Origin of the sequence: Micromonospora sp. NPDC005707 (genome assembly GCF_040631005.1) — a bacterium.
Lineage (GTDB): Bacteria > Actinomycetota > Actinomycetes > Mycobacteriales > Micromonosporaceae > Micromonospora.
In genome coordinates this window covers 1-57,671 of record NZ_JBEXYR010000019.1, presented here as the reverse complement: position 1 = coordinate 57,671, position 57,671 = coordinate 1, and the positions used below count along the sequence as shown (strand labels likewise).

Annotated in this window: 46 protein-coding genes, 1 tRNA gene and 2 pseudogenes (1 of these 49 running past the window's edge); 14 read left to right on the top strand and 35 right to left on the bottom strand. The window is 73.9% G+C overall.

Annotated elements, in window-relative coordinates:
* The 8 genes from ABZ452_RS28775 to ABZ452_RS28740 form a co-directional block, all read left to right on the top strand.
* A protein-coding gene (locus tag ABZ452_RS28775) for a histidine kinase (RefSeq protein ID WP_357949402.1) crosses the window boundary here: on the top strand, positions 1 to 281 show its final stretch. It extends 835 nt beyond the left edge of the window; the window shows 281 of its 1,116 coding nt (coding positions 836–1,116); its start codon lies off the left edge, out of view; it ends in the stop codon at positions 279 to 281.
* Positions 278 to 940, top strand: a complete 663-nt coding sequence (locus tag ABZ452_RS28770; RefSeq protein ID WP_357949399.1) for a response regulator transcription factor — start codon at positions 278 to 280, stop codon at positions 938 to 940. Before ABZ452_RS28775 ends, ABZ452_RS28770 begins: the two co-directional genes overlap by 4 nt.
* A 107-nt stretch (positions 941 to 1,047) precedes the next feature.
* On the top strand, positions 1,048 to 3,969 hold the full coding sequence (locus ABZ452_RS28765) for a BTAD domain-containing putative transcriptional regulator (RefSeq protein ID WP_357949396.1): 2,922 nt from the start codon (positions 1,048 to 1,050) through the stop codon (positions 3,967 to 3,969).
* A gap of 69 nt (positions 3,970 to 4,038) precedes the next feature.
* Positions 4,039 to 4,278: a hypothetical protein gene (locus ABZ452_RS28760; protein WP_357949394.1), complete on the top strand. Its 240-nt coding sequence runs from the start codon at positions 4,039 to 4,041 to the stop codon at positions 4,276 to 4,278.
* A gap of 64 nt (positions 4,279 to 4,342) precedes the next feature.
* Positions 4,343 to 4,825, top strand: a complete 483-nt coding sequence (locus ABZ452_RS28755) for a hypothetical protein (protein ID WP_357949392.1) — start codon at positions 4,343 to 4,345, stop codon at positions 4,823 to 4,825.
* Positions 4,826 to 4,827: 2 nt separating this feature from the next.
* Complete coding sequence (locus ABZ452_RS28750) at positions 4,828 to 6,606, top strand: ABC transporter ATP-binding protein (RefSeq protein ID WP_357949389.1); 1,779 nt, start codon at positions 4,828 to 4,830, stop codon at positions 6,604 to 6,606.
* Positions 6,603 to 6,914 carry a S24/S26 family peptidase gene (locus ABZ452_RS28745; protein WP_357949386.1) on the top strand — a complete coding sequence of 104 codons (312 nt, stop codon included), beginning with the start codon at positions 6,603 to 6,605 and terminating at the stop codon, positions 6,912 to 6,914. Before ABZ452_RS28750 ends, ABZ452_RS28745 begins: the two co-directional genes overlap by 4 nt.
* A gap of 4 nt (positions 6,915 to 6,918) precedes the next feature.
* Positions 6,919 to 7,419 carry a MauE/DoxX family redox-associated membrane protein gene (locus tag ABZ452_RS28740; protein ID WP_357949383.1) on the top strand — a complete coding sequence of 167 codons (501 nt, stop codon included), beginning with the start codon at positions 6,919 to 6,921 and terminating at the stop codon, positions 7,417 to 7,419.
* A 60-nt stretch (positions 7,420 to 7,479) separates the two neighbouring features.
* Here ABZ452_RS28740 and ABZ452_RS28735 read toward each other — a convergent pair.
* The 3 genes and pseudogenes from ABZ452_RS28735 to ABZ452_RS28725 form a co-directional block, all read right to left on the bottom strand.
* Positions 7,480 to 7,803 (bottom strand): annotated as a pseudogene (locus ABZ452_RS28735) (FAD-dependent monooxygenase); the annotation flags it as partial.
* 15 nt (positions 7,804 to 7,818) lie between these two features.
* Positions 7,819 to 8,907 (bottom strand): CapA family protein, encoded by a 1,089-nt coding sequence (locus ABZ452_RS28730; RefSeq protein WP_357949381.1) that lies wholly within the window; start codon positions 8,905 to 8,907, stop codon positions 7,819 to 7,821.
* Positions 8,908 to 8,935: 28 nt separating this feature from the next.
* Positions 8,936 to 9,271 carry an SgcJ/EcaC family oxidoreductase gene (locus tag ABZ452_RS28725; RefSeq protein ID WP_357949379.1) on the bottom strand — a complete coding sequence of 112 codons (336 nt, stop codon included), beginning with the start codon at positions 9,269 to 9,271 and terminating at the stop codon, positions 8,936 to 8,938.
* A 23-nt stretch (positions 9,272 to 9,294) separates the two neighbouring features.
* Between ABZ452_RS28725 and ABZ452_RS28720 the strand changes: the two genes are divergently transcribed.
* Complete coding sequence (locus ABZ452_RS28720) at positions 9,295 to 9,693, top strand: MarR family transcriptional regulator (RefSeq protein ID WP_357949377.1); 399 nt, start codon at positions 9,295 to 9,297, stop codon at positions 9,691 to 9,693.
* Positions 9,694 to 9,769: 76 nt separating this feature from the next.
* Here ABZ452_RS28720 and ABZ452_RS28715 read toward each other — a convergent pair whose 3' ends face one another.
* Positions 9,770 to 10,255, bottom strand: a complete 486-nt coding sequence (locus ABZ452_RS28715; RefSeq protein WP_357949375.1) for a hypothetical protein — start codon at positions 10,253 to 10,255, stop codon at positions 9,770 to 9,772.
* Between the two features lie 246 nt (positions 10,256 to 10,501).
* A complete protein-coding gene (locus tag ABZ452_RS28710) occupies positions 10,502 to 13,270 on the bottom strand; it encodes a BTAD domain-containing putative transcriptional regulator (RefSeq protein ID WP_357949372.1) in 2,769 nt (922 codons plus the stop codon).
* 251 nt (positions 13,271 to 13,521) lie between these two features.
* On the opposite strand from ABZ452_RS28710, the gene ABZ452_RS28705 reads away from it, so the two are divergent.
* Positions 13,522 to 13,983: a hypothetical protein gene (locus tag ABZ452_RS28705; protein WP_357949369.1), complete on the top strand. Its 462-nt coding sequence runs from the start codon at positions 13,522 to 13,524 to the stop codon at positions 13,981 to 13,983.
* 149 nt (positions 13,984 to 14,132) lie between these two features.
* Here ABZ452_RS28705 and ABZ452_RS28700 read toward each other — a convergent pair whose 3' ends face one another.
* From ABZ452_RS28700 to ABZ452_RS28685, 4 genes are all read right to left on the bottom strand, one after another.
* Positions 14,133 to 14,684, bottom strand: coding sequence for a DUF664 domain-containing protein (locus tag ABZ452_RS28700; protein WP_357949366.1), 552 nt, complete (start codon positions 14,682 to 14,684; stop codon positions 14,133 to 14,135).
* Between the two features lie 290 nt (positions 14,685 to 14,974).
* Positions 14,975 to 18,085, bottom strand: coding sequence for a M20/M25/M40 family metallo-hydrolase (locus ABZ452_RS28695; RefSeq protein WP_357949363.1), 3,111 nt, complete (start codon positions 18,083 to 18,085; stop codon positions 14,975 to 14,977).
* 33 nt (positions 18,086 to 18,118) lie between these two features.
* On the bottom strand, positions 18,119 to 19,222 hold the full coding sequence (gene mraY, locus ABZ452_RS28690) for a phospho-N-acetylmuramoyl-pentapeptide-transferase (RefSeq protein ID WP_357949361.1): 1,104 nt from the start codon (positions 19,220 to 19,222) through the stop codon (positions 18,119 to 18,121).
* A gap of 379 nt (positions 19,223 to 19,601) precedes the next feature.
* A complete protein-coding gene (locus ABZ452_RS28685) occupies positions 19,602 to 20,510 on the bottom strand; it encodes an AraC family transcriptional regulator (protein ID WP_357949562.1) in 909 nt (302 codons plus the stop codon).
* On the opposite strand from ABZ452_RS28685, the gene ABZ452_RS28680 reads away from it, so the two are divergent.
* Positions 20,509 to 21,552: an NADP-dependent oxidoreductase gene (locus ABZ452_RS28680; protein WP_357949359.1), complete on the top strand. Its 1,044-nt coding sequence runs from the start codon at positions 20,509 to 20,511 to the stop codon at positions 21,550 to 21,552. The two genes, ABZ452_RS28685 and ABZ452_RS28680, sit on opposite strands and share 2 nt — an antisense overlap.
* Before the next feature lie 395 nt (positions 21,553 to 21,947).
* On the opposite strand, the gene ABZ452_RS28675 is transcribed toward ABZ452_RS28680, so the two are convergent.
* The 10 genes from ABZ452_RS28675 to ald all read right to left on the bottom strand — a co-directional run bounded on the left by ABZ452_RS28675 (position 21,948) and on the right by ald (position 31,407).
* Complete coding sequence (locus ABZ452_RS28675; protein WP_357949357.1) at positions 21,948 to 22,511, bottom strand: DinB family protein; 564 nt, start codon at positions 22,509 to 22,511, stop codon at positions 21,948 to 21,950.
* A gap of 210 nt (positions 22,512 to 22,721) precedes the next feature.
* Positions 22,722 to 22,795, bottom strand: a tRNA-Pro gene (locus ABZ452_RS28670).
* A 166-nt stretch (positions 22,796 to 22,961) separates the two neighbouring features.
* A complete protein-coding gene (gene der, locus ABZ452_RS28665) occupies positions 22,962 to 24,368 on the bottom strand; it encodes a ribosome biogenesis GTPase Der (protein WP_357949355.1) in 1,407 nt (468 codons plus the stop codon).
* Entirely contained in the window at positions 24,365 to 25,045 is a 681-nt protein-coding gene (gene cmk / locus ABZ452_RS28660) for a (d)CMP kinase (RefSeq protein ID WP_357949352.1), read from the bottom strand. The genes der and cmk overlap by 4 nt, the downstream gene beginning before the upstream one ends.
* A gap of 173 nt (positions 25,046 to 25,218) precedes the next feature.
* Entirely contained in the window at positions 25,219 to 25,989 is a 771-nt protein-coding gene (locus tag ABZ452_RS28655) for a pseudouridine synthase (protein WP_357949349.1), read from the bottom strand.
* Positions 25,976 to 27,058, bottom strand: a complete 1,083-nt coding sequence (gene scpB / locus ABZ452_RS28650) for an SMC-Scp complex subunit ScpB (RefSeq protein ID WP_357949347.1) — start codon at positions 27,056 to 27,058, stop codon at positions 25,976 to 25,978. Before scpB ends, ABZ452_RS28655 begins: the two co-directional genes overlap by 14 nt.
* A 4-nt stretch (positions 27,059 to 27,062) precedes the next feature.
* On the bottom strand, positions 27,063 to 28,091 hold the full coding sequence (locus ABZ452_RS28645) for a ScpA family protein (protein ID WP_357949344.1): 1,029 nt from the start codon (positions 28,089 to 28,091) through the stop codon (positions 27,063 to 27,065).
* A 41-nt stretch (positions 28,092 to 28,132) separates the two neighbouring features.
* On the bottom strand, positions 28,133 to 29,056 hold the full coding sequence (locus tag ABZ452_RS28640; protein ID WP_254341557.1) for an AAA family ATPase: 924 nt from the start codon (positions 29,054 to 29,056) through the stop codon (positions 28,133 to 28,135).
* Between the two features lie 231 nt (positions 29,057 to 29,287).
* Positions 29,288 to 30,280: a site-specific tyrosine recombinase XerD gene (locus tag ABZ452_RS28635; RefSeq protein ID WP_357949559.1), complete on the bottom strand. Its 993-nt coding sequence runs from the start codon at positions 30,278 to 30,280 to the stop codon at positions 29,288 to 29,290.
* A gap of 11 nt (positions 30,281 to 30,291) precedes the next feature.
* Positions 30,292 to 31,407, bottom strand: a complete 1,116-nt coding sequence (gene ald / locus ABZ452_RS28630; protein ID WP_357949342.1) for an alanine dehydrogenase — start codon at positions 31,405 to 31,407, stop codon at positions 30,292 to 30,294.
* Positions 31,408 to 31,635: 228 nt separating this feature from the next.
* Here ald and ABZ452_RS28625 point away from each other — a divergent pair, with 228 nt between their 5' ends.
* Complete coding sequence (locus ABZ452_RS28625) at positions 31,636 to 31,953, top strand: TM2 domain-containing protein (protein ID WP_357949557.1); 318 nt, start codon at positions 31,636 to 31,638, stop codon at positions 31,951 to 31,953.
* 68 nt (positions 31,954 to 32,021) lie between these two features.
* On the opposite strand, the gene ABZ452_RS28620 is transcribed toward ABZ452_RS28625, so the two are convergent.
* The 9 genes from ABZ452_RS28620 to recN form a co-directional block, all read right to left on the bottom strand.
* Positions 32,022 to 32,627 (bottom strand): NUDIX hydrolase, encoded by a 606-nt coding sequence (locus ABZ452_RS28620; protein ID WP_357949339.1) that lies wholly within the window; start codon positions 32,625 to 32,627, stop codon positions 32,022 to 32,024.
* A 26-nt stretch (positions 32,628 to 32,653) separates the two neighbouring features.
* Positions 32,654 to 34,408, bottom strand: coding sequence for a CTP synthase (locus ABZ452_RS28615; RefSeq protein WP_357949336.1), 1,755 nt, complete (start codon positions 34,406 to 34,408; stop codon positions 32,654 to 32,656).
* A 150-nt stretch (positions 34,409 to 34,558) separates the two neighbouring features.
* A complete protein-coding gene (locus tag ABZ452_RS28610) occupies positions 34,559 to 36,910 on the bottom strand; it encodes a hypothetical protein (RefSeq protein WP_357949333.1) in 2,352 nt (783 codons plus the stop codon).
* Positions 36,910 to 38,043, bottom strand: a complete 1,134-nt coding sequence (locus ABZ452_RS28605) for a glycosyltransferase family 4 protein (protein WP_357949330.1) — start codon at positions 38,041 to 38,043, stop codon at positions 36,910 to 36,912. Before ABZ452_RS28605 ends, ABZ452_RS28610 begins: the two co-directional genes overlap by 1 nt.
* A complete protein-coding gene (locus ABZ452_RS28600) occupies positions 38,040 to 39,734 on the bottom strand; it encodes a lipid II flippase MurJ (RefSeq protein ID WP_357949327.1) in 1,695 nt (564 codons plus the stop codon). The genes ABZ452_RS28605 and ABZ452_RS28600 overlap by 4 nt, the downstream gene beginning before the upstream one ends.
* Before the next feature lies 1 nt (position 39,735).
* Entirely contained in the window at positions 39,736 to 40,599 is an 864-nt protein-coding gene (locus ABZ452_RS28595; protein ID WP_357949324.1) for a hypothetical protein, read from the bottom strand.
* Positions 40,600 to 40,645: 46 nt separating this feature from the next.
* On the bottom strand, positions 40,646 to 41,587 hold the full coding sequence (locus ABZ452_RS28590; RefSeq protein WP_357949321.1) for a copper transporter: 942 nt from the start codon (positions 41,585 to 41,587) through the stop codon (positions 40,646 to 40,648).
* Between the two features lie 27 nt (positions 41,588 to 41,614).
* A complete protein-coding gene (gene steA / locus ABZ452_RS28585; RefSeq protein ID WP_357949319.1) occupies positions 41,615 to 42,793 on the bottom strand; it encodes a putative cytokinetic ring protein SteA in 1,179 nt (392 codons plus the stop codon).
* A 118-nt stretch (positions 42,794 to 42,911) separates the two neighbouring features.
* A complete protein-coding gene (gene recN / locus ABZ452_RS28580) occupies positions 42,912 to 44,669 on the bottom strand; it encodes a DNA repair protein RecN (RefSeq protein WP_151463418.1) in 1,758 nt (585 codons plus the stop codon).
* Positions 44,670 to 44,748: 79 nt separating this feature from the next.
* Here recN and ABZ452_RS28575 point away from each other — a divergent pair, with 79 nt between their 5' ends.
* Positions 44,749 to 45,732, top strand: a complete 984-nt coding sequence (locus ABZ452_RS28575; RefSeq protein ID WP_357949315.1) for a helix-turn-helix domain-containing protein — start codon at positions 44,749 to 44,751, stop codon at positions 45,730 to 45,732.
* A 169-nt stretch (positions 45,733 to 45,901) separates the two neighbouring features.
* Here the strand turns inward: ABZ452_RS28575 and ABZ452_RS28570 are convergent, their stop codons facing one another.
* The 5 genes from ABZ452_RS28570 to ABZ452_RS28550 all read right to left on the bottom strand — a co-directional run bounded on the left by ABZ452_RS28570 (position 45,902) and on the right by ABZ452_RS28550 (position 53,005).
* Positions 45,902 to 49,630: a S8 family serine peptidase gene (locus tag ABZ452_RS28570; RefSeq protein ID WP_357949313.1), complete on the bottom strand. Its 3,729-nt coding sequence runs from the start codon at positions 49,628 to 49,630 to the stop codon at positions 45,902 to 45,904.
* Between the two features lie 684 nt (positions 49,631 to 50,314).
* Positions 50,315 to 51,199, bottom strand: a complete 885-nt coding sequence (locus ABZ452_RS28565; protein ID WP_357949310.1) for an NAD kinase — start codon at positions 51,197 to 51,199, stop codon at positions 50,315 to 50,317.
* On the bottom strand, positions 51,196 to 52,050 hold the full coding sequence (locus ABZ452_RS28560) for a TlyA family RNA methyltransferase (protein WP_357949308.1): 855 nt from the start codon (positions 52,048 to 52,050) through the stop codon (positions 51,196 to 51,198). The genes ABZ452_RS28565 and ABZ452_RS28560 overlap by 4 nt, the downstream gene beginning before the upstream one ends.
* A 23-nt stretch (positions 52,051 to 52,073) precedes the next feature.
* A complete protein-coding gene (locus tag ABZ452_RS28555) occupies positions 52,074 to 52,319 on the bottom strand; it encodes a hypothetical protein (RefSeq protein WP_357949305.1) in 246 nt (81 codons plus the stop codon).
* Positions 52,316 to 53,005, bottom strand: a complete 690-nt coding sequence (locus ABZ452_RS28550; protein ID WP_357949302.1) for a hypothetical protein — start codon at positions 53,003 to 53,005, stop codon at positions 52,316 to 52,318. Before ABZ452_RS28550 ends, ABZ452_RS28555 begins: the two co-directional genes overlap by 4 nt.
* A gap of 111 nt (positions 53,006 to 53,116) precedes the next feature.
* On the opposite strand from ABZ452_RS28550, the gene ABZ452_RS28545 reads away from it, so the two are divergent.
* Positions 53,117 to 53,452, top strand: coding sequence for an SCP2 sterol-binding domain-containing protein (locus ABZ452_RS28545; protein WP_357949299.1), 336 nt, complete (start codon positions 53,117 to 53,119; stop codon positions 53,450 to 53,452).
* A 10-nt stretch (positions 53,453 to 53,462) separates the two neighbouring features.
* On the opposite strand, the gene ABZ452_RS28540 is transcribed toward ABZ452_RS28545, so the two are convergent.
* Together ABZ452_RS28540 and ABZ452_RS28535 are read right to left on the bottom strand one after the other, a co-directional pair.
* Positions 53,463 to 54,458, bottom strand: a complete 996-nt coding sequence (locus tag ABZ452_RS28540; RefSeq protein WP_357949555.1) for an HAD-IIA family hydrolase — start codon at positions 54,456 to 54,458, stop codon at positions 53,463 to 53,465.
* A 638-nt stretch (positions 54,459 to 55,096) separates the two neighbouring features.
* Positions 55,097 to 55,687: pseudogene (locus tag ABZ452_RS28535) on the bottom strand (hypothetical protein); the annotation flags it as partial.
* Positions 55,688 to 57,671: the final 1,984 nt, after the last annotated feature.

The window sequence follows — 57,671 nt, the reverse complement described above, 5'->3', positions numbered from 1 at the left end:
ACCGGACCGCATACCGGATCGTCCAGGAGTCGCTGACCAACGTCGCCCGTCACGCCGCCGCCACCAACGCCTGGGTCCGGATCGACTACCGCCCCGACGCCCTGCTCATCCGGATCGACGACGACGGCGGGACCACGCCGGACAGCGCTCCGGTGCCCGGCGTCGGGCTGCTCGGGATGCGCGAACGGGTCACCGCCCTCGGCGGTCACCTGATCGCGGCGCCGCGCCGCGAGGGCGGCTTCACCGTCCAGGCCGAACTTCCCGTCGACCAGCTCTCATGATCCGTGTCCTGCTGGTCGACGACCAGCCGCTCCTTCGCAGCGGATTCCGCGCGCTCCTCGACATCGAGGACGACATCGAGGTGGTCGCCGAGGGCGCCGACGGCGGCGAGGCCGTGGCGCTGGCCCGGGAGCACCTGCCCGACATCGCGCTCATCGACATTCAGATGCCGGTCGTCGACGGCATCGAGGCGACCCGCCGCATCGCCGCGGATCCGGCCCTGGCCGGGGTACACGTCGTCATCCTGACCAACTACGGACTGGACGAGTACGTCTTCAACGCGCTGCGCGCCGGCGCGGCCGGGTTCCTCGTCAAGGACATCCAGCCGGAGGACTTCCTGCACGCCGTACGCGTCGCCGCCCGCGGCGACGCCCTGCTGGCACCATCGATCACCCGCAAGCTGATCAACCGGTACGTCACCCAGCCCCTCCACACCGGCGCCGACGCGAGGCTGGACGAGTTGACCAACCGCGAACGCGAGGCCGTCGCCCTGGTCGCGCAGGGACTGTCCAACGACGAGGTCGCCGATCGCATGGTGATCAGCCCGATGACCGCGAAGACCCACATCAACCGGGCCATGGCCAAGCTCCACGCCCGCGACCGCGCCCAACTCGTGGTCCTCGCCTACGAGTCGGGCCTGGTGTCCCCGCGCACCGCCTGACACCCGGTCGGCGCGGGACGGCGGTTGCCGGCCGCCCTCCCGGAGACCCCGGCGCCCACCGGATACTCGCGAGCGCGACCCCGCGGACGCCGCGCTAGCTTTGCGCAGTGCGTGGGTATCGGATCGGCGTTCTCGGACGGACCGAGCTGAGCGTCGACGGGGTGGCCGTGTCCCTGGCCCCGCTGGAGCGGGCGTTCGTGGCGAGCATGGCGGCCCACAGTGGACGGATCGTCTCCGTCGACCGCCTGATCGACGGCCTCTGGCCGGAGCACCCGCCCGCCGGGGCGCGTAACCGGGTGCAGGCGATCGTCGCCTCGATCCGGCGCGCGACGACGCCGGAGCTGATCCTCACCCTCTCCCCCGGCTACCAGTTGAACGCCGCGGTAGTCGTGGACGCGGCGGAGTTCGCCGACGATGTGCGGGCCGCCACCGCCGCCACCGCCGCCCGCTGCGCCGTGGAGCTGCTCGACCGGGCCCTGGCGCGCTGGCGCGACGAGGCCTTCGTCGACGTCAGCACGAGCCTGGTCGACGTCGAGCGCGACCGGCTTCGCGAGCTGCGCGAGCACGCGGTCGAGCTGCGCGTCGACGCGCTGCTGTCGCTCGGCCTGCACCAGGACCTGGTGCCGGAGCTGACCACGCTGGTGCGGGATCGGCCCCTGCGGGAGCGGCTGCGCGGCCAGCTCATGACGGCGCTGCACCGCAGCGGCCGGCAGGCGGAGGCACTCGCCGTGTACCGGGACGGGGCCCGGGTGCTCGCGGAGGAGCACGGCATCGACCCGGGGCCGGAGCTGCAACAGCTGCACCGGGAGATCCTGGGCAGCGAGCGGGAGGCGTCCCGGCGGGCCTGGGTGCGGCCCAACCAGCTTCCCGGCGTCACCGGCGACTTCGTCGGGCGGGACAAGGAGCTCGGGCTGCTGCTGTCGCTGCTGGGGCGCACCCCGCCGGCCGCCGGGGCGGCGCAGGTCGTCGTGGTGACCGGGCTCGCGGGAACGGGCAAGACCACGCTGGCGCTGCGCGCGGCGCACGAGAGCCGGCACCGCTTCCCCGCCGGATGCCTGTACGCGGACCTGCGCGGCAACACCGCCGACCCGGCGCGGCCCGGCGCGGTGCTCGGCGCCTTCCTGCGCGCCCTGGGAGTGGCCGGCACGGCCATCCCGGCGGCGGCCGAGGAACGCGCGGCGCTGTATCGATCCGTGCTCGCCGACGATCCCATGCTGGTGATGCTCGACAGCGCCGCCGATGCCGCGCAGGTGCGCCCACTGCTGCCACCCGGTGGCAGCAGCGCGCTCGTCACCAGCACGGCGGCGTTATCCGGACTCCCCGGCACCGAGGTCGTCGCGCTCGACGTCCTGCCCCTCGACGACGGCCTGGAGCTGCTGGCCGGGCTCGCCGGCGCCGAACGGATCAACCGGGAGGCCGCGGCCGCCGCCGCCGTCGTGGAGCTGTGCGGTCGCCTGCCGCTGGCGTTGCGCATCGCCGGCGTGCGGCTGGCCGAACGGGAGGCCATGACCGTGGCACGGCTGCGCGAGCGGCTGCGCGACGAGCGGCGCCGCCTCGACGAGCTGTCGCTCGACGGGCTCGACGTGCGCAGCAGCTTCACCGTCGGGTTCGAGCGGCTGTCCCCGCCCGCCGCGCGGCTGCTCGCGGTGCTCAGCCGTACGACGCTGCGCAGCTTCGGCATGTGGGACGACACCACCGAGCCGCTGCTGGAACAGCTGTGCCGGGCCCACCTGCTGACCGCCGAGCCCGGCGGGCGGGTGCGGATGCACGACCTGGTCCGGCTGCACGCCCGGGAGCGCACCGACGTCACCGGCCAGCAGGTGATCGACTGGTACGCACGGCTGCACGCGTACGCCGAACGTGCCGACGCGGCGCTGCCCTGCAGGATCCTGCCGGGAGCGGATGCGGAATCGGTGCTCGACGCCTGGGACGCCGTCGACTGGTTCGAGGCGGAACGGGAGAACCTGGTCGCGGCGGTGCGGGACCTGCTGGAGCTGGACGCGGTCGACCTGGCCGGGCGGCTCGCCTGCACGATGGGCAACTTCGCGACGATGCGCAGCCAGCACCTGCCCGAGTACGTCGACTGCCTGCGCGGCGTGCTCGACCGCCACGCCGACCTGCCGGTGCCGACCCGGACGGCGCTGCGGCTCCACCTGGGCACCGCCTACCGCATGCTGGACCGGCACGCCGAGGCCGTGCCGCTGCTGCGCGCCGCACACCGCGACAGCCGGGGACCGCTGGTGGCGTACCGGCTCGTCGCGCTGCAGGGCTACTCGCTGTGCTGCCGTCAGCTCGGCCGGTTGCGGGAGGCGGACGCCGCGCTGCTGCTCATGGTGCGGTTGTCGGCCGCGCACTGGCCGGTCGGCCCGGTCGGCGGACACGTGCTGCTGGCCCTCGGCATGCAGTACGGGCAGTACCAGCACACCTCCCCGTTCGCCCACGCCGCCTGCGCCGCGGCCCGGCGGCTCTTCGCCGACGGCGGCGACCTGTGGGGCGAGGCGCTCGCGCTGGAGAGCCTCGGGCTGCTGCACCGGCACGCCGAGCGGTGGCCGCAGGCCCTGGAGCACCTGCGGCGGGCGGTGGCCGCCGCGCGGCGGCTCGGTGACCGGATGAGCGTGACCACCGCCGAGCAGGCGCTGGCCGCGACGCACCTCGCCGCCGGCGACCGCGACTCCGCGCGACGGCTGCTGACCCGTACGGCGCCGGCGTTCCGCGGGATGCGCCACGAGTGGGGCGAGGCGATCTCCCGCCGGCTGCTCGGGAAGGTGCACCTCGAAGAGGGGGACGCGGGCCGGGCGGTGGCCGAGCTGGAGGGCTCGGTGGCGATGCTGCGGGGCATCGGGCAGCCGTTCCCGCTGGCGAACTCGCTGAGCCTGCTGGCCCGGGCGCAGGCCGCGCTGGGGCGGTACGACCGGGCCGTCGCGCTGGGCGAGGAGGCGCTGCGCATCTTCGAGCACTTCGACGCCGCGTACGCCGGTGACCTGCGCGAATCGCTGGCGTGCTGGCGGCGCGCAGCGGGTGCGCAGTAGAAGCGCAGGGCGGGCGCAGCGGCGACCGGCACAGTGACGGGCAACCACCCCTCACAAGGAGGTCTGCCCATGACCAGGATCATCAACCGGGTCGGCGACGCCATGCTCGGCAAGGTGCTCGGCCGCGAGGAGGCCGGCGCCTGCGTGCCGGAGAACGGCAAGGCGTGCGCGTGCGTCGCGTCCGACGGCTACTGCTCGGGCGGCGTCTACTTCCGCCGTTACCGGCAGGGCTACTACAACTGCAACGGCGCCTGCGTGACCTCCACGTCCCGGTCGCTCTGCTACGTCAAGAAGGCCGGCGTCTGCTGACCTGATCTCCCCTGGGGGCCGCGCCGGCCGGCGCGGCCCCCGCCTGACTCGCCGAGGAGTTCCCATGCCGGGTTTCGCCTACGTCGCTCTCGCTGTCGTCGGCGCCGTCGCCGTGCTCAACCTCGTCCTGACCCTGGCGCTGGCCCGCCGGCTACGCGAGGCGCAGGCCGGCCACGCCCACGACGGCGAGCCCGTCCCCGAGGTGCTGCCCGCCCCGGGCCTGCGGGTCAGCGGCTTCGCGCACGCCGATCTGACCGCCGGCCGGCGCACGGTGGTCATGCTGACCCCGACCTGCCCGCCGTGCCAGACCCTCCTGGACGACCTCACCGCCGACGCCGACCGCTACCGCGACGACACCCTCGTCCTCATGATCGGCACGCCGGAGGAGACCGCCGCGCTCGCGCCCCGCCTGACCACCTTCGAGACGGCGACGATCTCCGAACAGCTCGCCGAGCGCGAGTTCCAGGTCAAGGGCTTCCCCGCCGTGCTGTCGATCGTCGACGGCGTCGTCGTGGACGCCGGCCACCAGCTTCCGGTCCTGGCCTGATCGTGGCCACGCTGCGAGCCGCCCTGCGGCTGGGTTGCGCCGAGCCGAAGGCGCTCACCGCCGTGGTCGCCCTCGTCCTCGTCGGCGCGGCGCCGCCGCTGGGCGTCGCGTGGTTCACGAAGCTGCTGTTCGACGAGGTCGGGCGGGGCCGCTCGGCCAGCCCGTCGACCGCGACCTGGTACGCCGTGGCGATCGCCGCCCTGGGCGCCCTGGCGGCGATCGCCAACCGCCTGTCCGGCTACTTCACCACGGCGTTGCAGCACGCGATCACGATCGCCGCCGAGGTGCGGCTGTACCGGAAGCTGAACGGCTTCCTCGGCCTTCGCCCCTTCGAGCAGCCGGCGCTGCGCGATCGGCTGGCCCTGGCCCAGCAGGCCGCCGACCAGACGCCGTACGTGGTCGTCATGTTCGCGGTCAACGTGGCCCAGAACGTCGTGACGGTGGGTGGCTTCGCCGCGATCCTGACGTCCCTCTGGCCGCCGGCCGGCCTGCTCCTGCTCGCCGTGGCCGTGCCCGAGTTCCTCATTCAACTGCGGCTGTCCCGCCGGGCCGCGCGGGCTGTGGAGGACAGCGCCGGCCTGTTCCGGGCCCGATTCCTGTTCCAGACCGTGCTGACCGACCTGCGCGCCGCCCGGGAGGTGCGCCTCTACCATCTCGGCCGGTTCTTCCACGACCGGCTCACCGGCGCCGTGCGGGCCGCCGCCCGGATCGAGCTGGCCGCCGCGCGGCACGCCACGGCGGTGCAGACCTGCTGGGCGCTGGCCGGCGTCGCCGCGACACTCGCCGCGACGGTGGTCGCGGTGAACGCCGCGGTCCGCGGCCGCCTCAGCCTCGGTGACCTCACCCTCCTGCTGGCCGCGCTCGCCGCGGCCCACAGCGGCCTGGCCGGCATCGCCGGTCAGCTCGGCGAGGCGGGCACCGCCATGCGGCTGTTCCGGCACTACGTCGCCGTTCTCGACACTCCCGCCGACCTGGTCGACGGGACCCGGCCGGCCCCGCCGCTGTGCGCCGCGATCCGGTTCGAGGACGTGTGGTTCCGCTACGACGAGGACGGTCCCTGGATCCTCCGGGGCGTCGACCTCACCATCGACGCCGGCGAGGCCGTCGGGCTCGTCGGTCTCAACGGGGCCGGCAAGAGCACCCTCGTCAAGCTGCTCTGCCGGTTCTACGACCCCGACCGCGGCCGGATCACCTGGGACGGCGTGGACCTTCGCGACCTGCGGGTCGAGACGGTGCGCCGGCGGATGGGGGCGGTGTTCCAGGACTTCATGTGCTACGACCTCACCGCCGCGGAGAATGTCGGCATCGGCCGGCTGCCGCACACGCCCGAGCAGGTCGAGGCCGCCGCCGCCCGCGCCGAGATCCACGACCGCCTCCGCGACCTCCCCCACGGGTACGCCACGCTGCTCAGCCGCACCTTCGCCGACCAGGACGGCGAGCCCGGGGTGACGCTCTCCGGCGGGCAGTGGCAGCGGGTCGCGCTCGCCAGGTCCCTGATGCGCGCCGACGCCGACCTGCTGATCCTGGACGAGCCCAGCTCCGGGCTCGACGCCGACGCCGAGACCCGCGTGCACGCCTCGCTGGCCCGGATCCGCCACGGCCGTACCGGGCTCCTGATCTCCCACCGGCTCAGCACCCTGCGCGACGCGCGGCGCATCATCGTGCTGGACGCCGGGCGCGTCATCGAGTCGGGGGCGCACGACGAGCTGATGGCGGCCGACGGCGAGTACGCGCGCCTGTTCCGCCTCCAGGCCGGTGGCTACCAGTTGGCGGCGACGTGACCGGCTGGCTGCGCCGCCGCTGGCGCGTGGTGGTCGTACGCGGGCACAGCATGGCGCCGACGCTGCACGACGGCGATCTGCTCGTCGTCCGGGTCGGGCGGACACCGGCCGCCGGTGACCTCGTCGTCTTCCGGGCCCGCGACGTCGTCCCGGAGGCGGAGCTGACGTGGATGGTCAAGCGGGTGCACCGGATCGAGCCCGACGGCGCCGTGACGGTACGCGGGGACAACGCCCGCAGCCAGGACTCGCGGCATTTCGGAGCGGTGCCACGCCGGGCGATCCTCGGCGTGGCCAGAGGGAGGCGATGACCCCGTGTACGTCGAGATCGGGTGCCGGGTGCTGCTCGGCACGGTGCTGTTGGCGGCGGCGGTCGGCAAGGTCTCCGGCCGGGCCGCCTACCGCGAGTTCACGCGCTCGGTGCGCGACATGGGCTACCGGCCCCCCGGCCCGCTCGCCGCGGCCGTGGTCGCCGCCGAGTTCACCGCCGTCGTGCTGCTGGCGGTGTTCCCGCCGGCCGGCTTCCTCTGCGCGGGCGCCCTCCTGCTCGTCTTCACGGTGGCCGTCGCCACGAACCTGCGGCGGGGCGGGGCCACCTGCCGCTGTTTCGGCCGCACCGCCGCGCCGCTGGGCCGGCACCACGTGTGGCGCAACGTGGTCCTCATCGGCTGCGCCGTCGCCGGCGCGCTCGCACCGGCCGGACCCGTACGGCCGGGCGAGGCGGTCCTGATCGTCGTCGGTGCGCTGCTCGCCGGCGTGCTGGTCGTCATGCTGGACGAGCTGCGCTACCTGTTCGGCGCGACCAGCGGCACGTGACCTCCGGGTCGCCCGCCACCGGACTGCTCCGGCGATCTGCCCGCACGCGGCGGGCCGCCGTCACCGGCCGAGCCGCGCGGCCATCCGGCGGCGCAACGGCGGCACCGCGCCGGTGATGCGCATCGTCGTGCGGACGGCGGCCCGGCCCAGGCGGCTGCCCGACCCGGCCTGGCGGGCGTTACGCAGTGACTGCTTCACGGCGGCGAAGCCGTAGTCGAGCATCTGCCGCTCGTAGTCGTGCAGGGCCGGCAGCAGGGCCGACCTGTCGGCAGCGACCTCGGTGAGCCGGTGGCACAGCAGTTCGGCGTCGCGCAGTGCCGTGTTGGCGCCGATCCCGGCCATCGGCGTCATGTTGTGGATGGCGTCGCCGAGGAGGGTCACCGACGTGGTCTGCCAGGCTCAGGGGCGCCTCGCCGTGAGGCCGGTGCAGCGCCTCGCCGCGGCGATCCTGTCCTCGATGCGCTCGCGGGCCGCGCCGGACACGAGGACGGGCTGCCCGGTGCCGGACACCGTCGCCGGCAGGAACTCGGTGCGGGTCACCGTCCGCCCGCGCACGGTCAGCCGCAGGACGCCGGAGTCGGTGCTGTGCGACTCGCTGTACCAGAGGAAGTTACCGAGCCCGTAGTGCACGTAGGTCTCGCCCAGCCAACCGTCGGCGAGCAGGGTGTGCGCGTGGGTGCCGACCACGATGTCCGCCCCGGACGCGGCCAGCCGTCGGGCGAACGTCGTCATCTCCCCGGTCGGGCAGGGGTTGCCCTCGACGCCCCAGTGCATGAAGACGATCACCAGGTCGGCCCGGTCGCGGGCTGCTCGCACGGCGGCGTCGGCCCGGGACCTGTCGAAGGCCATCGCGATGCCCGGGCGGCTCTGCGTCGCTTTCCACTGCGCGGCCAGGTCGTGCACCTGCGACATGCCCAGCACCGCGACGCGCACGCCCTGCACGGTGCTCAGCCAGGGCGCGTACGCCGCGTCGGCGTCGCGGCCCGCCCCGAACACCGGGAAGGCAGCGTCCGCCGCCGCGTCCAGCGTGTCCGACAGCCCGACCTGGCCGTAGTCGAGGGTGTGGTTGTTGGCGAGCGACACCGCGTCGACCCCGGCCGCGCGAAGCGCCGTGAAGGCGGTCTCCGGCGATCGGAACCGATAGCGTTTGGGCTCCGGGGTGCCGCGGTCCGTCACCGCCGTCTCAAGATTCACCACCGTGACGTCGGCGTCGCGCAGTACCGAGGCGGTGCGGCCGAATGCCGTCCGCGGGTCGTCGAGCAGACGCAGCGTGCGGCCCGTGAAGTGCACGTCGCCCGCGAAGGCCAGCCGCAGCTCGACCGGCGGGGCCACGCCCGGCCCGCCGGTGCTCGGCGACGCCCCGGCGTCCGACCCGGTCGCGGCCGGCGGCTGCCATTCGGCCGCCGGGCGATCCGTGGTGGTGCACCCGGCCACCGCGGTCCCGATCGCCAGCGCCGCCAGCGCCATACGCACCATGGTGCTGATCACCGGCACAGGATAGTGAGGCCGACCGGAGTCATGGGGTCGAGCGGGTCATCAGCCGCCCCATGAGGGTCTTCGCCCACGGGTGGTACCGGGTGTTCTGGAACGCCGCGACGATCCAACGGTCCCCGTCGCGGCGCAGGACCGTCGTGTTCGTCGACAGGCGCTTCGCCGACGGGACGGTCCGGCCCCTCTGCCAGCGCATGATGATGCCCGCGCGCTGCACCACGATCGCCGTCGCGGGGTCGGTGAAGCGGATCGCGCGCTCGACGACGGCGAGCCGGGAGCCGCGCATGATGCCGTCGAACAGGGGCCGGTGGCCCGCGGCGATCTCGTCCCGGCCGGTAATCACGGTGCCGTCGAACGCCACGCCGCGACCTCAGCGGTGCGGTCGTGCTGTTCCACCAGGCCGTCGCGGCGCGCCTGGGGCTGTCGGCCGGCGACCTGAAGACGCTTGAGCTCATCGCCACCGACGGGCCGTTCAGCGCGAGCGAGCTGGCCCGGCGCACCGGGCTGACCGCCGCGGGAATCACCAGCGTCGTAGCGCGGCTCGCGGCCGGCGGCTACGTCGTGCGGGAGACCGACCCCGGCGACCGCCGACGGGCGATCATCCGCGCCGCCGACGCCGAGCACCCGGAGCTGGCAGACGCGTTCGCCGGGCTCGGCCGGGCGCTCGGCGGCGTCATCGCCGACTACGACCCGGCCGAACAGGCGGCGATCGTGAGCTACCTGCGCCGCACGATCGACATCCTGCGCGAGCAGACGATCCGGCTCGGACCAGGATCCGATTGACCCACCTGCCGCGCCGGGGAATGACGAGCCGTCGCATGCGCCCCGCCGTGGCAGGGCGCCGCCGGGCCTCCCCCGGTCAGGCCGAGGCGGAGAAGGCGGCGATCAGCCCGAACATCCCGCAGCAGAGCAGTCCGCCGACGCCCAGGATGACGAGCAGGATGCTGTAGTTCGACCACAGGCCGAACCGGGTCACGTCGGTGCCGTAACCGTCGTGCACCCGGTTGCGCCAGCCCCCGAAGCGGAACGACAGGTGGTGCACCGCCCCCGGCTGCGCGGCGAGCGTGGTCGTGATGACGGGGATGCCCATGAAGTCGGTGTACCGGACGTCGTGCGGACCGGCCGGGACCGCCACGTGCCAGGTGCCCTCGCCGGGAATGGCCACCACCCGACGGTCGATCTTGAACCGGCTGGTCACCGGGGCCGGCACGAGGTACGGCCCCCGGTTCACGGAGACGACGAGCACCGCGCACCCCGGCGGCGGCGCGATCGGGTGGGGGTACGCGATCAGCGGCGTCGCAGCGCCGGGCATCGACGGGTGCGGCAGAGGGGGGACGTAGGACACGGCCAGATTCTGGCACGGCGGCGCACGCCCGCAGCCGCCACGCCCGGCGGCACGGACAGCACCGCCGTGCGTGCCGTCACCCCAAAATCGCCGCCTCCGCCCACCACGGTCAGCACGACGTTGCCACCGCCCGCGTGCGCTCCTTCGCCGAGGCGGCCCACACCCTCGCCGCAGAAGGTCACTAGGCGAGGGGTGCGCCGACCGCGGGACGTGTCCCGACGCGGGCAGGGCTCGACGTGGCGTTCCTCAGAGGAGCTGCGCGAGCTGGCCGCGTACCGCGCCGGCGTCCGGGTGATCGAGCTGTTCCAGGATCGCCAGCGCCTCCCGCCACGCCGCGCGGGCGCCCACCCGGTCACCGGCGGCGCGGCGGGCGCTCCCGAGATGGGTCAGGACGATGCTCTCGTCGTACCTGATGCTCAGCTCCCGGGTCAGGGCGAGCGCGCTGCGGAAGCACTCGGTCGCCCGCACGTGGTCGCCGAGGTCGAGATGGACGTGACCGAGGCTGTCCCAGGCCTGGGCGGCGCGGCGCCGGTCGCCGGTCCGCTCGTGCAGGACGAGGGCCCGCCGGCAGTAGCCGAGCGCCTGCCGGTGCTCCCCGAGGTGGGTCAGGTACCAACCGATCGCGTTGAGCCCGTCGGCCTGCCCGGCCACGTGCCCGAGGGCCTGGTAGAGCGCGAGCGCCTGACGCGCCTGCGGCAACGCCTCGGCGTAGCGGCCCTGCCGGTCGAGCACCCAGGCCAGGTTGAGCCGGGTGTGCGCCTGGCCGGTGCGGTCGCCGGTCTGTTCGAACCGCGCCAGGGCGCGCTCGAAGTGCCGGCGGGCGTCCTCGTTGTCCCCCAGCTTCGCCCTGGCCCGCGCCAGGCCCCAGTGCGCGTGGGCCAGACCGCGGCGGTCGTGGAGGCGTCGCGCGGCCGTCATCGCCAGGTCCTGCACCGCGGCCAGGTCGTGCCAGTAGGCGTGGACGTCGAGGAAGTCCAGCAGCGTCCACGCCAACTGCCAGGCGCGGCGGTCGGCGCCGGTGCGGACCGCCTGCCCGACGGCGGCCAGGAGCACCGCCTTCTCCGCCCTGAACCAGGCGAGCGCCTCCTCGTAACAGGCGAGGACCACCGGGGCCGCGCCGGGCTCGGGCGCCGAGTCGGTGATCGGATCCCGATGCGGGTCCAGCAGGCGGGCGGCGCCGTCGGCGGTGTGCAGGTAATGGTCGAGCATCCGGCGCCGGGCACGCCGCTGCGCACCGGGGTCGTCGTGGTCGTGGGCCAGCTCTGCGGCGTACCGGGCGAGGAGGTCGTGGCAGGCGTAGCGCCCGGGGGCCGACTCGCCCAGCAGGTGCGCGCGGGTCAGCTCCGTCAGGAGTGGCCGCACCGACGTGGTCGACCGGCCGGCGAGGCTCGCCGCGGCCGACGCGGTGAGGTCCGGGCCGGAGTGCAGGCTCAGCAGCCGGAGCAGCCGGGCGGCCTCGCCCGTGAGGGTCCGGTAGGACCAGGAGAAGACGGCTCGGATGTCGGTGGCGACGTCCCCGCCGTCGAACGGATCCAGCGCGGCGGCCGGGACGTCGGCGGCGTGCCGCAGCTCGGCGGTCAACGTGGCGAGCGGAAAGTCGGGCCGGGTGACGGCACGCGCGGCGACGATGGCCAGCGCGAGCGGCAGCCGCGCGCACCGGGCGATGAGCTCGTCGACCCCGCCCGGATCGGTGGCCAGCCGGTTCGCACCGAGACGTCCGGCCAGCAGCTCCCGGGACTCCCGCGTCGACAGCAGATCCAGCGTCACGGGGTGCCCACCCTCGCTCACCACCAACGGGGTCAGCTGGTCGCGGCTGGTGACCAGGACGAGGCAGCCGGGTGCGGCGGGCAGCAGCGGCCGGACCTGCGCGACGTCGCGGGCGTTGTCGAGGACGACGAGCACCCGCCTGCCGGCCAGCAAGCTGCGGTACAGCCCGGCCTGCGCGGTCGGCTCGACGGGAATCCGCTGCGCCGGCACCCCGAACGCGTCGAGGAAGCCACGGATCGCCGTGGCCGGATCCACCGGGCAGCCGTGATCGGCGAAGCCACGGAGGTCGACGTACAGCTGGCCGTCGGGGAACTCGCCGGCCATCCGGTGTGCCCAGTGCACGGCCAAGGCGGTCTTGCCCACGCCGGCAGTGCCGGACACGACCGCGATGGGCGGGGTACCGGGCTGGCCGGCACGTGACGCCCGCGCGGAGCGCAGCAGGGCGTCGAGCCTCGCCAGCTCCGGACGGCGGCCGGCGAAACCCCGCACGGCCACGGGCAGCTGGGCGGGTGGCGGTGCCGGATGGGAGACCGCGCCGGCCACCCGGATCGGCCCGCACACCGCCGCCGGCGGCGCCAGGTCGGCGTCCTGCCGAAGGATGGCGGCGTGCAGCTGACGCAGTGCCGGGCCCGGATCGACTCCGAGCTCCGTGGCCAGGGCGGTGCGCAGCCGCTGGTAGGCCGCCAGCGCGTCGACCTGGCGGCCGTCGCGGTACAGCGCGAGCATCAGCCGGTGGTGGATCTGCTCGTGGTACGGATGCTCCGCGGCCAGGCGCGCCAGCTCCGGTACGAGCGACGCGTGCTCACCCAGCGCCAGCCGCGCGTCGGTCAACGCCTCCCGGGCCGACAGCTCCAGTCCCGCCAACCGCTCGGCCTGCTCGTCCAACCAGCGCAGCCCGACCAGGTCCGCCAGCGGCCGTCCCCGCCAGAGGGCCAGGGCGGCGCGCAGGGCAACGACGCGCTCGGCGGGATCCCCCGATTGCCTGCTCTCACCGATCAACCGCTGCGCGAGGTGCAGGTCGGTGGCCTCCTCCGCCAGGTCGAGGACGTAGCCGTGTGGACGTACCGTGATGGCCGCCCTTCCGCCGAGCACCCCCCGCAGGTACGAGATGTGACGTTGCAGGGAGTTCTTCGCGGTGGCCGGCGGCGTCCCGTCCCAGACGATCTCGATGAGCAGGTCGGAGTGCACGGCGTCACCGGCATGCAGGGCGAGTGCCGCGAGCAGGGCCTTGCGCCGTAAGCCGGGCACCGGCCGAGCGCGATCCCCCTCGGCGACGTCGACCGGCCCGAGAAGTCGGACCTGAATGGTCGCCACCTCCACTCCTCAGCGGTCAACCAATCGAATGCTAGCGATCGCCGGGCCGCCCGGGTCAACGCGCGTCAGGTTCACGTCAGCGCCGGATGAGACCGTGCGACGGCGCGACGGTCAGCACGCCGCGGCGCGATCGAGCGACCGTGCCCCGCGCGCAGGACAAGCCCGATCAGAGGAAGTGAGAGACCATGAAGCTCAGGCACGCCATCCGCAGAACGTTGACCGTCCTCACCGCGGCAACGGTGGTCGCCGCCGGAGCGGTCGCCGGGACCGCGGCCCCGGCGCTCGCCGTGACCGCGAAGCTGGAGATCTTCCTGCAGTGCCAGACCAACGACGGCCGGTACTGGGACTACACGGTCCAGGTGAGCGGCGCCACCTCGCGCTGGTACTACGACAAGTACTCGGTCGAGGTCCGGATCTGGGGCGACGACGAGTGGAGCGACGACCTGCTCGGCGGCCCGTACCGGACGTTATACGACAACAGCTCGGGCGGCGGGCCGGGCTACTACACCTTCGCCGTGTGCATGAACAGCTCGACGCTGAACGAGGACGTCGGTCTCGACGACATCTACGCCGGCGTGCGGGTCTACAACGCCAGCGGTGTGAACAGCGAGACGGCGGAGTCGAACCGCTGGTACGGCTACTTCTGACGAGCGGCATCCTCGCCGCCGGCGGCCAGGGCCCCCGACGGCGGGCATCGAGGAAGCCGACGCCCGGACCAGTGTTCCCGCTGGTCCGGGCCTTTCCTGTCGGCCACCAGCCGGCCGAGGACCACGTCACCCGCCGCGGGCAGAGGGACTCATGCCTCGCCGTGCACCATCCACTGCTTTCCGTCGATCAGCTCCCGGGCGGCGTCGAGATGACCGGCGTGGCATGCGGTTTCGGTGATCACATGCAGCATGACTTCGAGGGTGGTGTGCAGCCGGAAGCTGCCAAACCTGTTCGCGGGCCACCAGGCCGGCGGGGTGTCCATCGGGGTTTCACGAATGACCGTGTTGGCCGCGTCGATGCAGGTGCGGTACCGGTCCAGGATGTCCTCCGGCGATACGGACCGGTCGACGTTCCACACGTTCTCGGTGTGTGGCAGGGATGCGATCACCGAGGTTTGGCCGGCGACGACGGCGTTGAACCAGAACCGCTCGACGTCGAGGGCGAGATGGTTGACCAGACCGAGGCAGCTCCATCCGGACGGCAGCACGGGACGGCGCAGGTCCGTGTCGCTCAAGCCCTCCAGAGCGCCGGTGATGTGACGGCGCTGCCCGTCCAGACAGGACCGCAACGTGGCGGTCAGTTCCGCCTCGGCGGCGATGGCGAGCGGGAAGTCCTTGAGCGCGAACGTCGGGTCTTTCATCGGGCTCTCCTTGCGTCACCCTGGTCGCTGACACCCAGGTGACGACTGGGCGGGGCCGATCCGGACCGGCACGTGGAAAGTTGTGGGAGGCGGATCGCGACGAACCCCCGGGGCCGCTTCTGATCCGTGGCCTCGGCGGTGTCCTCCGGAACGGTCTGCCAGCGGCACGTGCGGAGTGCTTGACGGCAGCCGTGACAGCAACCCACAGGAACGGCCACGCCCAAGGCGCACGAACGGAGTGGAGCCACTACCGAAGGCAGTGGCTCCACTCCGTTGTCAATTTCCAGGCGTCACACGATGGAGATCGATCGCACCTGGGTGTTGCCCTTGGTGTCGACGTACACCTTGTAGTCGCCGACGGTGTAGGTGCCGGCAGCGTTGTTGTCGATGGTGAACGTGGCCGTCACCGGAGACGCGCTGCCGTCGACACGGGTCTGCTGCACCGTGATGGTCAACTCGTTCGTGTTGCCCTTCAGCTTCTTCACCACCGCCGACGGCTTCGCGTCGACGACCGCGTTGGCGACGGTCACGTAGACCGCGTCGGGCGAGGAGAACTCCGCGTTCTTCTGACCGTCACCGAACACGAAGAAGCCCCGCTGTTCGACGGCCCCGCGCCCGGGGAACGGATCCGGGTTCGAGGCCAGGTACGTCGGGTTGAGCTTGTACAGGTCCGTCTTGGAATCCGCGAGCCTGGCCTGCACCCCGGTGTACGGCGCGTCGGTGATCGCGAGGTTGACCGACAGGTAGATGGCGTCGGGGTTGTTGGCCGACATGCGCGAGGAGAAGTACTTGTCCGTACTCTGCCCCGCGGGAACGGCCAGCGGCACGACCTTGTCGCCGACGAGGATGTTGAACTGGAAGTCGCCGTAGCCCCCCGCGACGAACTTCGCCCACGCCGCGTCCGACATGTGGTCGGGGCGCTCCACCTTGAACTCCAGACGCATCGGCGCCACGTACGTGCTGGTCTGGTACTCGGGGTCGGTCAGGGGCAGGTAGACCCCTCCCGGGGCGTGCCCCAGCTCGAAAGCCGACGCCGTCGGGGTCGAGTTGCCGCGCCCGTTCCACATCGGGATGTTGAACGAGGTGGCGCCGAGCAGGGCCTGGTTGCCCAACTGGCTCGTGCCGACCGCGGCCGACGCGTCCTTGTAGGTGCCGATGGTGACGTCGAGCAGGTCGAGGTCCGCCCGGTCGGCGTTCAGCCCCGGCATGTCCGCCCACATGAACTTGGCACCGGCGGGCCCGGAGTACCGGGCCATCTCCAGCATGCCATCGGCCATGATCTTGGTCATCTGCACCGCCGAGTCGACCTTCATCCGCTCGTTGGCCGTGTGCCACCAGCGCTCGTTACCCGGGATGACGGCGCCGAAGGCGGTCATCTTGTTGCGGAAGCTGCTGGCCAGAGTGCCACCGGTCGTGCCCTGCGGATAGACCACGTCCCGGAGGGAGTACGGGTCCGCGAACTCCCCCGGGTTGCGGTCGATCGAGGCCTGGTAGCTGCCGAACTGAAGAGCCGTCAGCGGATTGTCGTGCGTGACGTACAACCCGGCGCCGACGGGCGAGCCGAGGGTGCCGATGGTGAACCCCTTCGCCTGGAAGGCGGCCGTGACCGCCGCCGTCGCCTGGCCGGAGTCAGCCGCGGTGACGTGCATGCTGCGCACATACATCGGCATGCTGAGGCTGCCGGAGGCGTCCGTGTAGAAGCTCGTCGGGGTCTCCGAATTGATGCCGCCCATGAGGGCGAACGTCAGGTTCGGCGTGCCGTTGCTCGGGTTGCGCAACAGGTTCGCCGGGATGCCCATGTACTTGCCGATATAGGCCTCGCCTTCGACACCGTCGCGGAAGAACAGGTCGGCGATGCCGTCGGCGGCCTTCTTCAACTGCAGGTCGGCGGCCGTGCTTCCCAATGCGCCGAGCCCCTTGGAGAGGAGGAACATTCCCCACACGACGGCATTCTTGCCGTACTGCGGGGTCGGCATCTCCATCGCCACATCGGTGTTGATCTCCAGCGTGAGCGAGTCGCCGGTGATCGTGGCCTGCACCTTGGGCGTGGTGCGGGGAGCAGCCGGGAGCCAACCCTTCGTGGTCGCGGCAGCGGTGATCGCCGACACGAATCGGTCGCGCTCGGTCGAGCTGGCCCCCGCCACGTCGAGGGTGAAGGTGGCCCGCGAGGCGATCTGCGTGGTGCTGCCGTAGGCGATGTCCTTGAGCGTCGGGTCGCCTTCGCGCAGGGTGACGCCGGCCGTGGCAGCCGTCAGCCGGAAGGCCTTGGTGCTGTCCGCGGACAAGCTCATCGACACCGACGGGGTCACCGATCCGGAGTTGCCGACGATGACCGGGAACCGCGAGTCGGAGGTGTAGGCCGCGATCGGGATCTCTTCCCGGTTGAGGTTCTTGTAGGCCCAGTTGTCGTAGAAGCTCGGGTTCGAGTTGTACGGGATGGACTGGAAGGTGGCCGTGTTCGTCGTCGAGGGCGTGCCGGGGCCGCCGTCCTCGTAGATTCCCATGACGATGCGGATGCGTCGGTCGAGGGGCAACCCCGCCTCGAGCAGCGCCTTGGCCGCGAGCAGCGTCGCCAGCGTCGGACCGCTGTCGTCCTGGATGCCCGCCCCGTAGACCCAGCCGTCCTGGACATAGGGCGAGTGGTACGCACCCGGAGTGCCGAGGTTGCCGTCGGCGTCCCGCCAGCGCGCCAGCTGGGCCGGCGAAACGGAAGCCGTCGGCGAGTCGAGGTGGCTCAACGCCATGACCATCTCCGGGGCGTCCGGATCACCGATCTCCGCGTAGACGTACTTGTCGGGTTGGCGCTGGACGACCACCGGGAAACCCAGGTCGGTGGCCAGCTTGACCACCCAGGCGAGCTTGGCGACCTTGCGGTCGTACTCGTTCTGGTTGGCTGCCGTGTTGCTGACCGGGAAGGGGTACGCCGTCGCGGCCGTGCCGCCTCGGGAGATGGAGTCGTAGCTCGACCCGTCCAGCATCGCCCCGACCAGAGTGAGCGGGTCGTAGGTGCCGTCCCCCGCCCGCGCGCTGTTGACCCGTCCCGCCAACGCCTCGACTTCCGCGTGGATCGCGTCGCGCTCGGCGTCGGTCACCGACAGGTCGTAGGTGACACTCGGCTGGAAACGCTCCTCGCCGAGGCTGGCCGCGGACGCGTGGGGCATGGGCGCAACGGTCGCCGCGAGGGACCCGGCGAGCAGGACGGAGAAGATGGTCGTCCGTCTGTTTCTCATAGAAGCTCCAGAACAGGGGGGATGACGCTGTGGCGACAGCACACGCCAGCCGTGCCGCCAGTGGCCGACGGAGCGGGATTTCTTGAGGATGATCTGAGAATCGGCCGGTGCCGTCAGCTTGCTGCCAGACGCCGGGCAGCCCGGTGGGGCACCAGGCTGCCGGCGGATCACCGTCGGTGCACGACACAGGCTTGTCGCGTGGCCTTATCCAACGACCGCCAAGAAATCCGAGTAGAACAGGCCCAGGCCGACCGCCACGCAGACGCCGGCCACGATCCAGAACCGGACCACGATGTTGACCTCGCTCCAGCCGGCCAACTCGAAGTGGTGGTGCAACGGCACCATCCGGAAGACACGCCTACCGGTGGTCCGGAACGAGACGATCTGGATCACCCAGGTCGTCGTGATGATGACGAAGAGCCCGCCGATCATGATCGACAGCAGCGTGGTGCGGGTTACCACCGCGAGCCCGCCGATCAGGCCGCCGAGCCCGAGCGAGCCCACGTCACCCATGAAGATCCGCGCCGGGGACGTGTTCCACCACAGGAAGCCCACGCAGGCGGCGGCCGCCGCCGCCGCGATCATGGCGATCTCCAGGGGATCCCGGACCTGGTAGCAGTACTCGTTCACGCGGGCGTACGCGTCGTCGGCGCACCAGTGCCGGTACTGCCAGAAGCCGATCAGCGCGTACGCGCCGAGCACCAGGATCGACGCGCCGGTGGCCAGGCCGTCGAGGCCGTCGGTGAGGTTCACGCCGTTCGACATCGCCATGATCACGAAGACGAAGACCATGACCGCGCCGACCTTGCCGACGTCCAGCCAGCTGATGTCGCGGATGAGCGAGATGTGCTCGCTGGCCACGGTCTGGCCGTTGGTGCTCGGCACGTAGAGCGCGGCGACGCCGAACCCGCCGCCGACGATCGCCTGGCCGAGCAGCTTGCCTTTGGCGGACAGTCCGTCGGAGTTGCGCCGGCGCACCTTGAGGAAGTCGTCGAAGAAGCCGACCGCGCCGCAGAAGACGAACAGCCCGAGCAGCACCAGGGCCGTCATGGTCGGCCCCTCCTGCGCGATCTGCCGGTCGGGCAGGGTGGTCAGGGCGAGATGCCCGGCGACGTAGGCGAGGACGGTCGCCACGATGAAGACGACGCCGCCCATCGTGGGCGTGCCCTTCTTGCCCTGGTTGCTGGCGAGCCCGATGGATCGGATCGGCTGACCGGCCTTGAGCGCGGTGAAGACCCGAACCGCCACCGGCGTGCCGAACAGGGAGATGATGAACGCGACCGCGGCCGCGACGATGACCGCCCTCACGGGCGAACCTCCACGAGATCCGGATTTCTCCCGGCGTCCCCACCGAGCTCCCAGATCAGCGCCTGACATGTCGACCTGGGCTGGCCGTGCGGATGGTCCTTGCCGAAATCATCGATCACGAGACACGAGCTTGCCATCCGACGGCGAGCGGAGCAGCCCCGGACCTCACCGGGCCATGGTTCGGGACCCGGCGACACGAATCCGACGACGATCTTGCAGCGCCAGGCCCCAGGTTCACCTTGTGTCCGAAGCGGCGGAGACAGCCCCAAAGACGCGATCCCTTGTCGACCGCGGTGCGCGATGCCACAGGAGCGGTACACGGCCGAGCGTCAGTAAGCCTTAGCCATCCCGTCCCGCTGTACGGGAACCGTCGGTGCTGTTACGCGGCTCTTCGGTACCTGCCGGGTGCGGTGCCGTATTGGCGTTTGAACGCGTTGGCGAAGGCGAACTCCGACGTGTAGCCGATCCGGTGTGCGACGGCGCTCAGCGGCGCGTCGGAGTCCTGGAGTAGCCGGGCTGCGGTGGTCATCCGCCACCAGGTCAGATAGCTGAGCGGCGGCTGGCCGACGAGGGTGGCGAAGCGCCGGGCGAATGGCGCCCGGGACAGCCCCGCCTCAGCGGCCAGAGTCGCGACCGTCCAGGGCCGCGCCGGGTCGCGGTGCATGGCCCGCAGCGCGGCCGTGATGGCCGGGTCATTGAGTGCCGCCGCCCAACCGGTGGTGGCCCCACGCGCGGGCTGCTCGTCGAACCAGGTACGCAGGATGTACAGCAGGAGCGTGTCGAGGAGGGCAGGCACGATGGCGTCGGTGCCGAGGCGAGGTCGTTCCAACTCGGCGGCGAGCAAGTCCACGGTGGCGCGTAGCTCGGGGTGGCGCCCGAGGTGCGCCGGGAGGTGGATGAGTTCGGGCAGGTCGCTCAGGAGCGGATGGGCGCGGGCCGGATCCAGCTCGTACGCGCCGCAGAGCGTCACGGTGGTAGGGCCGTAGGTGCCGAGGGGCTCGCCGACGGTGGCGGTTGCGTAGCGCTGAAGGAACTGCGGGTCGTTCGGGTCGCAGGCGGGTGCGGTCACGGGGGTCGCTGGGTTGTCGGCCAGCGCGTGCCCCTGCCCGCGCGGCAGGAACACCACGTCCCCGACGGTCAGCGACACGGGGTCGGTGTCCGGCGAAACGAGCCAGCACGGACCCTGCAGGATCACCTGAAAGCCGGCGCATCCGGGCACGGAGGCGAATCGCTGCGCCCACGGAGCGTGCCACACCACCCGCGCTGAACGTGGCTGACCGGTCCGCATGACAGCGATCACGTCGCTGAGCACGTCCATCCCGCCACAGTACCTACGTGAAGACGATCGAGTATCAACCGAGGACCAGCACACATGGTTCGTCTTCAGCTCGCTCCATACGTTCGATGGCATGAAAGCCGCACGAATACACGAGTACGGTGACGCGTCCGTCATCCGCTATGAGGACGTCCCACGCCCGGCGCCCGGCCCGGGTGAGGTGCTGACCCGGGTCGCCGCTTCCTCGTTCAATCCATCCGAGATGGCACTACGTTCCGGGCTGCTGCGTTCCATCCTCCCGCTGAACCTGCCGTACACGCTTGGCTGGGATGTGGCGGGCACCGTGGTCGAGATCGGCAGCGACGTGCACACGCTCGCCGTCGGCGACCGGGTCGTCGGCCGGCTCGACGGCGGCGGCGCCGCCGAGTACGTAGCCGCCCCAGCCGACACCCTTGTCCCGGCACCCGTCGCCATCCCGCTCGCCAACGCCGCCGCCATCCCTGTCGCCGGCCTCACCGCATGGCAGGCGGTGTTCGAACATGCCCGCATCACGCCCGGGCAGCGGGTGCTGGTCAACGGAGCGGGTGGCGGCGTGGGCGGATTCGCCGTCCAGCTCGCCAAGCACGCCGGAGCACAGGTCATCGCCACGGCAAGCCCGCGCAGCGCAGCCGCGGTCCGTCAACTCGGCGCCGACCAGATAGTCGACTACAGCGCCTCACCCGTGAACGATGCGGTGGAAAGACCGGTCGACACCGTCCTCAATCTCGCCGCGATCAACCCCTCGGAGGCCGCGGCCCTGATACCGCTGGTCCGGCCCGGCGGTGTCATCGTCTCCATCGCCACCCCGATCGAGCCGCCCACCGACGCCTCAGTGAGCGCGATGCACATGGTCGCCCGCAACGACGTGAACCACCTCGCCGCACTGGTGAAACTCGTCGACGCAGGCACAGTCCGCCTGGATATCGACTCGTCCCGCCCGCTCGCCGACCTGGCCGCGGTGCACCGCGACGCCGAGGCCGGCCACACCCGGGGCAAGACAATCCTCATTCCGTGACGGAGTCCCTGATGACCGCCACCTCCCCTTCCCCGATGATCAAAGGGCCTGGACCGGCTCGCCTGGACTCCCCCGCGAGCAGCGGCACAGTTCGTGTCCCTGCTGTCCGAGAGCGTCTACCGGCACCAACTCCGGCCGGTGCTTCTGAGCGGCGCGGTCGCCACGGATCGGATCTTCGGCGCTGAGATGTAGTCACCCAGCTACGACAAGAGGGCACATCCATTGACTGGATGTGCCCTCTGAGCTGCGTCGGGATGGCCGGATTCTCGTCCAAGGCCACGCGGGAAGCCCTGCGGAAGCTCGGCGAAAGCCTCGATCAACACTGAAGCTCACAGCCACGGAGCGTCACGGAGTCCACGTAGGTTCCCGAAGCTCGATCGCCGGCTACCGGAAAGTCATGCTCGGCGCGGTACGGCCCGGTCCTGCCAGCGGTAAAGGTCGCGCAGCAGGCAAATCTCGGCGCCGTGATGGATCAGCTCCCTGTTGACGTGCAGGACGATGCCCTCCATGGGAAACCGCTCGGGACCCACCGTGGGCGGATTCTCCAGGTCAGCGTCCGAGAGCTCGCGGACCCCCGCGTTCCATCTCCCATACATCTCATCGAGCTGTTTTAGCGCCTCGTCAGCCGTCCCCGCGTAGGCGAATGTCTGGGAGTCGACGTCTTGGCCGCCGAAGTGCCATCCGACCCGATAGCCGAGGCAGGAGACGATGATGTGCGCCAGCCGCCAGGCAATCGTGGTCACCGGCGCCGGCACCGGGGCAGGGGACGCAAAGTCCATCGCCCATTCCCCCGAACTTGCCGACATCGGTGCGGCCGACGTGCCACGTGGACGGACGCTCCAGCAGCCGCGCACCGGCTCCCAGAAGTACTCCTCATCGGCAAGACCGTGCAGCCGCGGCCGCAGATTCTTGTGCCAGTGCCGGTCCAGCTGGTCCGCGAGTCGCTCGCTTCTCGCCATCTCCGCACACTACATCAGCGGAGACCTAGCATGATCAAGACGGTAGACTCCCGCCCGAGATCAGATGGGTATCCCGAGCGAGCGCCACGCCAGAGCCTCCGACCTGCATGTTCGAAGGCGGCGAAGACTCAATGAGTCGCTGCAGTACTTCGCTGCTGTACAGGATCAGAAAAGGCCATCCGGAAGATTCCGAATGGCCTCTGACCTGCGTCGGGACGGCCGGATTCGAACCGACGACCCCTTGACCCCCAGTCAAGTGCGCTACCAAACTGCGCCACGTCCCGATGCCCCCGCGTGGCGTTCCCCGCGGCAGCCGGTACAGCTTAGCGCAAGATCCTCCCACCCGCGCACAGGCCCCACCGGGGTGCCGGCCGCCACTCCCCCTAGAGCGTCCTAGGAAAGAAGCCGCCGGGGAGGGGACCCCCGGCGGCTTCTCGAAGGGCGGGTGGGTCAGCCGTGGGCCTTGCCGCGGCCGCCCGGGCCGAGCTTCTTGCGGGGGCGGACCGAGATGTCGATCGGGCTGCCCTCGAAGCCGAACTCCTCGCGGAGCTTGCGCTCCACGAACCGCTGGTAGCCGGCGTCGAGCGGTCCGGTGGTGAAGAGCACGAAGCGCGGCGGGGCCACGCCGGCCTGGGTGGCGAAGAGGATGCGCGGGGCCCGACCGCCGCGCACCGGGTGCGGGGTGGCCTGGACCAGCGCGGTGAGCCACTGGTTGAGCTGGGCGGTCGGGATGCGGGTCTCCCAGCTGGCCAGGGCCTTGCGCAGCGCCGGGGCGAGCTTGTCGACCGCCCGGCCGGTCTTCGCCGACAGGTTCAGCCGGATCGCCCAGGGGATGCGGCGCAGCTCCCGGTCGATCTCCTTGTCGAGGTAGTAGCGACGGTCGCCGTCGACCAGGTCCCACTTGTTGAACGCGATGACCAGGGCCCGACCGGCCTCCACCACCATGGTGAGGATGCGCTGGTCCTGCTCGCTGATGACCTCGCTGGAGTCGAGCAGCACCACGGCCACCTCGGCCGCCTCGATCGCCGAGGCGGTGCGCAGGCTGGCGTAGTACTCGGTGCCGCTGGCCTTGCCGACCCGCTTGCGCAGGCCGGCCGTGTCGACCAGCTGCCAGGTCTCCCCACCGATCTCCACGAGGCTGTCCACCGGGTCCACGGTGGTGCCGGCGACCGCGTCGACCACCGCGCGCTCCTCGCCGGAGAAGCGGTTGAGCAGGCTGGACTTGCCGACGTTGGGACGGCCGACCAGGGCGACGCGGCGCGGGCCGCGCGGGCGGTTCTCCACGATCTTCGGCGCCTCGGGCAGCGCCGCCATGATGGCGTCGAGCAGGTCGCCGGAGCCGCGGCCGTGCAGCGCGGAGACCGGGAACGGCTCACCGAGGCCGAGCGACCAGAGCGCCGTCGACTCCATCTCGATGGCGGTGTTGTCGGCCTTGTTGGCGACCAGGATCACCGGCTTGGCGCTGCGCCGCAGCATCTTCACGGCGGCCTCGTCCACGTCGGTCGAGCCGACCATGGCGTCGACCACGAAGAGCACCACGTCCGCGGTGACGACGGCCGTCTCGGCCTGGGCGGCGATGGCCGCGGCCCGGTCCTTGGCGTCGGGCTCCCAACCGCCGGTGTCCACCACGGTGAACGCCCGGCCGTTCCACTGCGCGTCGTACGGCACCCGGTCCCGGGTCACGCCGGGGATGTCCTCGACGACCGCCTGGCGGCGGCCGATGATCCGGTTGACCAGCGTCGACTTACCCACGTTGGGGCGGCCGACGACGGCCACCACCGGCTGCGGGCCGGTCGGCTCACCGGGTTCGAGCTCCGGCTCGCGCAGCTCGACCCAGCCGCCGAAATCGTCGCTCATGCCACACCCCGCTCGGTGAGCAGCGCGCGCAGCCGGGCGACGACCTCGTCGATGCCCAGCTCGGTGGTGTCCAGCACCACCGCGTCGGCGGCCTGCTGGAGCGGGTTGACCTTGCGGGTCGAGTCCAGCTTGTCCCGGCGGGCCAGGTCGGCGGCGGTCGCCGCGACGTCGACGGCGTCCTCGGCGCTGCGCCGCTGGGCGCGGGCCGCCTCGGAGGCGGTCAGGTAGACCTTCAGGTCGGCGTCGGGCGCCACGACCGAGCCGATGTCGCGGCCCTCGACCACGATCCGACCGGCGTCGGCGATCACCTGCCGCTGCCGGGCGACCAGCAGCTCGCGTACGGCGCCCACGGCGGCCACGGCGGAGACCGCCCCGGTCACCTCGGGACCGCGGATCTCCTTGGCCACGTCGACGCCGTCGGCGGTCACGCCGTACCCCTCGGGGTCGGTGCCGATGCGCAGGTCGACCTCGCCGGCGACCTTGGCCACCGACTCGGTGTCGGTCAGGTCGACGCCGGAGCGCAGCACCGCCCAGGTGAGCGCCCGGTACATGGCGCCGGTGTCGAGGTAGCGGGCGCCGAGGCTGACCGCGAGCCGCCGCGACACGGTGGACTTACCCGAACCGGACGGCCCGTCCACAGCGACCACGCAGCGCCCGGCCCGTACGTTTTGCTCCACCGTTGTCCTCCTCAGCCCGTACCTCGCGGGTCGCCGGCTTGTCCGGCGCCGTTGAGCGGTTGTGTTTCCTCGTCAATCATCCCGCGCCGCGCGGGTCGGCCACGCGCCGTGCCGCCGAAGGCGACCGCGGGCCGCGTCGAAGCCTACCGGGAGCCGTACCCCGATCGACGGGGTCAGTCACCCACGGCCTTGAACAGGGCGGCGACCTCCGCGTTGGTCAGCCGGCGCAGCCGCCCGGTGCGCAGGTCGCCGAGCTTGATCGGACCGATCGAGGTACGGATCAGCCGGGAAACCGGGTGTCCCACCTCGGCCATCAGGCGCCGGACGATGTGCTTGCGCCCCTCGTGCAGGGTCAGCTCCACCTGGGCGGTTTTGCCCAGGGTGCCCACCACCTTGAAGGAGTCGGCCTTCACCGGCCCGTCCTCCAGCTCGACGCCGGCCGTCAGCCGCTTGCCCAGGTTGCGCGGGATCGGCCCGGCCACCTCGGCGAGGTAGGTCTTGAGCACCTCGTACGACGGGTGCATGAGCTTGTGGGCGAGGGTGCCGTCGTTGGTGAGCAGGAGCAGGCCCTCGCTGTCGGCATCGAGCCGCCCGACGTGGTAGACCCGCTGCTCCAGCCGCGCGCCGATGAAGTCGGCGAGCTCGGTGCGGCCCTTCTCGTCGGCCATGGTCGTGACCACCCCGCGCGGCTTGTTCATCGCCACGTAGACCAGGCGGACGTCGGCCTGGAGCCGCTCGCCGTCGACGTGGATGACGTCGCGCGCCGGGTCCGCCTTGTCGCCGAGCTGAGCCACGCGGCCGTTGACGGTGACCCGGCGCCGGAAGATCAGGTCCTCGCAGGCGCGCCGCGAACCCACCCCCGCGGCGGCGAGCACCTTCTGCAGGCGCTCGGCGCCCTCGTAAACGGGGGCATCGGGCTTCGGGGCACGGTCATCGCGTCGCATCGGCAAGCTCTTCTACGTCGTCGGGGAGGAAAGGGGCCAGGGGCGGCAGGTCGTCCACCGAGTTCAACCCCAGCTTCTCCAGGAACATCGTGGTGGTCCGGTAGAGGAACGCACCGCTGTCCGCTTCGGTGCCGCACTCCTCGACCAGACCCCGGGAGACCAGGGTACGGATCACGCCGTCGCAGTTGACGCCCCGGATGGCGGAGATCCGCGACCGGGTCACCGGCTGCTTGTAGGCGATCACCGCGAGGGTCTCCAGCGCGGCCTGGGTCAGCCGGACCGTCTGGCCCTCCAGTACGAACCGCTCGACGTACGTCGCGTATTCCGGCCGGGTGTAGAGACGCCAGCCACCCGCGGCCCGGCGCAGCTCGAAGCCGTGCCCGGCGGCCGTGTAGCCGGCCGCGATCTCGTCGAGCATCGGGCCGATCCGCTCCGGGGACTGCTCCAGCACCTGGGCCAGGGTCAGCTCGCTGACCGGCTGGTCCACCACCAGCAGGATGGCCTCCAGCGCGCCGCGCAGCTCGGCGTCGTCCAGCACCGGCGCGGGTTCCGGCTCCGGCGCCGGCCGCCGCCGTCCGCGCTTCCCGGGTACGCCGCCCTCCCCCGCAGGCTCGCCGGGTCCGGCGTCGGGGTGGGTGTGCCCGTCAGGGCCGATCGTCTCGTCGGCGTCCGGGGCCGACTCGCCCGCGCCCGACGCCACCTCCGGCTCCGCCGCGCTCTCCCCCACCCGATCTTGGACAGTTTCCGTTCGAGCCGAACGGTAGGTGTCCAAGATCTCTGCCGTGGCGCCGGCGGGCGGCGGCACGGGCGTCCGCGGCGCGGGTACGGGCTCCGGCACGGCGGACGTCTCCGGCACGGCGGACGGCTCCGACTCGGCCGACGGCTCCGGCACGGCGGACGGCTCCGACTCGGCGGACGCCGAGGTAGATGGCTCAGCCGGTGTCGCGGGCGGCTCGGGCTCGGCGGGCGTCTCGCTGGTGGCGGGCCTCGGCGGGGTCGGCCGCTCCCACGGGGGGACCCAGGCGGCTGCCTGGTCGGCCAGCGAGTCGCGGCGTTCCTCGTCGCTCATCGGGTCACTCCTGTGTCGGCGCGGCGTCGTCCGCCGCGGCGGACCGGGTCGGCGCGGCGTCGTCCGCCGCCGCGGACCGGGTCGGCGCGGCGTCGTCCGCCGGGGCGGAGGGGGTGTCCGCCGGCGGGGTGGCCGGCTCCGGGGAGCCGGCGTACTCGTCGATGGTCAGCTCGGTGCCGCCGTCGGCGGCGCCGGTCCAGCGCACGGTCAGCTCCTCCAGCGCCTGCTCCTGGACGAAGGCGACGAGGCCCTGCCGGTAGAGCTCCAGCAGCGCCAGGAAGCGCGCCACCACCTCCAGGGTGATCTCGCAGTCGGCGCAGAGCAGCGAGAAGCTGGCGGTGCCGGCGCGGCGCAGCCGCTCGGAGATGATCTCGGCGTGTTCCCGGACGCTGACCCGGACCATGTGCACGTGCGCGATGGACACCTCGGGGACCGGCTTCGGGGACATGGCCCGGAGCGCGAGCTTGAGCAGCCGCTCCGGGCCGATGCCCAGCACCAGGTCGGGCAGCGCCTCGGCGTACCGGGGTTCGAGGGTGACCGCCCTCGGGTAGCGGCGCCCGCCGACCGACTCCAGCTCGGCGATGTGCGCCGCCGCCTCCTTGTACGCCTTGTACTGCAGCAGCCGGGCGAACAGCAGGTCCCGGGCCTCGAGCAGGGCCAGGTCCTCCTCGTCCTCCACCTCGGCGGCGGGCAGCAGCCGGGCCGCCTTCAGGTCCAGCAGCGTGGCGGCGACCAGCAGGAACTCGCTGGTCTCGTCGAGGTCCCACTGGTCGCCCATGGCCCGCAGGTAAGCGATGAACTCGTCGGTGACCTTGTGCAGGGCCACCTCGGTGACGTCCAGCTTGTGCTTGCTGATGAGCTGGAGCAGCAGGTCGAACGGGCCGGTGAAGTTGTCCAGCCGGACGGTGAAACCGGTGGTCTCCTCGACGGTGGCCCGGTCGGCGGGCACCACGCCGTCGACCTCGGCGGCCAGCTCGGCGGCGGCCACCGGGTCGGCGGCGCCGTGCGGCGGGTCGAGGGGCGGTGCGGTCACCGGCAAACCGTAGTCCACGACGGGGTCACCCGGCGTGCGGCCTACCGCTCCGCCTGGGCGGCGATCACCTCGCGGGCGAGCTGCCGGTAGTTGCGCGCGCCCGAGGAGGCCGGGTCGAGGGTGGTGATCGGCGCACCGGCCACCGTCGACTCGGGGAACTTGACGGTCTTGGTGATCACCGTCTGGTAGACCTTGTCGCCGAACGCCTCCACCACCCGCTGGAGCACCTGCCGGCAGTGGGTCGTGCGGCTGTCGTACATGGTGGCGAGGATTCCCTCGAGCTCCAGGTCGAAGTTGAGCCGCTCGCGCACCTTGTCGATGGTGTCCAGCAGCAGCGCGACACCGCGCAGGCTGAAGAACTCGCACTCCAGCGGGATGAGCACGCCGTGCGCCACGGTCAGCGCGTTGATCGCCAGCAGGCCCAGCGAGGGCTGGCAGTCGATCAGGATGAAGTCGTACTCCTTGCGGACCGTGCGGAGCACCCGGGCCAGGGCCATCTCCCGGGCGACCTCGTTGACCAGCTGGATCTCGGCGGCGGAGAGGTCGATGTTGGCGGGCAGCAGGTGCAGCCCGGCCACGTCGGTCTTGATCAGCACGTCCTCGGCGGTGACGTCGTCCTGCATGAGCAGGTTGTAGACCGACAGGTCGAGGTTGTGCGGGTTGACGCCCAGGCCGACGGAGAGGGCGCCCTGCGGGTCGAAGTCGACGAGCAGCACCTTGCGGCCGTATTCGGCGAGGGCGGCGCCCAGGTTGATGGTGGTCGTGGTCTTGCCGACGCCACCCTTCTGGTTGGCCATCGCGATGATCCGCGCCGGGCCGTGCCGGTCGGTCGGCATCGGCTCGGGGATCGGCTTGCGCATGGTGTAGGCGGCCGGGTCGGCGGGGCCGAGGTCGGCGCCGAGCGTCGCCTGCTGCTCGCGGAGCTCCGACGTCCAGGTCTCGGCACGGTCACCGTTTCCTGCCATGTCCTCGTTGCCCCCTCCCGACGACCACCCGGCGTCGGAGCCGTCCGACGTCCCTCGCGGCGCCGCTGCGCACCCCCGGTCCGTCACCCCTGGAGGCCCGCGCCGAAGCCGACTGTACGCCACGTGCCAGCAGCGCGTTCGGTAGCGGGTCGGCGTGTCGGGCGGGCGGTCAGCCGGGACGCCGGTTCGGTCGCGACCGCGGGGCCCGCAACCCCGGCCCACTCCTCGCGCTCAGCCGTGGGCGCGCGGGTGGGCGGTGGCGTAGACCTCGCGCAGCCGTTCCACGGTGACCAACGTGTACACCTGCGTGGTGGTCACCGAGGCGTGGCCGAGCAGTTCCTGCACCACCCGCACGTCGGCGCCGCCGTCGAGCAGGTGGGTGGCGTAGGAGTGGCGCAGGGTGTGCGGGGAGACCGCCTCGGGCCCGTCGACCGGCAGGCCGGCCCGTTCGGCCGCGGCGCGCAGTACGGTCCAGGCGCCCTGCCGGGTGAGCGGTCCACCGCGGGCGTTGACGAACACGGCCGCGGTGCCCCGGCCGGCGGCCAGCAGCGCCGGGCGGCCCCGCACCAGCCAGGCGCGCAGTGCCTCGGCCGCGTACCCGCCGACCGGCACGAGCCGGGTCTTCCCGCCCTTGCCGTGCAGCAGCACGGTTCCGGCGTCCAGGTCGAGGTCGTCCACGGCGGCGCCGGTCGCCTCCGAGATGCGCGCGCCGGTGCCGTACAGGAATTCCAGCAGCGCCCGGTCGCGCAGCGCGCGGGGCGCGGCCTCGCCGGTCGCGGTGACCGGGCCGGCGGTCTCCAGCAGCCGCACGACGGCGTCGACCGGCAGCGCTCGGGGCAGCCGGCGCGGCGGGGCGGGCGGGCGGACGTCGCGGCCGGGGTCGGCGCCGCTCATCCCCTCCCGCAGCGCGAAGCGGTGCAGGCCGCGCACGGCGCTGGCCGCGCGGGCGGCGGAGGAGACGGCGAGCGGCGGGTGGTCGGCGTCGCCGGCGCGCAGCCGGGCCAGGTGCGCCTCGATGTCGGCGGCGCCGACGGCGGCCAGGTCGGTCACGCCGGCGGCGGCCAGGGTGGACAGGTAGCGGTCCAGGTCCCGGCGGTACGAGGCGAGGGTGTTCGCGGACAGTCCCCGCTCGACGGTGAGATGGTCCAGGTAGCCCCGGACGGCACGGCGCAGGGCCGGCGCGGGCTCGACGCCCGCACCGGCCCCGTCCGTCGTCGCGGTCAGGCCGCCGTCCCTCAGCCGAGCACCTCGGCCAGCGGCAGCACGTCCATGCCGTGGGCCTCGGCGACCGGGCCGTAGACGACCTGGCCGGCGTGGGTGTTCAGGCCGAGGGCGAGCGCCGGGTCGTTGCGCAGCGCACCGCGCCAGCCCTGGTTGGCCAGTTCGAGGGCGTACGGCAGGGTGACGTTGGTCAGCGCGTAGGTGCTGGTGTTCGGCACCGCGCCCGGCATGTTCGCCACGCAGTAGAAGATCGAGTCGTGCACCTTGTAGACCGGGTCGGCGTGCGTGGTGGGACGCGAGTCCTCGAAGCAGCCGCCCTGGTCGATGGCGATGTCGACGAGCACGCTGCCGGGCTTCATCCGGGAGACCAGCTCGTTGGAGATGAGCTTCGGGGCCTTCGCGCCGGGCACCAGCACCGCGCCGATCACCAGGTCGGCGTCGACCACGGCCCGCTCGATCTCATACGCGTTGGAGGCGACGGTCTGCAGGTGGCCCCGGTAGATGGCGTCGGCCTGGCGCAGCCGGGCGACGTTCTTGTCCAGCAGCAGCACCTCGGACTGCAGGCCCAGCGCGATGGCGGCGGCGTTCAGGCCGGAGACGCCGGCGCCGATGACCACGGTCTTGGCCGCGTACACGCCGGAGACGCCACCGGGCAGCACGCCCCGGCCGCCGCCGGTGCGCATCATGTAGAAGGCGCCCACCTGCGGGGCGAGCCGGCCGGCCACCTCGGACATCGGGGCGAGCAGCGGCAGCGAGCGGTCGGGCAGCTCGACGGTCTCGTAGGCGATGCCGGTGACCTTCCGGTCCACCAGCGCGTCGGTGCACTCCTTGGAGGCGGCCAGGTGCAGGTAGGTGAAGAGCACCTGCCCCTCGCGCATCCGGTGGTACTCCTCGGCGATCGGCTCCTTGACCTTGAGCACCAGCTCGGCGGTGTCCCAGACCTCGTCGGCGGTGGCCAGGATCTTGGCGCCGGCGGCGGCGAACTCGTCGTCGGTGATGCTGGAGCCGACGCCCGCGCCGGACTCGACGAAGACCTCGTGGCCGTGGCGGGTGAACTCGTTGACGCCCGCGGGCGTGATCGCCACGCGGTACTCGTGGTTCTTGACCTCGCGTGGGATTCCGACCTTCACGATGCAGACACCTTCCTCGGGGACGCTCACCCCCGACTGCGCGGCGCCGCGGCGGCCCCTTTGCCGTCGCGGTCCACCGGTCCCGCCCGGCGGCAGTCTAGGCGCGTGGGAACCCCACGGAGGCCAACACAGTGACATCCGGTGCCCGGTCGTGCTGACGGTGTGTCAGGCATCGACCGGGCTGAGCGGTGGAGACCGCCTCAGCCGTCAGGACAATGTTCGGTAAATATCCTTCCACCGTCCGGGCGCCGGTGCGGACAGGAGCGCTGTCGATCACTAGGGTGTCCGCTCATGACCACTCCTCCTTACCAGCAGTACCCGCAGGGCGTCTCGGACAAGAGCAAGATCGTCGCGGGCATCCTGCAGATCCTCCTCGGCGGCTTCGGTGCCGGCCGGTTCTACATGGGCGACACCAAGACGGCCGTCATCCAGCTCGTGGTGACGCTCGTGACCTGTGGCTTCGGTGCGATCTGGGGCCTCATCGACGGCATCCTGATCCTGGTCAACGGTGGCGTCGACGGGCAGGGACGCCCGCTGCGCGACTGAACGACGGCACGAACGGCAGGGGCCGCGCGGTGTTCGCACCGCGCGGCCCCTTCGTCGTCCGACCCGGCCTAGCGGGGCAGCGGCGCCTCCGGGCGGCGCAGCTCGGTGAAGCCGGTCTCCCGGGCGCGGGCGGCGGCGAGCAGCCCGGCCACGCAGGAGGCGTTGGTGATCTCGCCGGCCAGGACCATCCGGACCGCCTCGTCGAGGTCGACGCGGACGACCTGGAGGTCGGCCTCCTCGTCGCGCCGGTCGTGGCGCTGCTCGGCGGGCACGTCGGCGAGGTCGCGGGCCAGGAAGACGCGGACCACCTCGTTGCTGAACCCGGGCGAGCTGTGCAGGTCGACCAGGACGTCGATGCTGCCGGCGGTCAGGTCGGCCTCCTCGGCCAGCTCCCGGGCCGCCGCGGTGGCCAGGTCCTCGCCCCGGACGTCCATCAGCCCGGCGGGCAGCTCCCACAGGTGCCGGCCCACCGGGTGCCGGTACTGGCGGATCAGCACCACCTGGCCGGCGTCGTCGAGGGCCACCACGGCCACCGCGCCGACATGCGTCACGTAGTCGCGGGTGGCGCTGCCCCCGCCGGGCATGGTGACGTCGTCGCTGACCACCGAGAAGATCCGGCCGGACCAGATCTCCCGGTGCCCGGTCACCTCGTACCGGTGCTCCACCGCGCTCACGCCACCACCTCGCTCGCCCCGCTCGCTCACGAGGCGGACGCCGCCTTCGCCGCCGCGGCGCCGCCGTTGCGGCCCGCCTTCTTCGCGGCCGCCTCCGCCGGGGCCTCCAGGTCGACCGGAAGCTGGTCGGCCTCGGAGTACGCCACGGCGGCCTTCACGAACGCCGCGAACAGCGGGTGCGGCCGGGTCGGCCGGCTCTTCAGCTCGGGGTGCGCCTGGGTGGCCACGAAGAACGGGTGCAGGTCCCGGTCCAGCTCGACGAACTCGACCAGCCGGCCGTCCGGCGAGGTGCCGGAGATGGTCAGGCCCGCCTTGGTGAGCTGGTCGCGGTAGGCGTTGTTGACCTCGTACCGGTGCCGGTGCCGCTCGCTGACCTCGGTGCTGCCGTACGCCTCGGCGACCAGCGAACCCTCGGCCAGCTTCGCCGGGTACGCGCCGAGCCGCATGGTGCCGCCCAGGTCGCCCTTGCCGGCGACGATGTCCTCCTGGTCGGCCATGGTGGCGATGACCGGGTGGGTGGCCTCCTCGTCGAACTCCAGCGAGTTCGCCCCGTCGAGGTTGGCCAGGTGACGGGCCACCTCGATGGTCATGCACTGCAGGCCGAGGCAGAGGCCGAGCAGCGGGATGCCGTTCTCCCGGGCGTACCGGGCGGTGCCGATCTTGCCCTCGATGCCGCGGACGCCGAAGCCGCCGGGGATGACGATGCCGTCGACGCCGGCCAGGGCCGCCGCCGCGCCGGCCGGGGTCACGCAGTCGTCGCTGGGCACCCAGCGCAGCTGCACCCGGGCCCGGTGGCCGAAGCCGGCCGCCCGGATCGCCTCGCTCACCGACAGGTACGCGTCGGGCAGGTCGACGTACTTGCCGACCAGCGCCACGGTCACCGTGTGGCGCGGCTGGTGCACCCGGTCGAGCAGGTCGTCCCAGCGGGTCCAGTCCACGTCCCGGAAGGAGAGGCCGAGCCGGCGCACCACGTACGCGTCGAGGCCCTCCCGGTGCAGCACCTTGGGGATGTCGTAGATGCTCGGCGCGTCCGGCGCGGCGGTGACCGCCTCCCGGTCGACGTCGCAGTAGAGCGAGAGCTTCTCCTTGACCTTGTCCGGGATCTCCCGGTCGCAGCGCAGCACCAGGGCGTCCGGCTGGATGCCGATGCTGCGCAGCTGCGCAACCGAGTGCTGGGTCGGCTTGGTCTTCAGCTCACCCGACGGGGCCAGGTAGGGCACCAGCGACACGTGCAGGTAGAAGCAGTTGTCCCGGCCCAGGTCGTGCCGGACCTGGCGGATCGCCTCCAGGAACGGCAGCGACTCGATGTCGCCGACGGTGCCGCCGACCTCGGTGATCACCACGTCGGGGACCTGGCCGCCGGTGTCCGGGTCGGCCATGCCGAGGATCCGCGCCTTGATCTCGTTGGTGATGTGCGGGATGACCTGGACGGTGTCGCCCAGGTATTCGCCGCGCCGCTCCTTGGCGATCACCGCCGAGTAGATCTGCCCGGTGGTGACGTTCGCCTTGCCGGACAGGTCCCGGTCGAGGAACCGCTCGTAGTGGCCGACGTCGAGGTCGGTCTCGGCGCCGTCCTCGGTGACGAAGACCTCGCCGTGCTGGAACGGGTTCATCGTCCCGGGGTCGACGTTGAGGTACGGGTCGAGCTTCTGCATCACGACGCGCAGCCCGCGCGCGGTGAGCAGGTTGCCGAGGCTGGAGGCGGTGAGGCCCTTACCCAGCGAGGAGGCGACGCCCCCGGTGACGAAAATGTGCCTGGTCGTCCGTGCTGAAGGGGCCAAGGCCTGCTCCCGTGTCGTCCGTAGCGGTCGTGCGAACCGCCGTGCCGATCAGCCAAGTGATCACGCGATCCACGGGATTCCACGGTAACACCTCCTCGGCCCCGCAGCGGCGTCGCACCCGCCGTCGGCGCACGTGAAGCCCGGTTCGCCTCAGCCGGCGGGCACCTCGGTCGATGCCGGGCCGGGCTGTGCGGGCACCCGGGGCGCCCGGTCGGCGGCGGCGTCCGGCGCCCCCGTACCCCGGTCTGGGCCCACCGGAGCGCCCTCGGGGGCCTCCGGGTCGGGCTCGGGCCGGGCGGCGCCGCCCGCGCCCGGTACTGCGGCCGCGCGCCCGCCGCTCGGACGGTCCCCGCCCGGGCCGCCGGGCGGAGCCGACCCGCCCTCGTCGCCCGGACGGCCGCTGCCGGGCTGGGTGCGGTCGGTGGAGTGGTCGAGTACCCGCAGGGCCGCCAGGGCCGCCATCGGCACCACCAGGGCCCCCGCCGCCCCGGCCACGTCCAGCGCCGAGCCGCTCAGCACGCCGCCCAGGCCGGCGGCCACGCCGGTGCCGGCCATCGCCGCCCGGATCGCCGGATAGATGCCGAACAGCCGCATGAGGCCGCCCCAGGGCTGGAGCAGGGCGAACCAGACCAGCGCCGCGCCGGCCAGGGCCAGGACGGTCAGCGGGCTGTTCACCAGGGTCTGGAAGTTGGCGGTGCTGGACCGGTGCACGGTCAGCCCGCCGGTGCCGTCGCCGAGCGCGGCGAGGAAGCGCCCCAGGCTCCCCCGCTCGGCCTCCGGGCGGCCCACGTCGACCACGGCGAAGCCGATGGTGACCGCCAGCCCGGCCATGGTGGCCCAGGCCAGCCGGCTCACGGTCAGCCAGCCGCCGGTGCAGATGGCGGCGGCGACGCTCACCCCGGCGGTGAGCGCGATCGCGCCGATCGAGTCGGCCCCCAGGTAGGGGCTGCCCACGATGACGACGGCCGCCCCGCCGACCGCGACCATCACCATCGGCCGCCAGGCCCGGCGGACCCGCTGCGCCAGCCAGCCGCCGCAGAGCAGCGAGCCGGCGATGAACACGCCCAGCCCGACCGTGCCCAGGCCGGCGTACCGGCCGCCCTCCAGCGCCGAGTAGCCGATCACGCCGTTGAGCTGCAACCGGGAGCCGGTGAGCACGTCCACCCCGACCACCAGGGTGGCCAGGGCGGCCACCGCGCCGAGCGGACCGAGGGTGCGCTCGTGACCGGGGGTGAACCGGACCGCGGCGGTGCCGCCGACGGTCAGCAGGGCGGTGACGGAGGCGAACCACCAGCCGGCGTGCGACCCGCGCCACCAGGGCACGGCGTCGGCGAGCAGGGCGGCCGGCACGGCGAGCGCGGCGGCGATCAGCAGCAACTCCACCGCCGCCACCACCCGCCGGGACACCGGCTCGGGCCCGTGCGGGCCGGCGTGCCGGCGGGCCCGGCGCAGCAGCGGCAGCACCGCCACGGCGAGGGCCACCTGGGCGGCGGCGAGCAGGGTGAAGAACCAGCCGGCGACCCGGCGCTGGGCGGCGGCCTCGCGGTCCGCGTCGGCGGGCGCGTCGATCGCGGCGCGCAGGTCGTCGGGGCGGTCTCCGACGGACATGGCGGGGCGGCCGACGAAGAGCCGCTCCGGCATCGGGCGGCCCAGTGCGGCCAGCGCCGTGGGCGCCAGGTCGACCAGTTGCAGGTAGCCCTCGCGGGCGGTGCTCGGCGAGGTCAGCCAGCCCCGGCCCCAGCCCGGACCGTCGGCCACCGCGACGTGCAGCCGGGACGGGGTGTCGGTGTCCGAGACCCCGGCCACCAGGACCAGCGAGTGGGGCGGCCGGGCGGCGAGCACCCGGGCGAGCTGGGCGTCCACCTGGCGGGCCTGCGCGGCCCGGTTGGTCGGATCCGCGCCGTCGACGGTGCCCAGGTCGACGATGCTCAGCACACAGGAGCCGAGCAGCTTCGCCGGGTCGGCGGGGAGCACCGGCGCGTACCGGTCGACCCGGCCGAACGGGCGGGCGGCGGCCACCGCGGCGCCCGGGCCGACCGCCACCGAGCAGCGCACCGACTCGGACAGCGCGCCCGGGGTGGTCCCCCAGGAGAGCCGATCCTGGTTGTACGCGACGACGCTCTCCTGGTCGGGCAGGTTCGCGCCGATCCCGTCGGGCTGCTCGACGGTCACCCCGGTGGCCGGGCAGCCCCCGCCCGGCCGGCTGCCGTTCCAGGCGGCGAAGTTGCCGGCGCCCAGGGTGAGCCAGCCGTCGACCGGGCAGGTGGGCCGGTGCGCGGAACGTACCGACAGGGAGCCGATCGAGCCCTGCTCGGCCATCCGCCACAGGGTGGGGGTGGTCTGCGGGTCGACGTCCTCCCAGCGCAGCCCGGCCGCCCCGGCCAGCACCACGAAGTCGGCGCTGCGCTCGGGCGCGCCGTCGTCCGGGCGCGCGGCCAGCGCGGTGATGCCGAGCGCCACCACGACAAGGGTCAGCAGCACCGGGGTCAGTTTGCGCAGCATCACCGGTTCCCCGTCGAGTGCTCGGGCGTCAGCTCGGCGTAGAGGTCGACGAGGGCGCCCGTGGTGTCCGCCTCGGTCGGCCAGGTCGCGGCCCGGGCGGCGCCCCGCCGGCCCAGGTCGGCGCGTCGGGCCTCGTCGTCCAGCAGGTCGCGCACCGCCGCGTCGACGGCGTCCACGTCCCCGGCGGGGACCAGCACCGCCGCGTCGCCGACCAGCTCCGGCAGGCCGCCGACGGCGGTCGCCACCAGCGGCACGCCGGCACCCAGCGCCTCCTGGGCGAAGAGCTGGCGGGCCTCCCAGTCGCTGGTCACCACGGCCAGGTCCGCGGCGGCGAGGAGGTCGGCCACGTCGGTGCGGTGCCCGAGCAGGGTCACCGGCGCCCGGGCGGCCGAGATCCGCGCGGCGAGCGGGAGGTACGCGGGCCCGCTGCCGGCGATCACCACCAGCGGCGCGGGCTGCCGGGTACGCCACCGGGCGGCCGCGTCGATCAGGATGTCGTACCGCTTCTGCGGGTGCAGCCGGCCCACCGAGAGGATCAGCGGCCGGTCGGCGCCGACCCCGAACTCGGCGCGGACGGCGGCCCGGCGGCGGCGCGGCGCGGGCAGTGCCGGCGCGGCGACCGGGGCGAGGCGGGCGTCGGCGGCGCCGAGCGCGGCGGCCCGGTCGACCAGGTCGGCGGAGGCGCCCAGGGCGACCCGGACGTTCCGGGCGACGATCCGCTCGGCCAGCCGGGACAGCCCGCCGCGCAGCCCGCCGGCCAGCACGGCGTTGTGCCACGTGACCACGAGCGGTGCGGCCGGGCGGGCGAGCACGGCGACCAGGCCGGCGCGCAGCCCGTGCGCGTGCACCACGTCGACCGGCGGGTCGGCCAGGGCCTGGCGCAGCGCGGCGACGGCGCGCGCGTCGGCCGGGGTGGGACTGGCGGGGATCTCCACCGGCGTGAACCGGGCGCCCACCCCGGTGAAGTCGAACTGGTCCTGGGTGGCGGCCGGGCCGCAGACCAGCACGGACGCGCCGGCTTCGGTCAGGCCCCGGGCGATCGAGCGGACGTGCTGCCCGACGCCACCGGTGCTGGAGGCGAGCACCAGGGCCACGGAGCCGGGCCACCGCGGCGCCGACGAGGCGTCCGTCATGAGGAAACGGTCTCCTTTCCGTCGCCCCGCTCGCCGGGACGCTGGTCCTCCCCCGGGCCGTCGCCCCCGCCGGGCGGGCGTCGCCGGCCGAGCCGGCGGGTCACGGCCGCGAGCAGCGGCCGGACGTCGCGGGCGTCGATCAACCAGGCGACGGCGAGGAACAGCGCGGCGACCACGACCCCGGACAGCATGCCCTGCACGAGGGCCTCCGCTGTCGTCGGGGTCCCGCCGGCGAGCCCGGCGAGTCCCCGGGCGGTGGCCGCGCCGCCGAGCCCCGCGACCGCAGCGGCGAGCAGGCCGGCGGCCCCGGCCCGCCCGACGCCGGCCAGCGCGGCCGGGCCGGCGGAGCGGAGCACGGCGACGATCAGCAGCCCGCCGAGGAGCAGCATGCCGGCGGAGGTGGCCAGGGTCACGGCGAGCACCCGGTCGGCCAGGGGCAGCAGGTGCGCGAGAAGCACGGCCAGCGCCGGCACGCTGAGCCAGCCGAGCGCGGTGGCGACGGTGGCCGCCCGGGTCTCCCCCCGCGCGTAGAGGGCCCGGGTGAGCACCGCGAACAGGCCGTAGCCGAGCAGACCGGGAGCGAAGCCGGCGATGCCCGCCGCGGCCGTGCCCGCGTCGGCGGGGTCGAAGAAGAAGTGCCCGACCGGGCCGGCCACGCCGACCAGCGCGGCGGCCCCCAGGAGGCTGAACAGCACCACCCCGCGCACCGCCGGGGCGAGGGTGTCCTGGTAGGCGCGCTCGTCGCCGGCCGCCCGGGCCGCCACCAGCGTCGGATACGCGGCCACCGCGAGCGGCACGGCCAGCACCGCCCAGGGCAGGAAGTAGATCGTCTGGGCCAGGTTGTAGACGCCGACGTCGGCGGTCCGGCCGTAGGTGACCTGGTTGAGCGCGACGACCAGGGCGATCTGCTGGGCGGCGACGGTGACCACCCCGGCCACGGCCAGCCCGCCGACCCGGGCCCGGGCGTCGGCGGGGAACCGGAAGCCGAGCCGCGGCCGCAGCCCGAGCCGGCGCAGCGGGACCAGCAGGGACAGCGACAGCACCACCACGCCGAGCGTGGTGCCGCCGGAGAGCAGCAGCTCACCGCCGGGCCCGACCTCGGTGACGCGGGCCAGCCGCCCCTCCGCGGCGGTGAAGCCGAGGTAGACCACGATGACGGTGACGCTGGACAGCAGCGGGGCGATCACCGGCCAGGCGAACCGCCGGTGCGCCTGGAGGACCCCGGTGAGCACGATGCCGACGCCGTAGAGCGGCAACTGGGGGGCGAAGACCCGCAGCATCCGCGCCCCGGCCTCCTGCTGGGCGCCGTCCAGGCCGTGGCCGAGCAGCCCCAGCAGCGGGTCGGCGAGCAGCGCCACCAGCACCGCGAGGGGCACCAGCAGGCTGAGCGTCCAGGTGAGCAGGGCACCGGTGGTGGCGGCCACCGCCCGCCGGTCCCCCGCCTCGACCGCGCCGGCCAGCAGCGGTACGACAAGGCTGGCCAGCGCGCCACCGGCGACGATCTCGAAGATGAAGTTCGGGACGTAGTTCGCCACCAGGTAGGCGCCACCGAGGTCGGTGGGGGCGAGCGTCCAGGTGAAGACCGCGGTGCGGCCGAAGCCGGCCAGCCGGCTGACGACGGTGAGGACGGCGATGAGGGCGGCCGCTCCGGCCACGCGGCCGGCGCCGGCGAGGGGTGCCGGTTTCGTCACGTCAGTCGGCGAGCCGGCCCAGCTCGTCGAGATGCCGCAGCCCCGGGGTCCGCTGGATCACCTGGGTGAAGCTCACCTTCTCGCTGGCGGCGGTGAGGGCGGCGAGCACGGCCAGCACGCCGGCCCGGCCCAGTGGCCCGGTCCGCGCGGCCAGGCTCACCCCGAGCACCGCGCCGAGCGCGTTGGCGCCGCTGTCGCCGAGCATGACCCGCTCGTCGAGGTCCTCCTGGACCAGCCCGGCGGCCGCCCCGACCGCGCCCGCCGCGATGCCCCCGAACGGGCCGCCGGCGATGGGTGCGCCGAGCAGCATGCCGGCCTTGAGCGCCCGGCCGGGGCGCAGGTCGAGCAGGTTGACCAGGTTGGCGGTGCCGGCCACCACGCCGGCGCCGAGCAGCACGTCGAGCCCGCGGCGGAGGCCGCCGGCCGCCTGCCGGCGAGGGTGCGCGGCGACGCGCGGGTCGGCGGCGAGCAGCGCCGCGGCGCCGAGCCCGGCCGCGCCCACGCCGGCGATCTTCACCAGCCCGGCGGTGACCCGCCCCTCGCGCAGCGCGGCCAGGTGCCCCGCGAAGCCCTTGGCGGCCTTCTGGTCGGGGCGCGCGCCGACGATGTCGTCGTAGAGGCCCACGGAGCCCGCGCCCACCCCGGCGAGCAGGGCGGCCGCGCCGGCCGGGGCGCTGCCGGCACCGAGCGCGCCCGCGGTGGCCGCGCCGACCGCGAGGGCGGGTCCGGCGGCCAGGGTGACGGTGCGGCCCCGGAAGTTGGTGCGCTCCAGCGCCGGCGCGCTCGGCGAGCTGCGCACCTCCCGCAGCACGTAGCGGGCGGCCAGCGCCCCGGCGCCGACGGCCAGCAGCCGACCCAGTCTCACGCGACCCCTCCGATCCGGATGTTCAGCGCGACGCGGTACGGACCGGTCACTGGGGCAGTCTAGGCAGCAGCGCGGCGGCGTTGTCGCCGACGCCGTACTGGCCGGCCTTCTTCTCGGTCAGCTGCTGCACGAGGGCGAGGCTGGTGACCAGCTGCCCCTGCACGGTGTTGGCGTTGTCGACGGTCGAGATGGTCTGGGACAGCACCGGGTCGCCCCGGACCACCGAGACCACGTTGCCGCCCGCCGAACCCATGCCGCCGACCACGATCGCGCCGGTGCGGTCGAACTGCTCGGCGATCTTCACCACCGATTCGTCCTTCTCCGCCGAGTACTTGTCGACGTAGGGCTGGCCGCTGACCAGCACGACCGCCTCGGCGGCACCGCCGATCTTGTCCTGCGGGGTGAGGTAGCCGGAGTTGGTGTACTGCTGGACCACCGCGCGGCGGTCCGCGTCGGTGACCGCCGGGCTGCCCTGCGGCCGGTCCAGCAGCACGCTGGCGAGCAGCGCGCTGGAGGTCTCCACGCCGTGCCCGTTGCCGGGCAGGCCGGAGGTGGGCACGCTGTTCGGGCGGGCCGCCGTGACGGCCAGCTCCAGCAGGTTGTTGTTGCTGTCCGGGTTGATGAACTTGTCCTGGACGTCGATCCGGGCGGTGACGTTGGCCCCGGCGAGCTGCAGCATCTTGACCACGCCCTCGGTGTGGTCCCGGCCGCTGGGCAGGCTGAGCACCAGCACCCGCCGGCCGTTCAGCTTGCCGGGGAGGATGACCTGCGCCATCTCGGCGGCGAAGTCCTCCTCCATGTCCAGTTCCTTCTGGAGGCTGTTGACCGACTGGCGCATCAGCGAGTTGTCCTTGCTGAGCCCGTTGACCCGCTCCTTGAGCGAGTCGGCCACCGGGCCGTTCAAGGCGGCCGTGCCGACCACCAGGCCGATGGCCAGCGCCAGGAAGACCGCGGTCAGGGACACCACGTGGTAGCGGAAATTGATCACGCTTGCAGCCTCTTGATCGTCGGGGAGCTAGAAGATCTGGCCGAGCTGGAACACGAAATTGTCCCACCACTCCGACACCACACCCAAATACGCCTTCCCGACTGTGGATACCGCCACCGCGGAGGCCATCGCGGCCACCGCCGAGAGGATGAGCAGCAGCAGCGAGGAACCGGAGATGCTCTGCCGGTAGAGCCGGCTGACGCCCTTCGCGTCGACCAGCTTGCCGCCCACCTTCAGCCGGGTCAGGAAGGTCGAGGCCATGCCGCCCCGGCCCTTGTCGAGGAACTCCACCAGGGTGGCGTGGGTGCCGACGGCCACCAGCAGCGAGGCGCCCTTCTCGTCGGCCAGCAGCATGGCCAGGTCCTCGCTGGTGGCCGCGGCCGGGAAGGTGATCGCCGGCACACCGAGGCCCTCGACCCGGGCCAGGCCCGGCGCCCGGCCGTCCGGGTAGGCGTGCACGATCACCTCGGCGCCGCAGCGCAGCACGTCGTCGGTGACCGAGTCCATGTCGCCGATGATCATGTCGGGGGTGTAGCCGGCCTCGACCAGCGCGTCGGCGCCGCCGTCCACGCCGATCAGCACCGGCTTGAACTCCCGGATGTAGGGGCGCAGCACGTCCAGGTCGGCCTTGTAGTCGTAGCCGCGGACCACGATCAGGCAGTGCCGGCCCTGGATCTCGGTCTGGATCTCCGGCACGCCGACGCCGTCGAGCAGCAGGTCGCGCTCCTGCTTGAGGTAGTCCATGGTGTTGGCGGCGAACGCCTCCAACTGCACCGACAGCCCCTCGCGGGCGTCGGCCATCGACTTCGCCACGGTCTCGGCGTCCTGCAGGGCGCCGTGCGCGACCGGCTCCTCGCCGACGAAGACCGTGTTGCCCTCGATGCGCACCACGTCGCCCTCGCGGATCTGCTCGAAGACGCTCTCGCCGAGGTCGTCCAGCAGCGGGATGCCCGCCGCGATCAGCACCTCGGGGCCGAGGTTCGGGTAGCGCCCCGACACCGACGGCTTGGCGTTGAGCACGGCCGCGACACCGACGGCCACCAGCGAGTCGGCCGCCACCCGGTCCAGGTCGACGTGGTCGATGACCGCGATGTCGCCCGGCCGGAGCCGCCCGACCAGCCGCTTCGTCCGGCGGTCGAGGCGCGCGGTACCGAGGACTGAGCCCGGTTCCGCGTTCCGGGTCCGGCGCAACGTGGGTAGACGCATCGTGACCATCCTGGCATGTGAGGCATGTTTTGCTGTCGCGACATGCCTGAGCAGGGCCGCCTACCCAGGGAAGCACACCGGAGCGCACGCCGGTGTGCTTGCGCTCACAATCTCGGGATCACGGGCGCCTTTCCTTGGCCGCCACGGCCAGGAGCTCCTCCGCATGCGCGATACCCAGATCCGAGTCCGGCAAACCGGCGAGCATCCGGGCGAGCTCGCGGGCCCGCTCAGTGTCCTCCACCACCCGGACGCCGCTCGTGGTGACCGCTCCCCCGGTGTCCTTCGCCACCACGAGGTGCCGGTCGGCGAACGCCGCGACCTGCGGCAGGTGGGTGACCACGAGCACCTGGTGGCTGCGGGCCAGCCGGGCCAGCCGGCGGCCGATCTCCACCGCGGCCTGCCCGCCGACGCCCGCGTCGACCTCGTCGAAGACCAGCGTGGGCGGGCCGCCCGAGCCGGCGAAGACCACCTCGATGGCGAGCATCACCCGGGACAGCTCGCCACCGGAGGCGCCCCGCTGCAACGGCAGCGCCGGCGCGCCCGGGTGGGCGAGCAGCCGCAGCTCCACCTCGTCGGCGCCGTCCGGCCCGACGCCGGCCTCGACCCCGTTGACCGGCAGGCTCGGCTCGGCCCGCCCGGCCGGCCGGGGCAGCACGGCCACCTCGATCCGGGCGTGGGGCATGGCCAGCCCGGCCAGCTCGACGGTGACCTGCTCGGCGAAGCGGACCGCGGCCTCCTGCCGGGAGGTGGAGACCCGGCCGGCCAGGTCGGCCACCTCACCGGCGAGCCGGGCCGCCTCCCGGTCCAGCTCGTCCAGCAGGTCGTCGGAGGTGTCCAGGTCGGACAGCCGGGTGCGGGCCCGCTCGGCCCAGGCGATCACGCCGTCGACGTCGTCCGCGTATTTCCGGGTGAGGCCGCGCAGCGCGGCCCGGCGCTCGTAGACGGTCTGCAGGCGGGCCGGGTCGGCGTCGAGCGCGGCCAGGTAGGTCGACAGCTCGGCGGAGACGTCGGTGACCAGGGTGGCCGCCTCCTCCAGCCGGGCGGCCAGCTCCCCCAGGGCCGGGTCGGTGCCGGCCTGCGCCTCGAGGGTGCGCCGGGCGGTGCCGAGCAGCGCGGTGGCGTCGGGGGTGTCGTCGGCCGCCTCGACGCCGCCCGCCACGCACTGCTGGGCCACCTGGGCCGCGGTGCGCAGCCCCTCGGCGTGCTCCAGGCGCTGCGCCTCCGCCTTCAGCTCGTCGTCCTCGCCCGGCTGCGGGTCGACCCGCGTGATCTCGTCGAGGCCGAGCCGGAGCAGATCGGCCTCCTGGTTGCGCTCGCGCGCGTTGCGCCGCCGGTCGGCCAGGTCGTCGACCACCGCCCGCCACCGGGTGTGCGCCTCGCGCAGCGCGTCGAGCAGCTTCTCGTGCTCCGGGCCGGCGAACCGGTCGAGCGCGGCCCGCTGCTCGGCCGGGCGCAGCAGGCGGAGCTGGTCGGACTGGCCGTGCACGGCCACCACCTGCTCGCCGACCTCACCCAGCATCGACACCGGCATGCCGCGGCCGCCCAGGTGCGCGCGGGACCGGCCCTCGACGGTCACCGTGCGGCTCAGCAGCAGCGAGCCGTCCTCGTCGGGTTCGCCGCCCGCGTCGGTGATCCGGGCGTGCACCGTCCCGGCCACCCGACCGTCCAGCCGCAGCCGGCCCTCCACCACGGCGCGGCCCGGTTGGGCCCGGACCCGGCCGGCGTCGGCCCGGCCGCCGAAGAGCAGGCCGAGGCCGGTCACCACCATGGTCTTGCCCGCACCGGTCTCGCCGGTGATGACGTTCATCCCGCCGGTCAGCGGCAGCGTGGTGTCCTCGATGACGCCCAGTCCGGTGATGCGCAGCTCTTCCAGCACAGCACCCGACAGTAGACGCGTCCTCCGACACTTGACCAGCCGGCGCGGTGCCCGTGGCGGGGTCGTACAGTTCTGCCCCGTGCTGGACGTGATCGGCCTGACCCCCGACGAGGAACGGCTCTACCGCTGCCTCGTGCAGCTCACGACCGCGCGGGCCGGCGAGCTGGCCGAGCGGCTCGGCCGCCCGCACGCGGACATCCTGGCCCAGCTCGACGCCCTGCGCGGCAAGGGACTGGTGCTGCCGGCCGGGCCGGAGCCCGACGCGCCGCTGCGGCCGCTGGCGCCCGACGTCCCGCTCGGCGAGGCGCTGCTGCGCCGCCAGGAGGCCCTCGAGTCGGCCCGCGCGGCGGTCACCCAGCTCACCGAGGAGTACCGGGCCGGAATGCGCCGGCACGACGCCGAGCATCTGGTCGAGGTCGTCACCGGCGCCCGGGCGCTCCGCGAGCGCCTGCGCGACCTGCAGAACGGCGCCCGGTCCGAGGTGCTCTGGTTCTGCCGGGCGAACCCCCTCGCCATGGCCGGCCAGGAGAACGTCGAGGAGTTCGACGCGCTGGCCCGCGGGGTCCGCTACCGGGCCATCTACGAACGCGGGATGCTCCTCGAACCGGGCGCGCTGGCGGACGTCGAGCAGGGCGTACGCGCCGGTGAGCAGGCCCGCGTCCTCGACCGGCTGCCCGTCCGGCTGGCCATCGTGGACGGCCGGACGGCGGTCTGCCCGCTCGTGCCGGAGCGGGACAGCGGCGAACCGAGCGCCGCGGTGATCGGCCGCAGCCAGCTGCTGGACGCGCTGCTCGCGCTGTTCGAGAGCCACTGGCTGATGGCGACGCCGTTGGGCCCGGCCGCCCCGCCGATCGCCCGGGACGGCGACGGCTATCGGCCGGACCCCGACGAGGCGCGGCTGCTCTCGCTCTTCGTGGCCGGGGTGCCGGACAAGTCGATCGCCTCGCAGCTCGGCGTGAGCCGGCGTACGGTGCAGCGCCGGCTGGCCGACCTCATGGAGCTCGCCGGCGTGGACACCCGGCCGGGGCTGGCCTTCCAGGTCGCCCGGCGGGGCTGGATCTGAGCCGGGCGGGGCGGCACGAGGTCGCCCAGCCCGGACGGGGCGGCACCCTCAGAACCGACGAGGCGCCGCCCCGCTTTGGCCGGGCGGGACGGCACCCTCGGAACCGACGAGGCGCCGCCCCGCCGTAGCCGGGCGGGGCGGCACCCCCGGGGCCGCCCCGCCCGACGATTCAGCGCAGCCCGTACGCGTCGAGCACGGTCTGCTCGACGGTGTTCCCGGCGCGGTCCCGGGCGTGGGTGCGCAGCGACACCGTGCCGTGCCCGGCCGGCACCGCGGCGGTGAACCGGGTGCCGGAGCCGTGCACCGGCACCGCCCGCCAGCTCCGCCCGCCGTCGAACGACACGTCGACGGTGACCCGACCGCCGGTCGGCGCCGGCAGCCCCGCCGGCTGGCGCAGGGTCAGCTCCAGCCGGTGCGGCCGGCCGGCCACCTCGCCGCGCAGGTCGGCCGGCACCCGGTAGTCGACCTGGAGCAGCGGCAGTGGCCGGGCGGCGGAACCGGCCGGGCGGGCCGAGGTGAACTCCCAGGCCGTCTCGGTGCGGGTGGACCGCTGCCACTCGTCGGAGGACCGCCCAGTGGTGACGTCCAGCCGGTAGCGGGCGGCGTCCGGGGTGGTGGGCACGGGCGCCCAGCCGCCGGTGAGGTCGGCGATCTGCTGCCCGTCCCGGCTCAGCCGGCGCTCGACGGTGTCCTGCTCCTCGCCGTACCCGGCCGGGCTGTAGTGCCCGTCCGCGTCGACGAACTCGGCGACCCGCAGGTCCAGGGTGTCGCCGGTGCGCGTGGGCACCGGGGCTCCGGCGCTCGCCGGCACGGCCGGCCGCACCACCGGGGCGTGCCAGGTCGCGGTGACCCGGTCGTCGGCGGCGTACCGCCGGGGCTGCTCGGCGAGCCCGCCGAGCAGCGGCCCCCAGGACCAGGTGAGCCGGTGCAGGACCCGCTGCTGCCACCAGGAGTCCCCGGCGCTGACGAACTCCTGCCGGGTGGTGCCGGTACGCACCATCCGCTGGTCGTCGTTCCAGGAGTACTCCTGCCAGGGGCGCCAGCCGAACCGCTGCTCGGTGGCCCAGTCGGACCCGCCGGTGTCGGCGTAGCGGGTGGTCACCTCGGCGGTGTTGTCCGCCGTCACCCGGTGCACGATCCGCTCGGGGACCCGCCCCTTCGACACCTGCCACACGTCGTACAGGTAGGGGCTGTCCACGGTCAGCGTCACGTCGAGGGTCGCGCGGCCGCTCTTCGCCGCGGCGATCATCCGCTGTCCGTCGTCGTTCGCGACCACCAGCGACGGGATCGGCAACCGATCCCCGTCCGGGCGCCAGACCGTCCACGCGCTCCGGTCCGCCGGACGGACGATGAGCACCATGGCGGCGCCGGCCGCCGTGGCGTCGGCGATCTGGTCCTCCTCGGCGCGGTCGTAGCTGCCGGCCACCAGCGCGGCCGCACCTCGGGCGCCGGCCCGGGCCAGCTCGGCGGCGGTGCCGTCGCCCGCCCAGACCAGCGGGAGCTTCCGCCGGCCCGCCGGAGCCGGCGACTGGCCCAGCAGGTTGATGTCCAGCGGACCGGCGACCTTACCGACCTTGGCGTCCACCATGGGCGCCACCAGCTGCCAGCGGGAGGCGAACTCGAACTCGCCCCGGCTCACCGGCCGCGTCGGGGTGACGTTGACCTGCTGGGTCGTGCTGAAGTTCATGACGCCGTGGTCGACCTGCCGGCCGTTGCCGAAGATCCGGTGCTCGTAGAAGCTGATCGCCGCCCGCTGCTCGGTCGGCTTCGGCGTCTCGATCCGCACCGGCGTGCCCTTGCGCGGGTCGAGGACCACCGTCAGGTCCCGGTCGACCATGAGCTCGGGGTCGGTGACCAGGGTGATCTGCTCGTCCAGCGGGGCGCCGTGCTCGATCAGGCCTTCCAGCAGGTACGGACCCTCCTCGACCTGCACCTGCCACCCGGTGGGGGGAAGCCAGAGCAGCTGGTCCGAGTCGGAGTGCTCACCGAAGAGGGTGACCACCGGCGAGAGGCCGGGCTGCCCGGCCATGTCCAGGGCGCGCAGGGTGACGGTGTGGATCGGGCCGCTGAGGGTGAGCCCGACGGCCGTGCGTACCGCGACACCGTCCGCGCCGGTGGCCACCAGCCACCCGCCATGCACTCCCCGCTCCAGCTTCGCCGGGTCGGCGTGCAGCGGGACGTTCACGCTTCCGCCGGCCGGCACGGTCACCTCGGTGCCGTCGAGCGAGATCCCGTCCGGCTCGGCGGCGCCGCTGTCGAGGTTGCGCAGCTCCAGGGCCAGCCGCAGGGTCTGCGGGGACGCGGTGCCGTTGGTGTACGTCACGGTCCGCTCCGCCGCCGCGCCGCCGGTGTTCACCCGGCCGAAGTCGGCGGTGGCCGAGCCGTACACCCGCTGGCTCAGCGCGCGGGCCACGTCGACCCGGCCGCCGCCCTGCTCGTAGACGGTCAGCGTGGGGTTCGCCTTCGCGGTGCTGGCCGGCGCGTCCTTGAGCTTCCCGGCGGTCCAGTCCGGGTGTTCCTGGGCGAGGATCGCGGCCGCGCCGGCCACGTGCGGGGTCGCCATCGACGTCCCGGACGCCCGCGTGTACGCCGCGTCCACCGGCGTACCCATGGTGGTGCCGGAGGCGCGGGCGGCGGCGATGCCGACACCCGGCGCGGTGATCTCCGGCTTGAGGCCGTTGTCGCCCAACCGCGGTCCGCGGCTGGAGAAGTCGGCCAGGTTGTCGTCGCGGTCCACCGCACCGACGGTGAGCGCGGCCGCGGCCGCGCCGGGCGACCCGACGGTGCCCGCCGCCCCCTCGTTGCCGGCGGCGATCACGAAGAGCGCGCCGGTCTCGGCGGTGAGGTCGTTGACCGCCTGGCTCATCGGGTCGGTGCCGTCGGTGGCCGGGCCGCCGAGGCTCATGCTGACCACCTTCGCGCCGGAGTGGGCGGCCCACTCCATGCCCGCGATGATCCCCGAGTCGTAGCCGCTGCCACCGTCGTCGAGCACCTTGCCGATCAGCAGCCGCGCGCCTGGCGCGACGCCCTTGCGCAGGCCGTCGGAGGCGGCGCCGCTGCCGGCGATGGTGGACGCCACGTGGGTGCCGTGGCCGTGACCGTCCCGGGCGCTGCCGCTGCCGGTGAAGTCCTGCGCCTCGGCGATCCGACCGGCCAGGTCGGGGTGGGTGGCGTCGACGCCGGTGTCGAGCACCGCGACCCGGACGCCGGTGCCGTCCCGGCCGGCCGCCCACGCGGCCGGGGCGCCGATCTGCGGCACGCTGTGCTCCAGCGCCGGGTGCACCCGCCCGTCGAGCCAGATCCGGGCGATGCCACCACCGAGGCGGGGCGCGGCGCTTGCGCTCCGGGCTGCCGGCGTGCCGCCCAGCGTGGTCCACAGCCCACCGAGGTTGGCCTTGTCGACCCGCAGCGCGGCGCCGTTGATGCTCGGCAGCGCACGGGTCGCGGTGGCGCCGGCCAGCGCCTGCACGCGGCCGGCGGCCGGCTGCTGGTAGCGGACGATCAGCGGCAGCGTGCCCTGCGCGGCGTCGCCGTAGCCCTCGGCGGCCAGCTCCTCCACGTCGAACAGGTCCGGGTCGAGCGCCCCGGCGGTGAGGTACGGGACGACGTCGCTGGGCAGCACGCGCAGCCCGCCGTCGACCTCCAGGGTGTGGAAGGTGACCCGCTCCCGGCCGGGACCGGGGTGGACCGTGGCGGCGACCCGGCCGGGCGCGGCCCGGACGAGGTCGACCCGGTCGCCGGTGATGAGGGTGATGCGGGCGGGTGCGGCGCCCGGGGCGGCCGTGGCCGGGCTCGGGCCGGTGGGCCGGGCGGCCGGATCGGCGGACGCCGGTGCGGCGAGCCCGACCACCAGCGCCCCGACCGCGCCGGCGGCGAGCCAGCGTGGGGACCGGTGCATGCGATGCGCTCCTCTGCTCGGGGGCCGGCCTCGGGGGGGGGATTGAGGCCGGCCCACCGGAGTCTGCGACGGAGATCATCTGCCGGTCACTAGGTACGCCGCGCCGCACCGGCGACATGTCGCCAGGTGGACACGAGGTTGCCGCGACGGGACGAGCGGATGGTCACCGCCCCGGAGCCCGCGGTGGTCGGATCGCCGGAGCGGCGATGGTCGGGGTGCCGGAACGAGTGCGTAGCCGCCCGGTTCGTGAGCCGCCGTTTCCTCCGACGGCGGCTCGCCGATCCGGCCGACCCGACCGGGGTCGAAACCCGGCCGGGCGCGGCTCGCCGTCCGCCCGCCGCGGCCGGCCGCGACTCCTCCGGCACCCCGACCGTCGTGGACCCGACCACCCCCTGGCCAGGGCCACGACCGTCGGACCGCGCGGTCCGGGCGGACACGGGCCTCACCGCCCCGCCCGGACTCCACCTCGACGCAGCCCGGACGCCCCGATCGCCGTCCGTGCGACGGCGTCACCGGCCCCGACGGGCGCCCGCCGCGGGGGCGGAGACATCCGCCCCGGCCCGGTGCCGGCGACGTACGCCGGAACCCGGCGCGGCGTGCGTCGGGGGAGGCTCCTACCGTAACCCGCCCGCGGCCGGCACCGGGTACGCCGAACGGGCGACGCGGCCTTCGCTGAGTCGCCGGTCAGCGACGGCTGCCGCGCCAGCCCTGCACGGGCAGGTCGAACTTGGCCACCAGCCGGTCGGTGAACGGCCGCGCCCGGAGCCGGACGATGCGCACCGGCAGCGCGCCCCGGCGCACGGTGACCCGGGCGCCCGGGGGCAGGTCGTAGACCCGCCGGCCGTCGCAGCAGAGCACCGCGAGGGTGGTGAACGGGTCCACGGTGATCGCGAAAGTGGACGTCGGCGCGGTGACGAGGGGGCGGCTGAACAGCGCGTGCGCGCTGATCGGCACCAGCAGCAGCGCCTCCACCTCGGGCCAGACCACCGGCCCCCCGCCGGAGAACGCGTACGCCGTGGAGCCGGTGGGGGTCGCGCAGACCACGCCGTCGCAGCCGTAACGGGACAGCGGCCGGCCGTCCACGTCGACGAGCAGCTCCAGCATCTGGGCCCGCTCGCCCTTCTCCACGCTGATCTCGTTGAGCGCCCACGACTCGACGGTCGGGCCGCCCTCGAACTCGGCGGTGACGTCGAGGGTGAGCCGTTCGTCCACGGTGTAGTTGCGCCCGACCACGTCGCGCACCGCGCTGTCCAGGTCGTCCATCTCCGCCTCGGCCAGGAAGCCGACCTTGCCGAGGTTGATGCCGAGCAGGGGCGCCTTCGCCGGGCGGGCCAGCTCGGCGGCGCGCAGGAACGTGCCGTCCCCGCCGAGCGCGAAGACGATCTCGGCGCCCTCGGCCGCCTCCGGGCCAGTCACCGGCACCACGCCGGGCAGGTCCAGATCGTCGGCCTCCTCGGCGACCACCCGCACCTCGAAGCCGGCCGCGATGAGGTCGGCGGCCACCGCGCGCGCGTGCTCGGTGCTGCGCCGACGGCCCGTGTGCGTCACCAGCAGAGCGGTCCGGCTCACCCGGACACCTCCTCAGTCGTGGCCTGCGGGCCGGCGGCCGGAAATCCCTGCGGGCCGGCGGCCACCACCGCGTGCACCCGATCGGGGTCCGCGGCCGGCGCGTCCCGGCGTAACCATACGAAGAACTCGACGTTGCCGCTCGGCCCGGGCAGCGGGCTGGCGGCCACGCCGGCCAGGCCCAGCCCGAGCTGCGCGGCCGCGGCGGCCACGTCGAGCACGGCCTCGGCGCGCAGCTCCGGGTCACGGACCACGCCACCCGCGCCGACCCGGTCCCGGCCCACCTCGAACTGCGGCTTGACCATCAGCGCCAGGTCGCCGTCGGGCCGCGTGCAACCGGCCAGCGCGGGCAGCACCAGCCGCAGCGAGATGAACGACAGGTCGGCCACCGTCAGGTCGACCGGGCCGCCGATGGCCTCCGGCGTGAGGGTACGCACGTTGGTGCGCTCGAAGACGCGCACCCGCTCGTCGTTGCGCAGGGACCAGGCGAGCTGCCCGTAGCCGACGTCGACCGCCACCACCTCGGCGGCGTCGGCGCGCAGCAGCACGTCGGTGAAGCCGCCGGTGGAGGCGCCCGCGTCCAGGCAGCGCCGGCCGACCACGGTCAGCCCGCCGGAAGTGAACGCGGCGAGCGCGCCGGCCAGCTTGTGACCGCCCCGGGAGACGTACTCGTCGGCGGGGTCCTCGCCCGTGACCAGCAGCGGGTCGGCGGGGTCGACCATCGCGGCGGCCTTGCGGGCCGGCACCCCGCGCAGCTGGACGCGACGGGCCTCCACCAGCGCGGCGGCCTGCTCACGGGAGCGGGCCAGGCCGCGGCGGACGAGTTCGGCATCCAGCCGGGTGCGACGTGCCATCGGTGGTTGTTCTCCGCCTCTTTTCAGGCCTGGTCGATGCTGGCCAGGGTCTCGCGCAGCGTCTCGTACGCCGCCTCGTACTGGGCGATCTGGTCCGCCGGGGAGAGCGCCTCGGCGTTGATCATGGCGTGCACGGCGGCGTCCACCGCCGGGTGCCGTGCCTCGCCGACCTCCTCGACCGGCGCCGGCCGCGCGCCGGGGGGCGGGGCGGGCCGGGGACCGGCCGGCGGCGGTCCGGGACGCGGGCCGGGCCGGAAGGGCCCGGTCACGACGCGGCACCGCCGGTCGGCTTGCGGCCGGCGGACTTCTTCGCCGGGCGCACCGGGGCGGCCGGCGACTCCTCGGCCGGGGTCTTCGCGACGGTGGCCGGCGGCTTCTTCGCGATGGCCTTCTTCGCTACGGCCTTCTTCGCGACGGCCTTGGTGCGCGCGGGCACGGGGGGCGCCGAGACGGGCGCCTCGGCGGCCGGCGCGGCCGGGGCCGGTCGGCCGGCGCCCGGCTCGCCCTCGGCCGGCCCCGTGGCGGTCGGCTCCCCGGAGGGCGTCACCTCACCGGCGCCCGCCGTCTCGGCGGCCAGCGGCGGGGAGGCCGGCGTGCGCAGGGCGTCGCTCTCCGGCCCGCCGGCGGGCTTCGCGCCCGCCTCCGCCGCGGGGGTCTTCGCCTCGCGCAGCTGCCGCTCCAGGTCGTGCACCCGGCGGGTCAGCTCGGCGACCTCGTCGGCGGTGGCCAGCCCGACCGCGCCCAGCGCGCGGTCGACCTCGAAGCGGACCAGCTTGGTCAACGCCTCCCGGTTCGCCATCCCGGTGGAGACCAGCTCCTCGGCGAGCGACTGGAGCTGGGCGGCGGTCGCGCCGCCCTGGCCGACCACGCGCTTCACGGCGTCCTGGGCCTTCTTCCGGGGCGCCTCCGTCAGGCCCATGGCCAGCTCGAGGTAGGCGCGCCACGCGTCCTGCATGCCAGAGTCCTTCCGCGGGGCGGGGTGTGCAGGTGTCACGCTACCGGGCGCCCCGGACGCCCCATTGCGGTACGGTGCCGGGAACGGCGTGGCGAGTGGTGAGGAGACGATGTGGCCAGCGTGGACGAGTGCCGGCAGGCGTTGCAGGACCTGGCCGCCCGGCTGGACCGGCACGCCGACGTGCAGGGGCGGATCGACCTCGACCGCACGCTCGCCTGCCGGATCACCGACCTGGACACCGCGTTCCACGGGCGACTCGAAGGCGGCCGGCTCGTCGACCTCACCGACGGCGACGACCCGAAGGCGAAGATCGCGCTGAGCGCCACCAGCGACGACCTGGTCGCCCTGGTGCACGGTCAGCTCGACGTCATGAAGGCCGTGGGCGCCCGGCGGGTGTCGATCAAGGCGAACCCGTTCGACCTGATGAAGCTCCGCAAGCTGCTCTGACCCGCGCCGGTCAGCCCGCCAGGCCGAGCGCCGCCAGGGCCTCCTCCGCCGCCGCGGACGCCGGCCGCACCCGCGGGCCGGCCGCCGTCGACCAGGCCGCCGCGCAGAGCGCCGCGAGGGCGTCCAGCGGGCGTCCCGCCCCGTCGAGGGCCAGCCCCCCGTCGCCCGCGGTCGCCGACCAGCCGCCGGCGTCCGCCGTGCCCGGCACCCGCACCACGGCCGCCGGGTCGAAGAGCCCCGCCAGGTCGAAGGAGACGTACGCGGGCCGGCGCGGCTCGGGCGCGGCCAGCAGCTCGGCCACGTCGCTGACCCCGGTGAGCACCAGCAGGCTGTCCAGTCCGGCCCGGCGGGCGCCCTCGATGTCGGTGTCCAGCCGGTCGCCGACCACCAGCGTCCGGCCCGAACCGGCCCGGCGGGCGGCCGTGGCGAACAGCGCCGGCTCCGGCTTGCCCACCACCACGTCGGGATCCCGTCCCAGCGCCGTACGTAGCACCGCCACCAGCGAGCCGTTGCCCGGCAGCGGGCCGCGCGGGCTGGGCAGGGTGCGGTCGGTGTTGGTGGCGTACCAGGGCGCTCCCGACCGGACCGCCAGCGACGCCTCGGCCAGGTCGGACCAGCCGACCTGTGGGCCGTACCCCTGGGCCACGGCGGCCGGCTCCTCGTCCACCGTCGAGACCGGGCGCAGGCCCACGGCGCGCAGCTCCGCGCGCAGCGCCTCCGCCCCGACCACCAGCACCGGCGCGCCGGCGGGCAGCCGGTCGCGCAGCAGCTCGGCGGTGGCGGCCGCGGAGGTCAGCACCTCCTCCGGCCCGGCCGGCACACCCATGCCGGTGAGCAGGTCGGCCACCTCGCTGGAGCGGCGCGACGCGTTGTTCGTCGCGTAGGCGACCGCCCGGCCCTCGCCGTGCAGCCGGCCGACCGCCTCGACCGCGCCGGGGATCGGCCGGTCGATCAGGTAGATCACCCCGTCCAGGTCGAAGACGACCAGGGCGTACCCGTCGACCAGCCGGCCGCCCGTTCCGGCCCGGTCGCGTTCCTCGCGACCCGGACCGGAACCCGCGTCCCCGGCGCTACCGGTCACCGGCGCTCCGACTCCGAAGCCTCGTCGCCCGGGGCGTCCGGGCCGGCCGCGTCCACGGCGGCGGCGCGGGTGTCGGCGGCGAGCGAGCGCGCCTCCGCGTCGGTCAGCTCGTCGTCGCCCAGGTCCGCCGCGTCCCGGTCCCGGTATCCGGCAGCCTCGCCGGCCGGTACCGCGTCAGCGGCGCCCGCGGCGATGGAGTCCGCCGTGTCTGCGTCGGCGCGCAGCCGGGCGTCACCGTCGAGGTCGTCGTCATCGTCGAGGTCGTCGCCCTCGTCGTCGTCCCGGTCCGCGTCGCCGTCGAGGTCGGCGTCCTCGTCGTCGAGGTCGTCCTCGTCGTCGTCGAGGTCGTCGTCCTCGTCGTCGTCGAGGTCGTCGTCCTCGTCGTCGTCGAGGTCGTCGTCCTCGTCGTCGTCGAGGTCGTCGTCGTCCTCGTCGTCGAGGTCGTCGTCGTCCTCGTCGTCGAGGTCGTCGTCGTCCTCGTCGTCGAGGTCGTCGTCGTCCTCGTCGTCCTCGTCATCGAGGTCGTCGTCGTCCTCGTCGCCGAGGTCGGCGGAGTCGCTGGTGAGGTCGGCGTCGGGACGGGCCGGCACGGCGCCCGGGGCGCCCGGGCCGGCGGCGAACTCCTCGTCCTCCTCCTCGTCGTCGCCCTCGATGACGACGCCGTCCAGCTCCAGCAGCCGCTCGGCGGCGTCAGTCTCGCCCTCGGCGTCCACGTCGGCGGCCCGGGAGAACCACTCCCGCGCCTCCTCGCTCCGGCCCACCGCCAGCAGCGCGTCCGCATACGCGTAGCGCAGCCGGGCCGCCCACGACTCGGTCGAGTCGGCGGTCAACTCGGGGACCTGGAGCATGGCCACCGCCGCGTCCTTCTGGCCGAGGTCACCCCGGGCCCCGCTGGCCACGATCAGCAGCTCGATGGCGACGGCCTGGTCGAGCTTGTCCCGGTCCGCGCCGCGGAACAGGTCGATGGCCCGCTCGGGGCGACCCAGCGCCCGCTCGCAGTCGGCCAGCACCGCCAGGTGGCTCTGCAGCCCGGTCATCCGGTGGTAGGTGCGCAGCTCGGCGACGGCCGTCTGCCACTCCCCCGCGTGGTACGCGGCCAGCCCGACCGCCTCCCGCACCGCGGCGATCCGCGAGGCGAGCCGGCGCGCGGCCATGGCGTGCGCCAGCGCCTCGGCCGGGTCGTCGTCGATCAGCAGCCCGGTCGCGACCAGGTGCCGGGCGACGGTCTCCGCCACCGGCTTGGCGAGGGAGAGCAGCTCCGCGCGGACGGCCGAGTCGAGGTCGCTGGCGACCACCTCGTCCGGCAGCGCCGGCGCCTCACCCGTACGCCCCTCGGCGCGCTCGTCCTGCCGCTCCCGGTACGCGCCGTCCTGCCGGCGGTCGTCCCGGTCGTAACCCCGGCGCTCGCCGTCCCGCTCGGTACGCTCACTCCCGCCACGGCCCTCGCGGTCGTCACGACGGAAGCCGCCGGGCCGCTCGTCGCGGCGGAAGCCCTCGCGGCGGTCGCCGCCGAAGCCACCCTCGCGGCGCTCGCCACCACGCGGCCCGCCTGCGCGGTCGTCGCGGCGGAAGCCGCCGGGCCGCTCGCCGCCGGCATAGCCCTCGCGACGCTCGCCGCCACGGAAGCCCTCACGGCGCTCGCCGCCGAAGCCACCTTCACGACGCTCGCCGCCGCGGAAGCCGCCCTCACGACGCTCGCCGCCACCTTCGCGACGCTCGCCGCCGCGGAAGCCACCCTCACGGCGCTCACCGCCGCGGAAGCCACCCTCACGGCGATCGCCACCACGGAAGCCACCCTCGCGACGCTCGCCGCCACCTTCGCGACGCTCGCCCCCGCGGAAGCCACCCTCACGGCGCTCGCCACCGCGGAAGCCGCCCTCGCGGTCGCCCCCACGGAAGCCACCCTCGCGACGCTCGCCGCCACCTTCGCGACGCTCGCCCCCGCGGAAGCCACCTTCGCGACGCTCGCCGCCGAAGCCACCTTCGCGGCGGTCACCGCCACGGAAGCCACCCTCACGACGGTCGCCACCGCGGAAGCCACCCTCACGGTCGCCCCCACGGAAGCCGCCCTCACGACGGTCGCCACCGCGGAAGCCCTCGCGGCGCTCGCCGCCGGAACCACCCTCGCGGCGATCACCGCCACGGAAGCCACCCTCACGACGGTCGCCACCGAAGCCACCTTCGCGACGCTCGCCCCCGCGGAAGCCCTCACGACGCTCGCCGCCGAAGCCACCTTCGCGGCGGTCACCGCCGCGGAAGCCACCCTCACGACGCTCACCACCGCGGAAGCCACCCTCACGGCGGTCGCCACCGCGGAAGCCCTCGCGGCGCTCGCCGCCGGAACCACCTTCGCGACGCTCGCCGCCACGGAAGCCGCCCTCGCGGTCGCCCCCACGGAAGCCACCCTCACGGCGCTCGCCGCCGCGGAACCCGCCCTCGCGGCGCTCGCCGCCGCGGAACCCGCCCTCGCGGCGCTCGCCGCCGGCGAAGCCACCCTCACGACGCTCACCGCCGCGGAAGCCGCCCTCACGGTCGCCCCCACGGAAGCCGCCCTCACGCCGGTCCCCGCCACGGAAACCGCCCTCACGGTCGCCCCCACGGAAGCCGCCCTCGCGACGCTCACCACCGCGGAAGCCGCCCTCGCGACGCTCGCCGCCGGCGAAACCGCCACGGCGCTCACCACCACGGAAGCCACCCTCGCGGCGCTCACCGCCGGCGTTGCCGTCCCGGCGCTCACCACCGCGGAAACCGCCCTCGCGGTCGCCGCCGCGGAAGCCACCCTCGCGACGCTCGCCCCCGCGGGAGCCACCGTCACGGTCGTCACGGCGGAAGCCGCCCTCGCGGCGGTCGCCGCCACGGAAGCCGCCCCGCGGGCCGCCCGAGCGGTCGTCGCGGTCGCCACGGTACGAGGGACGGTCATCGCGGCGGGCGTCGCCGCGCCCCTGCCCGCGCTCGGCACGGTCCTCGTAACGACGGGGGCGATCCTCGCCCTGCGGTCCTGAACTCACGGGTACATCCTTCCTCATTGCGTCCTCCAAGGACGCTAACGCAGTCGAGGGCCGACCCTGCTGGGGCGGCCCTCGACTGGAAGATTGTCCGGCGGTGTCCTACTCTCCCACACCCTCCCGAGTGCAGTAC

Bases quoted from the DNA above. Each gene is read 5' to 3' on its own strand.
- ABZ452_RS28770 (WP_357949399.1), top strand. From the start codon at position 278: ATGATCCGTGTCCTGCTGGTCGACGACCAGCCGCTCCTTCGCAGCGGA.
- ABZ452_RS28610 (WP_357949333.1), bottom strand. From the start codon at position 36,910: ATGCTGCGCAAACTGACCCCGGTGCTGCTGACCCTTGTCGTGGTGGCG.
- ABZ452_RS28560 (WP_357949308.1), bottom strand. From the start codon at position 52,050: ATGGCACGTCGCACCCGGCTGGATGCCGAACTCGTCCGCCGCGGCCTG.
- ABZ452_RS28700 (WP_357949366.1), bottom strand. From the start codon at position 14,684: ATGAAAGACCCGACGTTCGCGCTCAAGGACTTCCCGCTCGCCATCGCC.
- ABZ452_RS28640 (WP_254341557.1), bottom strand. From the start codon at position 29,056: ATGGCAGGAAACGGTGACCGTGCCGAGACCTGGACGTCGGAGCTCCGC.
- ABZ452_RS28605 (WP_357949330.1), bottom strand. From the start codon at position 38,043: ATGACGGACGCCTCGTCGGCGCCGCGGTGGCCCGGCTCCGTGGCCCTG.
- ABZ452_RS28675 (WP_357949357.1), bottom strand. From the start codon at position 22,511: ATGGCGAGAAGCGAGCGACTCGCGGACCAGCTGGACCGGCACTGGCAC.
- der (WP_357949355.1), bottom strand. From the start codon at position 24,368: ATGAGCGACGATTTCGGCGGCTGGGTCGAGCTGCGCGAGCCGGAGCTC.
- scpB (WP_357949347.1), bottom strand. From the start codon at position 27,058: ATGAGCGACGAGGAACGCCGCGACTCGCTGGCCGACCAGGCAGCCGCC.
- ABZ452_RS28755 (WP_357949392.1), top strand. From the start codon at position 4,343: ATGCCGGGTTTCGCCTACGTCGCTCTCGCTGTCGTCGGCGCCGTCGCC.
- ABZ452_RS28760 (WP_357949394.1), top strand. From the start codon at position 4,039: ATGACCAGGATCATCAACCGGGTCGGCGACGCCATGCTCGGCAAGGTG.
- ABZ452_RS28685 (WP_357949562.1), bottom strand. From the start codon at position 20,510: ATGCGGACCGGTCAGCCACGTTCAGCGCGGGTGGTGTGGCACGCTCCG.
- ABZ452_RS28705 (WP_357949369.1), top strand. From the start codon at position 13,522: ATGAAGCTCAGGCACGCCATCCGCAGAACGTTGACCGTCCTCACCGCG.
- ABZ452_RS28655 (WP_357949349.1), bottom strand. From the start codon at position 25,989: ATGCGACGCGATGACCGTGCCCCGAAGCCCGATGCCCCCGTTTACGAG.
- ABZ452_RS28570 (WP_357949313.1), bottom strand. From the start codon at position 49,630: ATGCACCGGTCCCCACGCTGGCTCGCCGCCGGCGCGGTCGGGGCGCTG.
- ABZ452_RS28550 (WP_357949302.1), bottom strand. From the start codon at position 53,005: ATGCAGGACGCGTGGCGCGCCTACCTCGAGCTGGCCATGGGCCTGACG.
- ABZ452_RS28680 (WP_357949359.1), top strand. From the start codon at position 20,509: ATGACAGCGATCACGTCGCTGAGCACGTCCATCCCGCCACAGTACCTA.
- steA (WP_357949319.1), bottom strand. From the start codon at position 42,793: ATGCGTCTACCCACGTTGCGCCGGACCCGGAACGCGGAACCGGGCTCA.